This is a genomic window from Actinomadura macra NBRC 14102, from assembly GCF_001552215.1.
GTDB classification, from domain to species: Bacteria; Actinomycetota; Actinomycetes; order Streptosporangiales; family Streptosporangiaceae; genus Spirillospora; species Spirillospora macra.
Genome location: NZ_BCQT01000018.1, coordinates 287,117 through 344,787 on the forward strand (window position 1 = coordinate 287,117; position 57,671 = coordinate 344,787).

Genomic DNA, 57,671 nt, shown 5'->3' on the forward strand with positions numbered 1-57,671 from the left:
CTGCTCTACGGAGGCTTGAGTCTTTCGTGGATGGCGATCCTCGCCGCGGGTCTCGGAGTGTTCCTCGGCTGCCTTGTCGGCCTCACCGCCGCCTACAGGGGCGGGGCCGTCGACACGTTGCTCATGCGCGCCATGGACGTCCTGCTGAGCTTCCCAGAGATCATCTTTGTACTCCTTTTCGTGTCCATGCTCGGGCGGAGCACGCTGCTGACCGCGGTGCTCGTCGGGGTGGCGTTCGTGCCGGGCGTCTCCCGCGTGATGCGCGGAGCGGCGCTCCCGGTGGTCGGCAGTGAGTACGTGCTCTGGGCGAGAGCGAACGGGCTGCCACCGAGGCACATCCTTATCAGGGAGGTCCTGCCCGGCGTGACCTCGCCGCTCATGGTGGAGACCGGTATGCGGCTCGTCTGGGCGGTCGCGGCGATGGCGTCGCTGAACTACCTCGGGTTCGGTATCGCGCCACCAGCGGCGGACTGGGGCCTGATGGTCGGTGAGAACCAGGACGGTCTTCCGGTCGCCCCCCTGCCGGTCCTGGCACCGATCGTCCTGATTCTCATGATGGCGCTCGGAGGCAACCTCATCGCCGAGTCCGTCGCCCGAACGGTCGGCCGTACGGAAGGGAAGAGCTGAAGTGGCACGAGAGGTGGAGGTCTCCGGCGTCACCGTGACGGTCGACGCCACCGGGAACGACATCGTCCAGGACATCTGTTTCGAGCTCGGCCGGGGCGAGGTCATGGGCGTGGTCGGCGAGTCGGGCTCCGGCAAGAGCACCCTCGCGCTCGCTCTGCTGGGATTTGCGCGGAAGGGCGCGACGATCACGGGCGGACGGGTCGTCATCGACGGCGTCGACCTGCTCGCCTTGCCGGAGGGGCAGCTGCGGCGCGCCCGGGGGAGCAAGGTCGCCTATGTTCCGCAGGATCCGGCGACCGCGCTGAACCCGAGCCTGAACCTTGCGACCCAGCTGACCGAGGGACTGCGGCAGCCCAGACGGGCGGCGCTGTCCCGCGTCCGGGAGCTGCTTGAGACCGTGGGGCTGCCGAGCGACGACGCGTTCCTCAAACGCCGCCCGCGGCAGCTCTCCGGCGGTCAGCAGCAGCGCGTCGCCATCGCGATGGCGATCGCGGCCGGGCCGCGGCTGATCGTGCTGGACGAGCCGACGACCGGTCTCGACGTCTCCACCCAGGCCCGGGTGCTGGAGATGGTGCGCGATCTGAGCCGCGCGCACGACATGGCGGCGATCTACGTCTCGCACGACCTCGCCGTCGTGGCCGACGTGGCCGACCATGTCACCGTCATGTACGGGGGCCAGGTGGTCGAGAGCGGCACCGACCGGGACGTGCTGACCCGCGCGGGTCACCCCTACACCCGTGCCCTGCTGGCCGCCGTCCCGTCCGCGACCCACCGGCACCGGCTGGTCCCGATTCCCGGCCGCGCCCCCGGTGTCGATGAGGACCGCCGGGGATGTGTCTTCGCGCCGCGTTGCGACTACGCCGTGGACGAGTGCGGCACGACCCGCCCCGAACTCGTGCACGGGCCGTCGGGAACGCTGGCTCGATGCCTGCGCACGGCGGAGGTGGTGCGGACACCCCGCGTACTGCCGCGCCTGAACGAGACGCATGTGGTCGCCGACGGAGCGCACGAGGTGTTCTCGGTCGCGGAGTTGAGCGCCGGCTATGGCGGCAGGCAGATCCTTTTCGACGTGTCCTTCGGCCTCGAACGAGGCGAGTGCCTGGCTCTTGTCGGCGAGTCGGGCAGCGGCAAGACCACGATGTCGCGTTGCCTCGTGGGCCTGCATGAGGAACAGGAAGGAATCCTGACGTTCGAAGGGCGGCAGATTCCAGCCGGAGCGGGGAAACGAGAGAAAGAGACGCGCCGCGAGTTGCAGTACGTCTTCCAGAACCCCTACGGCTCGCTCAATCCCCATCGCAGCGTGGAGGGGAGCCTGGTCGTTCCGCTGCGACACTACTTCGGCATGAGCGCGCGCGAGGCCAGAAAGCGCGTGGGGGAGGCGCTGGAGCGCGTGGAGATACCCTCCCGGCTCGCCGGCCGCTACCCGGCCGAACTGTCCGGAGGACAGCGCCAGCGTGTCGCGATCGCGCGCGCACTCGTGTGCGAGCCGAAGCTCCTCATCTGCGATGAGGTGACCTCCGCCCTGGACGTGTCGGTGCAGGCGTCCGTGGTGGAACTGCTGCGCTCGCTCCTGGACGACGGGCTATCGATGATCTTCGTCACCCACAACCTGGCCGTGGTGCGCAGCATCGCCGACAGCGTCGTCGTGCTGAACCAGGGACGGGTCGTCGAGTCGGGCGCGACCGATCCCGTGCTCTCGGCGCCCTCGCACCCTTACACGCAGAGCCTCATCGCCGCCACGCTGGAGGTGCCCGAAGAGGTCGAACGCGCGGTCTAGGACGGCCGCCCGTCGATACCAGCGATGATCCCGCGCTCCCGGGACGGCACGGACCTTCTGTTGGTGACCATGGCCGCCTCCGATGAGGGTATCTACCAGCTGATGTAGGTGATGAACCCGGACAGGCTGGCTGGGTTCTCGCAGTCCAGGAACCCTTGCGAGGGCAAGCCCTGATCTCGGCCCGGGAATTTCGCCTGAGCTGTCACAGGGTGGTGGGCTGCCTTGTCGTATCTGGTGATCGGAGGGCCGGGGAGGCCCCGGCGTACAGAGAGGCAGTGTTCATGAAGATTGTGGTCATCGGTGGCACCGGTCTGATCGGCTCCAAGCTTGTGACGGGACTCGGTGAACACGGTCACGAGGCGGTGGCGGCCGCGCCCAACACCGGCGTCAACACCTTGACCGGCGAGGGGGTCGCGGACGTTCTGGCCGGTGCGTCGGCGGTGGTCGACGTGTCGAACTCTCCGTCGTTCGAGGACGCCGCCGTGATGGAGTTCTTCACCGCCTCCACCGGCAATCTGCTCGCCGCGGAGGCGGCGGCGGGTGTCACGCACCATGTCGCGCTGTCGGTGGTGGGGACCGAACGGCTGCCCGAGAGCGGATACTTCCGGGCGAAGATCGCACAGGAGAACCTGATCGAGAAATCGCCGATCCCCTACTCGATCGTGCATGCGACGCAGTTCTTCGAGTTCGTCAGGCGCATCGCCGACGACGCCACCGACGGTGACACCGTCCGGATGCCGCCCGTGGCGTTCCAGCCCATCGCGGGTGATGACGTCGCTCGGGCGGTCGCGAAGGTGGTGGTGGGGGCGCCCCTGAACGGCAGGGTTGAGATCGCCGGACCGGAGCGGTCCCGAATGGACGAGTTCTTCCGGGACACCCTGGCGTCTTGGAACGACCCCCGGGAGGTCGTCTCCGATCTGCACGCGCGCTACTTCGGCGCGGAACTGACCGAGTTGTCCCTGGTGCCGGTGGGCGACGCCGTTCTCGGCCAGATCCGGTACGGCGACTGGGCGGGTCAGGCCGCGGCCGGGAAGTAGCCCGGCGGATCTCACGGTGGTGCGAGGGCCGGGCGCGCGTCCGTCGCGTCCGGCCCTTCTCGATGGCGCCGCGTCGCGTCACCAGGTGACGAGGAGTTCCTTCGGGCGGCGGACGAAACGGTCGAAGTGCCATTGGATCTGATCGGCGGGCTGCGCGAGCCGGAGCCCGGGAAGCCGGCTGGTCAGGGTGGCCAGGGCGACCTGCATTTCCATCCGCGCCAGGGCCGCGCCGACGCAGCGGTGCAGGCCATGGCCGAACGCGATGTGCGGGTTGTCCTTGCGGGCGAGGTCCATGCTCTCGGGATCGTCGAAGGCGGCCGCGTCGCGGTTGGCGGCGGCCAACTCGACGAGCACCTGGTCGCCGGCGCGCAGGAGTACCCCGCCGATCTCGATGTCCGTCAGGACGAAGCGTGTCAGGGACCCCTGGGTGAGCAGCGGCACGTAGCGGAGCAACTCCTCCACGGCCGTCCCGATCAGGTCGGGCTCGGCGGCCAGCCGCGCGTAGCCGTCGCCGCTCAGGAGCAGGAAGACGAAGTTGGGGATCTGCGAGGCGGTGGTCTCGTGCCCCGCGCCCAGCAGGATGCGCAGCAGGTTCTTCACCTCGTCGTCGGTGAGGTGGTCGCCCTCGATCCGCGCGCGTACCAGCGCGCCGATGAGGTCGTCGGTCGGATGCCGCCGCCGCTGGGCCGCCTGCTCGGCCAGGTAGGCGTTCATCTCCACCACGCTGGCCGCCGCCTGCTCGGTCGACCCCGTGGAGTCCAGGAGTTCGTCGGACCAGGAGGTGAAGAGCGCCCGGTCGGACCGGGGCACGCCGAGCAGGTCGCAGATGACCTGCACCGGCAGCGCGAGCCCGAACCGTTCGAACAGGTCGAGCGGGGGTCCCTGCTCGATCATGTCGTCGACGAGCCGGTCGGCGATCCGCCGGGTGCTGGGCCGCAGGGCCTCCACCCGGCTCGGGGTGAAGGTGCGGAACACGAACCGGCGTAACCGGGTGTGGTCGGGTGGGTCCTGGGACGCGAAGGTCTCGCTGGTCACCTCCAGGGGGGTCACCCGGGAGATGCGGTCGGCGGGGATCCCGGCGCGTTCGTGGTCGCGGCCGAAGAGGGGGCTGCTCAGGACGAAACGCGCGTCCTCGTAGCGGGTCACCAGCCAGGCCGGCGCCCCGTAGGGGGGCTGGACCCGGACGGGAGCATGGCCCGTACGGGCTTCGGTGAGTTGGGGAGAGGGGTGCAGAGCGTGGTCGGTCAGGAAAGGAAAGGAAGGGAGAGCAGGCGGCACAGCAGGCTCCAACCAACCGAGGAAAGGGCGGTATGTCCAGCCGTGCCCGGATTGCTGTTGGCTAACATCACCTGCGTGCCAGTCCCGCCTGACGAGATCACCAGGTGGCGTTTACCCCATCGGTGCGGACAGGTGCCTGACCGGGTTGAGTACCTCATCTGAGTCCTGGTGAGTGTTCGTGCTCATCTGTGTCGTCCCGACGAGATCTAGCGTGGCGAACAGCAACGGCGGCATCTGGGTGAGGGCCACTATGAGCAGGTCGGGTAGGGCGGGGCTGCGCAGTTCCGTACTGGGTTCGTGTATCGCGCTCGTCGCACTGCTGGCCGGCGGGTGCGCGCTGGGCACGGGTGACGACAAGAAGCACGCCGTGGAACTGGCCGAGCGGCTCTATCCAGGGCAGTTGAGGCTGATCGGTGCCCGTACGCTGTTCCCGCAGAGCACCGGATCGGAGGTCACCTTCGCGGTGAAGGACGACCCCGACGCGGTGGTGCGGTTGCGCATCGACAGCGGCAAGGGCAACTGCGAACGCGAGCGCTGCGAGGGGGCGCTGACGGAGGCCGTCACGCGCGGGCGCAAGCAGGCCGCGGAGTTCCGTCTCATGAGGTCCGCCTTCGAACGGTGCGGCCATCCGATCATCGGTCTCGGGCCCACCGCCAGCGAGCCGTGGGTCGCGGCGACCCTCACGAACGACAACGTCACGGCGGTGCTCGGCGAACTGGGCCGGTGCGCCGTCGGATGGTCGGCGTCCCTCACCGCCGCCGGCTCGCCGCCGCAGTCGGACGGTTCGTACGGCCTGCCGGTCGGGGCCCGCGCGCTGCGGGTGAAGGTGGTCCGGCCGGACGTCGCTCAGAGGCGTCCGGCCGCCGACCCGGCGTGGCCCACGCTGGCCCGGCTGACCACCTCCAAGCTCCAGGCGGCGCTGGCGAAGCGGACCTACTTCACCGCGGCCTTCACCCTGCGCGACGGCCGGGACGATCCGGTGACCTCCGGGATCGCGATCTCGCGCACGTTCGAGGACCGGCAGGCGTTCGGCCGGCGCGTCCAGAAACACGTCGGCGACCGGCTCCGCCTCACCCGTCCGGGAGTCGCCCTCTCCTCCTACAACGGCGTGTGGAGCCTGGAGCCGGGCCGCATCGATCGCTTCACCGGATACGTCCTGTTCTGCGACGAACCCGCACATGACCGCACCTGCCTCGGTGACCACGCCGTCCGCGTCACGGTCGACGACAACGGCGTCCCGGTCAGCGACCTACAGATCATTCGTGGCGTCCGCGAGGGCAACGGCCCCCTGCGCCTTCCATCGAACTGAGCCCGGCGGACGCCTCACCTCACCGGCCGACCACGCACATGATCAAGATCGGTGCGGGACAGGTCGGTGCTGACCAGGTTCGCACCGGTCAGGTCCGCACTCAGCAGCAGCGTGCCGGTCAGGTCGGCACTGTTCAGGCCCGCGCCGGTCAGGTTCGCGCTCGTCAGGTTCGCGGCGGCGAGGTTGGCCAGGGTCAGATCCGCGCGGACCAGCTTCGCGCTGCCCAGGTTCGCGCTGGTCAGGCTTGCGCGGGTTAGGTCCGCACCACTCAGATCCGAGCGTGGCATCTCCGCGCGGCTCAGGTTCGCCCGGGTGAGGTTCGCGCCGCTGAGGTCCGCCTGGGTCAGGTTCGCCTGCGTCAGGTCCGCGAGGGACAGGTTCGCGCCGCTCAGATCGGCACGGCTCAGGCCCGCGCTTCTGAGGCCCGCGCCACTCAGGTTCTTGTCGTGGAAGTCGGCGTTGGTGAGGTCGACATAGGTGTCGGTGGGGATGTGGGCACGGCCGAGGACGGTCAGCGCGGACTCGACGTCGACGGCCAGGCGGGTCTTGTCCGATCCGATCGGTGGCTCGTCCTGGGCGTGGCTGCGGATGTAGGCCGACAGCACCTCGATGATGGTGCGCAGGTCGCGCGAAGAGTCGATCATCAACCGTTCCAGCGCGTAGATGCCGCCCATGCGCACCTCGGGCTTGGTCGAACCGAGCTGCTCGATCGCCTTGGTGTAGCGGTCGCTGACCTGCCCTTGCCTGGTGGTGTCCAGAGTGCGCGCCGTGTAGAGCAGGCCCGCGGCGGTGAACACCACGCCGACGATGACGACGAGCCCGGTCACCGACTGCATCAGCGCCGACCGGGCACCGGTGACCGCCTCGACCCGCTCGGCCGCCGTCAGCGAGGCGCGTTCGGCCGCGGTCAACTCGGTCCGCTCGCCCGACAGGTACCGGGCGACCGGTCCCAGCAGCGTCCATAAGACCAGTGTCGCCGCGCCGACCACCGAGCCGCCGCCCAGCAGCCAGCGGACGGTGTCCGACGGCGCCCACACCATCGCGCCCCAGGCGGCCCCCAGCACCCCCAGTGCCAATGCCGTCGCCACTGCTTCCGGCATCCGCGGCGGTCGCGGCCTGGCCCTTCGCCGCAGGGCGGCGATCACCACACTGGACAAGGTCGGACTCTCCCTCCGTCTCGGCGGTTCACCGCGTCCGGCCAGTGCCACGCGCGCTCGCCGCTCCGCGCCGCAGGTCCGGGCGTATGGGCTGGTCAGCGGTGTTTCGCGCCACGCTACTCCGGACGATTGCCGACGGCCGGAGGAAGAGCGAGAGTGCCCGGGAAGTTCGCTATGACCGGTGGGCCGCGCAGGGCCGTACCGGGGCAATCGGGTCAGTTCAAGCCGAGCAGCAGCCGCAAAGCCTCGGTGAGGTCGCCACTCGTCGGCCGCTGTTCCGGGTCGATCAGCCATTGCATCATCAGCCCCGTGAGCAGGGCCTGACACAGTGATCCGACGAGCCGGGCGCTGCGAGGATCACCGGATGGGCCGGCCGTGCCGAAGATCTCCGCGAGGCCCGAGCGTCCCTCGGCCATGCTCGCGGTGAGTGATTCGCGAAGGCCCGGCACGTGCTGTGCCTGCACCAGCATCTCCGAGAGCGCGGCCCACAGCGGGCGGTCGGCCTCGAACGACGCGAAGATCTGCGCCCAGATGAGCTCGAAGCGTTCCAGCGGGGAGGAGGCCTCGTCGGCGGCGCCTTCCAATGCCGTCTCCAGGCGATCGCCCCACTCCTCCATCGCCTGGTGCAAAGCGGTGTTGAGCAGCGTCTCGGTCGAGCCGAAGTGGTAACCGATGGCGGCCAGGCTTACTCCCGCCGCGTCGGTGACGTCGCGGGCGGTCGTGCGCGTGTAGCCCTTTCGCTCCAGGCACTCCCGGGCGGCGACCAGCAGCTTCTCGCGGTTTCCCATGGCCGAATGATATCAACGTCTTAGACGTTCGTCTTGAAATTTGTCTCAGACGCTGTATACGTTCGGGTGGCGCCGTCACCGGACGGCGGGCGAAGCAGGGGGAGGGCCCATGTCACGTCCGATCTCACGCAGAGGCGTCCTCGTCGGCGGCGCGGCGGCTGGTGCCGCGCTGGCCGTGGGCGCACGGCACCCCAGGCGGGCCGCCGCCGGTCCTCGGCCCCGGCTGGCGCTCCGGGGCGTCACGGTGATCGACGCCACGCGTTCGCGTCCGCGGCCGAACGCCACGGTGCTGATCGAGGACGACCGCATCGTCGCGGTGGGGGGACGAGACGAGGTGCCGGTGCACCACGGCGTCACCGTCGTCGATCTGCCGGGCAGGTTCGTGATCCCGGGCCTGTGCGAGATGCACGCGCACAGCATCGGAACGCACGAGATCTCACCGCCGCTCTACCTCGCCAACGGGGTCACCACGGTGCGCGAGATGAGCGGCTCACCGGTGGTCGACAGGTGGCGCGCGGACATCGAGCGCGGCGTTCTGGCCGGCCCGCGATGGACGATCGCCAGCACGATCATCGACGGCTCGCCCTCGCTGCTGGCCGGACCGGACGATCCGGACGGCGCCATCCTGGTCACGGACGAGGCCGAGGCTCGCCGAGCGGTGCGGCGGGTCAAGGCGGAAGGGGCCGACTTCGTCAAGATCTACTCCAGGCTGTCCGCCGAAGCCTTCGAGGCGATCGCGGACGAGGCGCGGCGGCAGGGCCTCCCGCTGGCCGGCCACTGTCCCGACAAGGTCGCCGTCGCACGGGCCAGCGACCTTCGCCAGCGCAGCATCGAACACCTCCACACGCTGTGGTGCGCCGTTTCCGGCCGCGCTCGGCAGGTGCGCCGCGCACTGGACGCCATCGCGATCGACGCGGGCGACTACGGCGGTTGGTTCCGCCAGTTCCACAAGGTGGAATGGCTGGCCAGCAGCCACCACAGCGCCCGCCGCGCCGACGCCCTCTTCGAGAGGCTGATCGCCAACGGCACCTGGGTCACGCCCACCCTGAGCATGCACCTGATCGTGGACCGTCCCGAAGACCTCCCGCAGGACGATCCGCGGCTCAGGTACATCCCCGCCGAGGACAGGGAGTGGTGGCGGTGGGCCGTGGACAACATCTACCTCCCGGGACGCACGGCGGAGGAGATCGGGCAGCAGCGCGAGTTGTTCGACCGCAGGCTGCGCTTCGTCGGCGCGATGCGGCGGGCCGGAGTGCGCCTGCTGAACGGCAGCGAGGCGGGATTCATCTACGCCTATCCGGGCTTCAGCCTGCACGAGGAACTGGCCCTTCAGGTACGTGCCGGACTGTCCCCCTTGGAGGCGATCGCCACGGCCACACTCGAACCGGCCAGGTATCTCGGCGCCGAGCGGGATCTGGGCTCGGTCCGTCCTGGGAAGCTCGCCGACCTGGTCGTGCTGGACGCCGATCCGCTGGCCGATATCACCAACACCTCCAGGATCCACGCGGTGGTGGCGGACGGCCGGCTGATCACCTCCGCCCGGCGAAGGCGGATGCTGGCGGACGTCGAGCGGGCCGCCGGCATGCCGCGCCAGGGGTTGCCCGCGGCACGGGTCGGCTGCGGCTGCCATGCGCCGCGCAGGCACCGGTGAATCGTCAGGCGCCCGCCTCGCGGAGCAGGGCCACGAGGTCGCCGACGGTCTGCGCGCCCGCCGCCCGTCCGTCGCCGAGGAGATCGAGGCCGAACCGCCGCTCCAGCGCCACCACCAGCTCCACGGCGGCCAGCGAGTCGATGTCGAGGTCCCGCACGATGTGGTCGGACGGGTTCAGCTCCCGGCGGACGTGCTTGATCTCGGCATAGATGTCCTCCAGGGCGGCGATGATGCCGGCGGAGTGTTCAGTGATCATGATTCCTCCCGGTTCGCGGTGGTGGTGAGGTCGACGGACGCGTCGTAGCCGGGGAGGTCGGGGACCAGGCCGCTGGCCACCAGCTCCCACATCATCTCGTCGGTTCCGCCGCCGATCCGGGCCAGGCGGGCGTCCCGCCACATCCGGGCCAGCGGCGTCTCGTCCTCCAGATAGCCGGCGCCGCCGAACATGTGCATGCACTCGCTCATCGCCTCCTCGGCGAACCGTGCGGCGACGACCTTCAACGCGGCCGTCTCGCGCGCGCCGCAGGCACCGGCGACGGGCACGCCCTGGGCGGCGGTGTAGACGGCGAAGCGGAGGGTGAGCAGCCGCGACGCCAGCTCGGCGAGCCGCAGCCGCAGCGCCTGGTGTTCGTGCAGGGGGCGGCCGAACTGCTCCCTGCGATGCAGGTGCGCGGCGGTCAGCCCGATGGCCCGCGCGATCCCGCCGGCGGCCTGGGCGGCGATGGACAACCGCTCGTGGCCGAGCCCCCAGGTGATCACCAGCAGGCCGAGACCGGGCCGCCCGACCTGTGCTTCGTCGGGGACGACGGCGTCCACCGCCATCCAGGCCGTGTCCAGCCCCGACGTGCCGGCCTTGACCAGCCGCTTGCGGAGTGTGAGACCGGACGCGGGCACGGCGAACACACCGAGCCGTGCCCGGGTATCCCGCTCGTCGTCCTCGACGCGGCACAGCAGCAGCCACCGAGCCGAGCGTCGAGAAGTCGAGGCCGTGCAGGTCGTCGGGCCGGACCCGGGCGAGGACGCGTTCGAAGCCGAAGTTGGGCATGAACATGTGGGCGTACCGGCCCCGGCCGTACTCGGCGAGCCATCCGAGGGTGTCGCGGATGAAGTCCTCGGGCCGCATCAGGGCGTGTTCGAGTTGCCCGGTGACCGGGGCCAGAAAGCCGCCGACCAGCCCCTTGTCGTGGTGGAGCGGCAGCCAGCAGACCCCGCCGGACCCGTCGGCCCGCAGCCAGCGGTGGATCATCCGCAGGTTCGCGGCCAGGTTGCCCACGGTGATCCGCAGCCCGCGCGGCCGGCTCCGCGAGCCGGAGGTGAACTGCACCACCGCGACCTCACCCGCCGCTCTTGGCGCGGCGTCCGGATCGTCCCCGTACGCGGGTTGCAGCACGGCCGTCCCGGCGGGCAGGCTCGGCTGGGCGTCCGCTGACGCGATGACCAGCTTCGGGTGGATCGTCGCCTCGATCGCGGCCAACCGGGCCGCGTAGCCGCCGTCGTCCTGCATTTCCTGCTCGTGTTCGAGTTCGACATCCTGATGGGCTACGCGGTCGTCTCGGTCATCGTGGCGTATCTGGTCAGGCTCCGCGACCGGGCGGTGGACCGCTGGATCGCCGCGATGGCCGCCCTGCACGTCCTGATGGTCGCCGTCGGCACGCTCCGGCTGATCGGCACGGACCCCCGCGCGGACTTCGACGGCCGGACGACCCTCTTCACGCGCGGCTCCTGGGCCGACCAGGTCGAGGCCCGGATCCACGACTGGGTGGCCTACCGCACCGAGTCGATCTTCATCGTGCCGATGTGCGTGGCGCTCTTCCTGGTCGGCGTCCGGCTGCTGAGGGCGGGCGCCTTCGAGGACACGCCCGCCGGTGCCCGGCTCCGCCGCATCCTGATGATCGCGGGCCTTTGCGTCGCGGCCCCGCTCAACCTGCTGACCACCTACGCGGGGCCGTCCTGGTTCCTGGTGAACCGCTACCTGCTGCCCCCGATCGTCGCACTCGGCCTGCTCGGCCTGATCACGACCCTGGCCCTGCGCCCGCTGACGCGCGCTGAACCGGGCGCGATGCGCCGCGGCCTGACGGCGGTGGGCCGCACCTGCCTGTCCTGCTATGTGTTCCAGAACCTGGTCGCCTCGGCCCTCTGCTACGGCTGGGGCCTCGGCCTCGCCGCGAGCCTCGCCGACCTGCGCCCCTGGTGGACGCTCGCCGCCTGGGCCGGCATCTGCGCGATCTCCATGCCGCTGGCCGCCGGCTGGCTCCGCCGCTTCGATCGAGGCCCGCTCGAACTCCTCTGGCGCCGCGCCTACCGCCCCCCTCACCCCGCCCTGGAGGCCGCCGACCGCTAGCCGATCACGGCGTGGCGGCCTCGGACCGTCCGGCGTCAGCCCAGGCGATGCAGGGCGTCGATGACCCGCTGGCGCTCTGCCGGACGCATGAGCTGGAGGAGATGTGCCGCCTGGTCGGGGTGGACGAGCAGGATCTCGGCCACCCGCGAAGCGTCCATCCGGTCAAGGACGCCCCCGCGCCGCTCGCGGGGGAGCGCCTGGACGAGGGCCGCGGCGCGCGGCGGATCCTCGGTCGTCTGATCGAGTAGCGCGGCCGCCCGGCGGGGGCTCATCTGCGCGAGGACGTCCGCCGAGCGCGCCGGTTCCAGGACATCCAGCAGGGCCATGGCCTGGGCCGGTGCTACGTCGTTCAGCACCCGCGCGGCGTGCCTGGACGGCAGCGCGCACAGGAGCCGGGCCGTCGGCCGATCGTCCGGGCGCATCGCGGCGAGGATCGGGGCGACGCCCCTGGCCGGGACGAGGGCGAGCAGCCTCGCGGCCCGTTCCGGGGAGAAGCGGCGCAGCACCGCCACCGCCGTCTCCGGCCGGGTGTGCCCGAGGACCTCCGCCGCGAAGGCGGGACCCAGTGCCACCGCCACCGCCACCGCCTCGTCCGAGCCGGGCTCCAGCCGGTCCAGAACCCGGGCCGACGTCCGGGGACCCTGCTCGCGGAGCAGCGCCGCGGCCTCCTTCGGGTTACGCGCGACTATCGCGGCGAACCCGCTCGGCGGACGCTGGGGCGCCGGAGCCTCCGGCGGGTCACGCCGCCTGGCTTGTCCTGCCCGGGTAGAAGGCTCGCCGGAGCTTGCGCGGGGAGTTCGATGGACAGGGGCGTCCTGCCGGCCACCGAGGACCCGGGCGAGCATGTCGCGCGCCGTCCTCGCGTCCAGCCGCCGTCCCGGATCCTTGTCGAGCATCTGGACGATCACCGGCGCCAGCCGGCCCGCCCGCACCATCGGGTCCGGCTGTTCGTGAAGCAGTGCGTAGATCACCTCCGCCTCCTGCTCGCGGGCGAACGGCAGGCGGTGCTCCATCGCCTGGTACAGAGTGACCCCCAGCGACCACAGATCGACCTCGGCGCCCGAGTCGCGGGTGAACCGCTCCGGCGCGACGTATCCGAGCGTGCCGACCAGGGCGCTGCGGGTGGTGAGCTGCTGGCCCTCGACCGCGGCGTTGCCGAAGTCGATCAGCCGGACCCGCGGTCCGAGCGGGTCGTCCGGCGCGGTGGCGCGCTCGATCAGGATGTTCGCCGGCTTGATGTCCCGGTGCACCACCTTCTCGGCGTGCGCGGCGATGAGGGCGTTCAGCACCGCGATCCCGATCTCAGCCACCCGGACCTCCGACAACGTGTCCGGCCTGCGTTGGATCCACTCCGCCAGCGACTTGCCCTCGATGTACTCCATGACAATCAGGGGGGCGTCCGTGCTCTCGATGAGCTCCAGGATCCGGACGATGTTCGGGTGCCGGAGCCGCGAGGCGGCACGCGCCTCTCGCAGCACCCTAGAGGGTGAGATCAGCGGCCTGCCGTCCCCTGCCGCCGGCATGCCCGTGTGCATCTCCTTCACCGCGACGTTGCGCTCCAGGCTGCTGTCCCAAGCAAGCCACACGCTGCCCATGCCGCCCTCGCCGAGCTTGCGCACTCGCTCGAACCGGCCGCCGCCGGAATGAACCGCCACCCAGGGAACTCCCACACTGTCGTCGCGCATGGTCCGCTCAGTTGTCGAATTCGAGCAACCGGTCGGTTCCGTCCTCGGCGTCGAGCCGCGACGTGGACGGCTTGTCCTGTGTCTCGGGCATCGAGAATCTGGTTCTCCCAGGCCGCGGAAGATCCGTGCCAGGGGCCGGGGTAAGTCCCTCGTTCCTTTCCGCGCGCCCTGGTCCGGGGGACGGGGAAACCTGGTCGAAGTCCGGGTCCTCTTCGCCGTGGCCGTACACGTGATTGTCCGGCATGTTGAGCAATTGCTCGGCGTCCCATCGGTGCGGGCTGCCGGGTTCCTCGGGAAGGTCGTCGCTCCACTCCCGGGCCGGATCATCCTGTGGGAGGCGATGTGTGCCCGTGGACGACGTGCCATTGCCCGCGGGTTCCGCGGGGATTCCCCAGAGTTCGCGAATGGCCTCGTCCATCTTGCCCTCCTTCGCGCCGGGGGAATTGTGGATCAAGAGTGTGGCGTGTGCGAGGTCCTCGTTCTCCTGCACTTTGATGAGCTTGTCGTAGGTGCTCTCCGGCAGGAACAGCATCAGCATTTTGACCAGCACGGGCAGTATCTCGATCACGGTGAACAGCAGGATCAGCGCGCGGTGTGCCGTCCGCATGGAGCCGTCCTGGCTGGAGAGGTGGTCGAGCGCCTTGATCCTGATGAGCAGGCCATTGGAGCTCTGCTGCTTCGCCGTGAAGGACTTCTGCAGCGCCTCCTGGCGGACCATCTGCTCGTCCAGCCTCTTGCGCACTCCCGGCAGAGCCGTCCGGGCGTCGGCGACGCGCTGGGCGCGGCTCTTATCGTCGTTCGAGGCGAGGCGCTGTTTGCGGTCCTCGATCTGGCCGTTGAGCGTGGTGACCTGCCGCTGGGCGGAGTCGTAGGCCTTCTTGGCCGCCACTGCGAGCGGCCCGTTCCCCTTCGGCTTGCAGGGACCATAGAGCTGGCACTGTAGCTTCTTGTACGCGGCGTCGCTGCCGGCCTGCGCCTGCTTGAGCTGGGACTGCAACCCGATGATCACGGGGTCGTCGCCGGGGTTGCGCGGCGCGTCCCCACCGGTCGCGACGATCCGCTCCAGGCCGTCGCGCTGGGCCGTGAGATCGGCGATCGCCTTGCCCAGGTCCCCGTTCTTCTGGCGCTCCTGGAAGGTGTCGGCGTCGGCCTGATGGATCTTGGCGATCTCCGCCGCGATCTCCGGCTCGAAGATGCGCAGGACGATCGGCGTGGAGATCACCAGGCCGAACAGCACGGCCAGCGCCAGGCGGGGGGCGGCGGTCAGCAGGTTCTGTCGGCGTGAGCCGCGCTGGATGGAACTGACCAGCCAGCGGTCCAGCATGATGATCCCGAGCGCCCAGGCCAGCCCGAAGGCCACCGCCAGTGGCGTCGCCACCTGCACCGCGCTTTGCAGCGCGAACGCCATGGCCACCCCGGCGATCGAGCCGGTGATCGCTATGGCGCTGCCGACACCGACGTATTTCGGCTTGTCGCCCGGACTCAATTCGAGGACTTCCTCGCGGGCACCGGAAAGCCACACTAGAACGTTCTTCATATAGCTCCCCCTTGCTGCCGCCACCGGGCAGGTGTGACCCGTGTCGATCTCCCGTGCCCCCGTCGGCGCCGGTTCCTGGAGAGGGTACGCCCCATGAACCTCGCTGATATAGGTAGATGTGCGCATTGAGGCGATCAATCGCTTGAATCTACAGATCTAGCAGTACCTCATAACGTCAGCTGGAGCCCGTTCCGGCGAAGGGACGCTGCTGACCGGTTCCGGTCAAAGGTCGGTGTGACCCGCTTTTGCATACAGCGGACCGGGCGTGTCTACTATGCCGGAGAAGGGGGCCGACATCGCGGAGGCTGTCGGGTCAAGGAGTTTGATCAAGCGGGGAAGTCGATATTCGCGGGGGCGCGCGAGCCTGTATGAAAAGATCACGGTTCTCCATCCCAGTCGGCGCCGAGCGAATGATGTGGGATGTGAGGAAAAGCCTCTATGTCGCACCGTGAGATAGACTATGTGAAGTGTCCGGTTTGTTTTGTGTTGAGCGACACGAACGGGACGTGTGCGTGCGGATGGCCGTCGTCGCCACCGGCCGCGGCGGACGACGAGCCACCCGGCGGCCCCGGAGCGGTGCCGGACGAGGGGGAGCGGCTCCGCTCCGCCCAGCGCGCTTTCGACGCCGTCGCCGCCGCTCGGATGTCACCGGCCGACGGCAGCGACCTTCCCTTCATCCGAGGTGGCCGGCCCAGCACGGCGGAATGGGCCGAGGCGCTGCGCCGGGCCGAGACCGGGGGCGAGCCGGTCGAGCGCTTCCGCGCCCGCATCCAGCGGGCCATCACCGAGCTGTCCGACCGGGGCCGCCTGACGATCGTCGAGGCCGGCGAGTCCGGGATCGTCGTCACCGTCGTCGACCTGGACGGGTTCGGTCTGCCCCGTCCACGTCCGCGGCCGGCCGTCCCCTGGACCACGCTGGTGCCGGCACTCGCCACCGGCTCCCTCCAGGAGCTGCGGTTCCGGCTGGCCGGCGGTCTCGGTGGCGTCGACCAGGGCCGGCTATGGACAGAGCTGCACCGGAATCTGGAGGATCAGGTTCCGCTACCAGACGGGTACCGGCTTGAGTTCGTCTGCACCGCGCCGGGCTGGCCCGTACCGGAAAGGGCGTTGGCCGATCTCGCCGGGTTCGTGAACGGTCCCGGGCAGAACCCACCGGAGGCATGGACGGCACCGGATTCACACGATCCGCGGTGGACGCCCTTCCGCCTCACCGGAGTCGACGTCGCCGCCGCCGTCGACGACGCGGTGGCGGCCCTTCCGCTCCGCGCCACCCTGGAGCTGGTGGTCGCGGAGGTCGAGCCCCGGTCCGGCAAGGTCCTGCCGGCCGGCGCACAGCTCTTCGCCGCGGGCGACGAGGTCGGTACCGAACGCGCAGTGCACCTGCGCTGCGTCCATCCGCACGATGAGGGGACCGTCCTCGCCGTCATGACATGGCGGGACGATGGGCCCCGCGTGCTGTTCACCGGTGTCGTGCGGCTCCCCGCCGGCCAGCACCGGATACGCGCCGTCCTGGCCGGAGCGGGGCAGGTCAAGTTCATCGAGCCGGGCGGGGTCGTGCCCGACCGCCGATCCTGGTCGGAGCTGATGGCGACGCTGCCCGACCGGCTCGTCCCGGAGGTCACCGAACTCGACGTCGTCTGCGTGATCGACCTCTGCGGTGGCGGATTCGAATCCCGCCGCAGGCTGGCGAGCGAGTTCGTCAGGCTGGCCAAGCGTCGATTCCCCCGCCCCGAGCAGCTCCGCGTCGCGGTCATCGGCTACGGCCGGCACGACTTTCGGCTCGGGAAGGAGCGCTCCGGTGTCCTCGGGGGCGCTTGGCTCGCCCCCGCCGCGGTGGCGCTGGACACGCTGGCGGGGCTCCGCTCCGTCCGGCCCGACCGGGTGCCCGGTGCTCCCCTTGAGGACGCCCTCCACCTGGTGGCACAGGGGGTCGCGAAGATCCCGCCCAGACGAAGGGTGGTCACGCTGTTCTTCGGCGACCGTCCGCCACATCCCTCACGAGACGACGCGGATGGTCTGCTCCCGTGCCCGGGCAGGATCGACTGGCGGAAACAACTGCAGCGGATCGAGCAGCATCCGGGCCTGACGAGCGCCGTCGTCCTGGACTCCTCCGAGAGTCTCGGCTCCGCGTGGCGCCGGCTCGGCCGAACGGCGCTGTTGCGCCTGGACCAGGCGGACGCCGGGCAGCTGGCCGCCGCCACGCACGTCATCGTGCCCGACTCTGGCCGGCTCGTCTTCCCGATGCTGGATACCGAGAACTGAGGTGAACCATGAAGCTGGGTTCGACGAATGAGCGGCCCGTCCCCGAGACGAAGATGGCCAAGATTGGGCTGTGGGGCGCCTCGGGCAGCGGCAAGACCTCTTATCTGGCCGCGCTCTACGTCGCGGTCACCCAGAGTAGGAAGTGGAACATCGGAGGGGTCGATCAGGAGTCGGTGGACTTTCTGACCGAGAAGACTGACACACTCACCCAGCAGCGCCGCTTTCCTCGCAAGACCGAGGGCATCCAGAATTTGAGCTGGACGGTCATGGGGGAGACGGAGCAGGTCGTCGGCAGTCGCTGGCGGAAACGTGTCGAGTCCGTTCCGCTCTATTTCCAGCTCGACATGCTCGACGCCGCGGGCACCCTCTTCAAGGGGACGACCGAGGACGACGCGACGGACGGAGAGATCGACCTGGAGTTCAACGACTCCAGTGGCGGCGCCGGTAGCGACCCGGAGGAACTCATCGACCAGCTGACGAGCTGTGACGGCATCGTCTACCTGTTCGATCCGGTCCGCGAGAACAAGGAGGGCGACGAGTTTCAGCATTTCCAGTGGGCGCTGCAGAACATCGTGCACCGCGCGTCCGGCGAGGGGAAACTCAATGGCAGATATCTGCCGCACTTTCTCGCGGTCTGCATCACCAAGTTGGACGACCCGAAGGTGTTCCACACCGCGTACAAGCGAAGTTACCTCACGGCCGACCCGAGCGATCCGCACCTTTTTCCGCGAGTGCGGGAGGACAAGGCCGAGGCGCTCTTCCGGGAGCTGGGAAACCTTTCTCCGACCCGGAGTGCGCTCATGGTACATGACGCGATCAACGCCGCGTTCGACGCCGAACGGGTACGCTACTTCGCCACCTCGTCCGTCGGTTTCTACCTTGCTCGGACGGCCACCCGCTTTCGTGCCGCCAACTTCCAGAACGTCGTCCCGCATCCGACGCAGGACAGCGAGTACACCATCCGCGGGGACATTCACCCGATCAATGTGCTGGAGCCGCTCTTGTGGCTAGGCGAGAAGACACGGCGATAGGCGAGTGCCCGATGGTCACGATCGCGATGGAATGGGCGCTGTGGAGCGAGCGACCAGGGGCGAGGGCTGACTACACCGTCCTGTCGTGCAGCAAGGGGCAGCTTCGCCCGGGCCACTTCAAGAAGATCATCACACGCTTCTCCCCGGGCACGGCCGAGGTGCAGGGAGGCTTGCCCAGGGTGACCATCATCACCGTTGACGTCGCGCAAGAGCCGCATATCGGCATGGCGATTCAGGATCGGTCAGACCAGCACGATGGGACCGGAAGGAGAATCGCGCCGACCCGCTTCTTTCTTATGCCCTACAAAGCATTGGAAGGGAATCCGGTTTCCTACTACGATCTCTACTTGTCGTTGCACTCGGTCCCCCTGCCCGAGGCGGGGGAAAGCTCCCTGCTGCAGATCGAGGTTCCGGATTTCGATGCCTCGACTGTCGCCGAGGACATCACGCTGCTGGGTGCCGATCCCACTTTCGCCGCCGCCCACCTTCTCCACAATGAACGGCTCTGCGTCACGGGAGCCGAGCAGGCGACGACCGAGATGCGGCTGCGGTATCTCGACGCCGCCGTCTCGCTCCTGCCCTACGGCCATCGCGCCAAGATCACCGCGACGACATGGGCCAACGGCGCCACCCGCCACCTCCTCCGGATGTTCTTCTCCCGGCGCGCCAATGACTCCGGCACGGTGGAAGTGCCGTGGGACGGGTCCGCCGCGGAACCTCCCGCGGGCGGCTTCGCCGGCCGGCTGAACGACATACTCGCCCGCTACCAGCCCGTGCAGGTGATCGGCCAGCTGGCCCTGCGCACGCACCCGCGAACATTCGAGGACGCCCCCGCGGCGGCCGAGACTCTGGCCTCGATCGAGGAACGGCTCCGCCGCGACCACGCCCTCCTGTACGGCGATCCCACCACGGCGGAATTGCGCAAATGGCTCGACGCGGAGGACCTCGTCGAGGACGAGGCGTCGAGCATCCTCGCGAAGCTGCTTCCGAAGGCCCAGGGCAAGGACATCGAGCCCATCGCGCGGTGGCTGCCGATCGTCGCCGCGGGAGATCTGACGCCATGGCGGGGTGTACTGCTCGCCCTCTCCAAAAGGCTGCTGTGGAGGGAGGGGGCACGGCTGGCGGAACTGCTTCGGGCCCTGCGCGACGAACGGGAGATCGACGCGTTCCTCGCGGACCTGATCGCGACCCGACCGGAAGAGACCACGCAGGTCACGCGCGGGCTGGGTGCCATCGCACAGTTGCTCATGGGGCAGGTCGTGCCCGACCCGGGAGCCTATCCCCGCACCCAGGCGGCACTGACGGGCGATGGCGCCATCGCACTCGCCCTGATCGACGCCCTCCTTGCCGACGGACCGGCGAGCGCGGCGAGCGCGGGGATCGGCTGGGCCTTCGATCGGCTGCCCGATGTGCTGATCGCCCCCACCGAACTGCTCTTCAGAGTCCCGTCCGATGAGCCTTTCACCCTGGCACTCATGGAGGACATCGCTCATTGCGGCGCCAGCTGCGTGTCCATGATGCTGAATATCGCTTGTTGGAAGGGCAAACTCGATCTCGTCGCCGAGGGGTTCATGGATTGGCTGGTCTCCCGCGAAGGCTGCCCTTCGCCTGGTGGCGGCTACTGGGGCAACGTGCTGTCCGCGCTCATTCCCGATGACCATTCCGTCCTGGCCATGATCGACGTTGCGCTTCTCGCGACCAGCCATCGTCCCCGCTGGATGATGGAGATACCGCGAGAGAACTGGCGGGATTACCAGGACTCGTTTGCCGCCCATTGGTCTCGTCCCTGGTCGAATCGGCCCCAGATGATTGTCGAGTTGGCCGGTCACCTGCGCAACCAGTCGTGGCATGATGTACCCGGCCGAGCGACGCAGATCATCAGCTTGCTTCCCGCTGTGCATCTGCATGAGCAGCCGACGGTGCAGAACGCCCTGATCGAGAGTCTCTCCAACGCCTACGACCTCTCGCCCGACGCCGACGCCGAAATGTGGCTGGAGACCATGGGAGGGCGTCGGACAAGCGCAAAGCGCCCCGTGCCCGCGCAACAGCCCCAGCCCCAGCCGTTGACGGTCTCGGAAGATCCGCCGCGTCCGACTCCGTACGAGCATCGGCAAGCGGTACGGAGAGCCGCCGAGTCCCTCATCGAACGCATCGTCGCGGCTGCCCTCCGCGGCGATAATTCAACCCATTTCTACGCCCATCTGAGCGAGCACAAGTTGCTGACTGATGCCGAGGTCGCGGTGGAGATCGTGGCCTCGCTCACCGGGGCGATCGGTCAGCGTGTGTCGCTGAACACCGGCTACAACTGGACGAACAATCTCATCGGGGCACTCTGCCAGCAGAAGTTCGGTGCGGAACTCGCCGAAGAATTTAAGACGCTGTATCTGAAATTCATACTTGAGGTCATGTCCGATCAGATCAGACAGCTTCAGATCTTCAGTGCCTCCGCTGCGGACTTCTTCAATGACAGGGAGAACGCCGGAAGGGTCAGGAACACGGCCGAAGTGCTTCTCCAGGTGGTCGGTGACAAGGGGAAGGCGCCGAGGCGCCGGGCGCGTCGAGGCCGGGACAAGCCGAAGGCGGACGGTCAACAGCCCGCGCCTCCGGCAACGCTGGACGAGGCTGCCTCCGCGGAGCTGGGCGCGGTGGAATGACTCCTGCCGGTCGCGCCTCCCTGGAGGCGGAATGGGCGCTCTGGGGGCGTCCGGCGGGCGGCGGCGCCGGCCACGTGGTCCTGGCGTGCAGCGATGGCCGGCTCCGCCGCGCCCACTTCGAGAAGATCATTACCCGGTTCTCTCCAGGAACGCCCGACACCGACGGTGCGCTCCCTCGCGTCACCATCGGTGCCCTGGACATCTCCAAGGTTCCTCACCTGGCCTTGGGTCTCCAGACATCGCAGCCCGTCCGGGATGACCAGGGCGTCACTACGATGCGGCTCTTCGTCTTTCCCTACAGCGTCCTCAGTAGGCGGGCCGTCGCCTACCGCGCCCTCTATCAACACCTGGCCGACGCCGCGCTTCCCGATTCCATGACGGGGCCGCCGGTCACCGTGCGGCCGCCGTTACTCGACACACGGGCCGTCGCGGCGGACATCCAGGAATTGGGTGCAGGTCCGGCGTGGGTGGCCGCTCTCGTGGCCCGCGGCCGGAACGTGTGCGTCGTCCAGGCGGAGTCCACGTCTCTGGACGAACGGCTGCGCTTCCTGGACGCGGTGGCGGCGCTGCTCCCGTACGGCTACCGTGCCAAGCTCACCACGACCACCTGGGCCAACAGCGCGACGCGCCACCCCTTCCGGCTGTTCTTCGCGCGGCACGCCGGAAACGGTGCCATCGGCATTCCCCTTCGGGGGCCTGCCGCGCCTCTCAGCGAATCGGTCACCGAGCGTGACCACCTCGGTCCGCTGAAGGCGGCGGTCGACCGGCTCGGCGCCGAGGCGGTGATCCGGTCATTTCTGGAAGATTCGGACCCCAGGTCTTGTAACGATCCCGGGCCTGCCGTGCGAGCCGTGCATGCCATGATCACCCCTCGTCCGCGGGCGGAGGTCACCGGCCTCGCCGAGCTCCGGGCACTGTTCGAACGGCCGGAGAACGTCCTGGCCCTGGATCACCAGAGCGCTCGCCGGGCGATGTCCCGGCTGGTCGAGCTCGCCGAACCGCAGGACTGGCCGACGATCGACGCCTGGTGGCGGGATCTGGCGGGCGACGACTTCGTCGGTCTGCTGACGCCGGCGTTCGAGAAGTGCCGTGCCCGGCTGTGGTCGGATGAGCCGGGCAAGATCCAGACGCAACTGCTCATCGCCTACCGGTACGAGCAGGGCGATGATTTCCTCGCGGCGCTCGTGGTCCCTCCCGGCCTGCCCCGCGACAGGGTCGAGCGCGGGCTGAGCGCCACGGCCCAGGCCGTCTACGACAGTGCGATCGTCTCCGGCGCGATGGCCGCGCACCCTCGCACGCTGCGGAGCCTGGTCGACCATCCGCAGGTGATGTGCGAGCTGGTCGCGCAGCTCGCCTCGTCCGATCCCGCCCGGCTGGAGCCGAGCATGGACTGGCTCGGGACGGTGCGCGCGAAGGACCCGCGGGTGCTGTCGGTGCTCCGCGACGTCCTGCTCGCCCGTGATCCGAGCCCGCTGCCATTGGAGCGCCTCGAAGGGCTCGCCGAGTCCGGACGCAGCTGCGTGGCAGCCCTGTTGGAGGCTGCCTGCGCGGTGGGGCGGCTCCCTTTGGTGCTGCAGGCCTTCGTCGAGATGCTCATCGAAGGCAGATCGATTCGACGGGACGAGAGCCGCTACTGGGCCGACCGGCTCAGCGGCTTGCGGCTCTCCGACCCCGGGTTCCAAGGGGTGATCGACGTCCTCCTCCTGGTGCTTGGTGGCCGTCCCGACATACTCCGCCATCTTGCCCAGGACGCAGAGGATTCCTACCGCAGGAATTTCCTGCGCACGTGCGCGCTGCCCTGGCCGGACGGGCGAGGCCCGGCCGCCGTGCTGGCCGAGATCCTCGACGAGAGCGGATCCCGCGAGGCTCGCCTGACCCTTCCGGACGGTTCAGAGCACACCCCGCCCCTCCGGGCCTTGCTGGTCGAAGCACTGGGGCCGGTCACGAACCGACCCGTCGGAGGGGACGCCGACGCGATCGTCCAGGACCTCGTCGCCGGTTACCGGCAGGGCATGACCGCCGAACGATGCCTGGACGGGCTCGGCCCCGATTCCTGGCCGGCCGTCCTCGCCGTGACCGTCGTCTGCCGGCTCGAACCGGCGCTCGTCCGGCAGGGCGTCATGCCCCGATCAGCCCGGCGGTGGAGCGCCGCCCTTGTCAGGCACCTGACCTCCGGGAGATGGGATCACGACCACGCACGTGACTTTTCCGCGCGGCTCCTGGAACGTGTGGTCGCCGACATGAAGGGACGGCTGTCGCTTCTGCACGCCGTCGCGTCCGGGGAGCAGTCCCACCGGGACCTTCGCGACGTCCACGCCGTCCTGGAACGGGTGCTGGAGACGTTCGGTACCGATCATGGAACCGCCCATGGACGGGCGGGCGCAGCCCGAGGACCAGAGCGCAACGGCCGCCCGGACACTGCGGCCCAGGGGTCCGAAGGGCGCTCCGTCACCCGCGGGTCAGCTCAATAGGTCGCGTAGGAACCGGCGGTAGTCCTCGTGGAGGTCGTGGCACGCCTGCCGGGCCGGTTCGAACTCGCCCCTGAGCACGCCGTTGGCGAGGACGCGGTGCTGCTCCAGCGTGGCCTCGTCCATGGTGTTGCCGTTGGGGCTGATCTTGATCACGGTCGAGATCTCGCTGGTGAAGTCGTCCCAGAGACGGACCGCCGTCGCGGACTGGGCGCTGGCGACGATCGCACGATGGAAGCGGTGATCGGCGCTCGTCGCCTGGGCGCCGTGCGCGACGCACTGTTCGAGTTCGGCGAGCGCGGCCTCGACCTCGGTGGTGTCCAGGTCGCCGGGGGCCCGTCGGGTCGTCACGCCGAGAACGCCGCACTCGAGCACCTCGCGCATCACGGTCACCTCGATGAGGGACCGCTGGGCGTCCTGGGACTGGACGGTGACGTCCTTCGCGGTCACGAAGGCGCCCCGGCCGACCTGGATGTCGACCAGGCCGAGCGAGCTCAGCATGCCGAGCGCCTCGCGGACGACGGGCCGGGAGACGCCGAACGTCTCCGACAGCCGCCGCTCTGACGGCAGGCGCTCGCCGGGGCTGTACCGGCCCGCCCGGATGTCCTGGAGCAGCTGGTCGGCGACGCGCGAGCGCTGTGTTCCTCCGCTCACCGGCGTCTGCTGTCCGGTCGCGGGGCCGGGACGCCGGCGGTGTGCGCATCCGGTGGAGCGCCCCGGCCGTTCGGGTCGTCACTACTGCGCCGCGTTCTCACTGGGTCGACTCCTTAGTTCGCTACCCGCCGGTCTGCGCGGCCGGGTCGGCCGAACGCCCCTGTCCGTTGAGCCTGCGCGGGTGCGCGGACCCGGTTCGCGGTGGGCGCCGCGGGCGACCGGCCACGTGGGGTGGCGCATGTGCAACATACCGGGCGCCTCGCCCGCGGTCGGCGCGAACCCGACTCCAATCTGCGTGAAGGCCCTGGACAGGAGCAGAGGGCGTTGCTACATTCCCGACAACTGGTAAGACCAGTAATACCAGAGTATGACCCTGTGAAGGAGGGGTGCTCACCGGTGCGTGACAGCAAGCCTGTTCCGGAGCCCGCGAAGGTGCCGTGGGCCCCGCGTATCGGGGTCGACGGTCGCAAGTTCCCGGGCGCCATGCGGGGCGGGTGCCACGACACGCTCGTTCGCGCCCATGAGGCCGGATTCGAGGGGGTCTTCTTCCGCACCGTGCTCGACATGAGCCCGACTCTCGACGCCGGCGAGCTACAGGAGATCCGCGATCACGCCGACGATCTCGGTATGTATCTGGAGGCCGGCCTCGGCAAGGTCAACCCGTTCGCCACGCCGGAAACGCCCGAGCTGCGGGCGGCGGGGGACGGCGACATTCTGCTCGGGTTCCGCCGGATGATGGAGGCGAGCGCCCGGATCGGGTGCGTCGAGCTGTGGGCGGCCACCACCAACTACCAGCTCGGCTACCCCGGCAAGTTCGTCTGGGACCGGTTCCGCACCGATGTGACCTGGTCGGCGCAGCTGGCGGCGACCGGACGGTTCCTCGAACGGCTGCGCCCGATCGCCCTCGATCTCGGCGTGCACATCAACCTGGAGACACACGAGGAGATCACCTCGTTCGAGCTGGTCGACCTGATCGAGACGGTGGGCCCGGACGTGTGCGGCATCGTCTACGACACGGCCAACCCGCTGCAGCGGCTCGAACACCCCCGGTACACCGCCGACCGCGTCGCACCCTACGTCCGGCAGACCCAGCTCAAGGACTGTTCGATCACCCCGGTCGAGGGCGGCTACCGGTTCGACCTGACGCCCTGCGGGGACGGCCTGGTCGACTTCGCCTACATCCTGTCCGCGCTCGCCCGCACCGCTCCCGGGGTGAATCTGACGATCGAGAACCAGGAGTCGCGTGCGGACTTCCCCGGCCCGACACCGGTCACGGTGCTGCCCGTCCGCGACCCGGACTTCGTCGGCTCGCACGCCGACCTGACGGTTCCCGAGTTCGCCGCGTTCACCGGCCTGGCGTACGACCGCGCAGCGCCGGGATCACAGCCGTGGGCCCCCGCGTCACCGGCCCACTTCGGTGACGACGAGGCAATGGCCGCCGTGCTGCGCAGCCTGGCCCATCTCACCCAGGTCCGCGACCGCGTGGCGGCCGCGACCCACCCCCCGGCGGTGCCGGCATGACGGCCGTACAGGACTCGCCCCCGGGCCCGACTTCAGTCATCACACCGCATCAGCCACCAGAGGAGGACCCCGCTCCCATGCAGGTCGGAATCGACGGACGCAAAGTGCCCGGTGCCGCGGGACGTCCGGCCATCGAGCGGTTGGACCTGGCCAAGGGCCTGGGCCTTGACGGCGTGTTCTACCGGACCGTCTTCGACATGGACCCCGATCTGGACGCCGGCCGGCTGGCCGAGCACCGCCACCACGCCGACGATCTCGGGCTTTACCTTGAGGCCGGGGTGGGCAACGTCAACCCGTACGCGATGGCCGAGCACCCCCATCTACGACGCGCGGGGGACGGCGACACCGTGCTCGGCTTCCGGCGCGCGATCGAAGCGGCGGCCGGGATCGGGTGCCGGGAGCTGTGGGTCGTCACCGGTGGCTTCAAGAACTATCCCGGACGGTTCGCCTACGACCGTTTCCGCACCGACGTCGACTGGCAGGCCCAGCTGGCCGAGACCGCGCGCTTCCTGGAACTGCTCGCGCCGATCTGCCGGGACCACGGCGTCCACCTCAACCTGGAGACGCACGAGGAGATCACCTCCTTCGAGCTGGTCCGGCTGATCGAGCACGTCGGCCCCGACGTCCTCGGCATCACCTTCGACACCACCAACCTCCTGCAACGCGGGGAGAACCCGCTGTCGAGCGCCCGGCGGGTCGCGCCCTACGTGCGCCAGACCCACGTCAAGGACTGCCTCCTCGGCATCGGCGAGGACGGGATGCGGTACCAGCTCCGGCCGGTGGGCAGCGGGGCCCTCGATCTGGAGGCGATCCTCCGGCTGCTCCAGGACGCCGGAGCCCGGCCCAACCTCAGCCTGGAGACCCTCACCTCCGCCGCGGAGTCCGGCGGGGGCGAGGACGGCCTGCACCCGTATCTGCGCCCCCTGACGATCGAGATGTACGACCCGTACTGGCACGCCATGCACCCGGACCTGACGTCCGCCGAATTCGCCACCACCGTCCGGCTCGCCGCGGAGGGCGACCGCCGGGTGGCCGAGGGCGACATCGAATCGATCCCCGCGTTCGCGGCGCGTCCGTTCACCCACGCCGACGCCGTGGCCTTCGTCCAGGCCGGGGCCGCCCACCTGCGCTCGCTCGCGCCCGTCGGGAGTGTGCCATGCACGACGTAGCGGCGGTGGCCGAGGCGTTGCCGGCCCGCTGGGACGAGCTCTGGCAGCGGGCCGGTGACGACGCGCTCGACACGATCGTGGTCCTCGGGGCTCCGGGAGGGCTCGGGCCCTCCGCCGACTCACCCGGCGACGTGCGGTTCCTCACCGGCTGGATGCCGCCCTTCAGCCCGGCCGCCGTCGTGCTCCGCCGTGACCAGCAGCCGGTCGTCCTCGCCATCGGACCGCACGACGCCCGGGGGTTTCGCGCACGGGTGGGCGACACCGCCGACGTCCGGCAGGTCGCCGGGGCGGCGGCGCTCGCCGACGCGGTGACCGGGCTCCTCGGGGGATCACGGACCGGTATCGGCGTCGCCGGGCTGTCGGAGCAGTCCGCGGGCCTGGTCGACGCGCTCCGCGGGCCGCTGGGGGAGCCGCGGCCGGTCGACGAACACGTCCACGCGATGAGGGTGCGCCACTACGGCGACTTCGCGGACCAGGCGGCGACCGTCGCGGCGATCTCCGACGCGATGATCGAGGAGGTCTTCGCCGCGGCCGCCGCGCGCCCCCGTACGGGCGCCGAGCTGATGGTCCTGGCCGAGCAGGTCGGGCGGTCCCGCGGCGCCGAGGCGGCGGGGTGCTGGATCGCGACCGGCCCGACACCGCCCACGACCTACTTCGAGCAGCGGGAGTTGCTCGACGTCCTCGCCGACGGGGATCGCCTCCAGCTCGGGACCACCGTCCGCTACGAGGGCTTCTACGGCCAGAGTCTCAGAATGGCCGTGGTGGGCCGGCCGCCGGCGCTGCTGGAGGAGCATGCCCTCCGCCTCGCGAGCATCCAGGACGAGATCGCCGCGCTGATGCGGCCCGGTGTCCCGCTCGCGGACGTCGCCGCCCGCACGGCCGAACTCGTCGACGACGGGTGCCCCTACCCGGCCGGGGAGGACCCGTTCCGGTTCCAGTTTTGCCATGGGCTGGGGCTCAGCTACACCGAACCTGCCATGCGAGCCGTCAGCGGTGCCGGCCAGGCCGGCCCCCGGTTCGCGGACGCCGTCTTCACCGAAGGCATGGTCGTGGAAGTCCACCCGAACTACTCCGTGCCGGACCTCGGGCACGTGTGCGCCGGGGACATGGCACGGGTGACCTCGACCGGAGCCTCCTGGCTCACCTCATCTCCGCGTGGCCTCGTCCAGCTCGGCACCGGCCCCGGCTAGTCCCACCCCAACCCATGAAGGGTGCCATCATGATCGAAAAGTCACAGATCATTCCTGGTTCGGCCGGCACGGCCCCGGGGGCCCCGGCCCCGTCCCGCCGTGGCTTTCTCAGGGCCGTGGCGGCAGGGTCGCTGGTCGTGGGCGCCGGGTCGCTGGCGGCTGCCTGCGGAGGCGGCTCGACGTCCGGCGGCTCCGGGCCCAAGACCCGGCTCAAGGTCGCCCTCGGGTGGGTGACCAACATCGAGTTCGCCGGGTTCTGGCTGGCCGCCGAGCGGGGCTACTACCGCGACGAGGGCCTCGACGTCGTGTTCAAGGGCGGCGGCACCAACTCCCCGCTCCCGCACGTCCAGCTCGCCTCCGGCGCGGCCGACCTCGCGGTCGACCCGAACATGCGCCAGGTGCTCGAAGTGATCGGCAAGGGCAACGACCTGGTGATGCTCGGCGCCCAGTTCCAGACCGACCCCAACGGCCTGCTCTCGCTGTCCAAGCGTCCGCTGACCAAGGCGAGCGACCTGCCCGGCCTGCGGATCCTCAGCCAGCAGGGCACCCAGCCGCTGCTGGAGGGCCTCTACAAGGCGAACAACCTCAAGCCGGACTTCAAGTTCATCCCGACTGGGTTCGACCCCGGTGCGCTGGTTCAGGGCAAGGGCGACGCCTACAACTGCTTCGTGACCAACCAGCCCATCACTCTTGAGACCAAGTTCGGCCTCCAGCGTGGCTCGGGCTACGAGGTCGTGACCTTCGGCGCGCTGGGCTGTCCGGCATACGCCAACATCATCTCGTGTAAGCGCTCCATGGTGGCGCAGCGTCGCGATGTCGTCGTGAAGTTCATGCGGGCCTCCGCCCGCGGCTGGCAGGACAACCTGGCCGACCCCGACGCCGCGGTGAAGCTCGTGATGCAGAAGTACGGCGTCGACCTCGGTCTCAACGAGAAGCAGCAGACCCGCGCGAACCAGCTACAGACACCGCTGACCGAGAGCGGGCTGACCAAGTCCAAGGGGATGCTGCGCATCGATCCGGAGGTCATGAAGACCCAGATGTACTCCTGGCTCCGGCTGGCCGGCGCGACACAGCTACCGGACGTTGGCAAGGTCATCGAAACCTCGGTTCTGGACGAGGTTTTCAAGAACGGACCCCGGCTTTGAGCGGCGCCGTGGTCGACAACGGGCGCCCACCCAGGGAAGGGCAGGAGAAGCCGGCCGCGGACCGCGCCGCGGTGGAGCTCCGCGGGGTCGCCAAGGAGTTCACCCTGTCGCGCCGGCGCGAGCCCCTGCGCGTCCTGGACGGAATCGACCTGACCATCGCGCGCGGTGAGTTCGTCGCCCTTCTCGGGCCGTCGGGCTGCGGCAAGTCGACGGTGCTGCGAATGATCGCCGGATTGGAGGCCCCCACCGCCGGCTCCGTCCAGGTCGAGGGCGGCGCCCCGTCCGCGTTGATCGCCCAGCACCGCCTCGGCGTCGCGTTCCAGGATTCCGCGCTGCTGCCGTGGGCGAGCGCCTGGGACAACATCGCGCTGCCGTTCCGGCTGGCCGGCCGTCCGGTGCCCGAGCAGCGGATCCGCTCCCTGCTGGAGACGGTCGGGCTGGAGGGTTTCGCCCGGGCACGTCCGAAGCAGCTGTCCGGGGGGATGCGGCAACGGATCTCGATCGCCAGGTCCATGGCGCTGGACCCGGACGTGCTGTTGCTGGACGAGCCGTTCGGCGCGCTGGACGCCGTCACCCGCCGCCGGCTCAACCTCGAACTCGGGGCCGTGTGGGCGGAGCAGCGCACCACCACCGTGCTGGTGACCCACGACGTGGCCGAGGCCGTCCTGCTCGCCGACCGGGTGGTGGTGATGACCGGCCGTCCGGGCTCGCTCGCCCACGTCGAGCTGATCCCGGCACCGCGCCCGCGCGGGGAGGACTTCACCCGCAGCCACGCGTTCCACGAGGTCGTCGACCGGCTCGTCTCGTTGCTCGACGACCCCTCCGGCGGCCGGCAATGATCACCGCGCGCAGACTGGGCACCAGCGTCCTGGGCGTCGCCCTCCTGCTCGGCCTGTTCGAGCTGGTCGGGCGCACCGGGGCGGCCGGCGAGACCTGGCCGCCGCTGTCCTCGGTCCTGACCTTCAGCACCGGTGAGCCGGGCCGGGTGATCCTCACCCGCGCGGTCAAGGCGACCGTGGCCGAAGCCTTCGCGGGGCTCGCCATCGGCGTCCTCGCCGGGGTCGTCGCCGCGGGCCTGGGCCTCGTGGTCCCGTGGCTGCGGACCGGCATGAACCAGCTGGCGATCCTGCTCAGCACGCTGCCGCTGATCGCGCTCGGCCCGGTCCTGGTCAACACGGTCGGCAACGAGCGGACACCGGCGGTGATCGCGGCGCTCGGCTCGGGCTTCGCGGTCTTCGTCGCGATGTCCTCCGCCTTCTCGCGCCCGGCGACGAACCTGGACGACCTGTTCGAGGTCCTCGGCGCCTCGCGGACGAGCACCATGGTGCGGCTGCGCGCCCCGGCCGCCGTCCCGGCCTTCTTCGACGGGCTGGCGCTGGCCGCCCCGGCGGCGCTGCTCGGCGCCGTCGTGGGGGAGTGGTTCGGGGCCCCGCGCGGCATCGGCCTCCTGCTGGTGAGCTCGATGCAGAACTTCGAGATCGTCCAGTTGTGGGCGGCCGCGCTGTGCATCTCGATCGTGTCCCTGGCCGTCTACGGGGCGTTGACCGGCATCCGCCGGGCCTCGGTCCGCCGATTCACCTGAGGAGGACCTCGTGAACCACGCGCGCACCCCGCAGATCCTGCTGCGTTCCCTCCAGGTCGCATGGCCGACCGTCCTCCTCATCGGCGGATGGGCGCTGTGGGTCAGGGTGAACGGCTACACCGAGCTCGTGGCCCCGATGCCCCAGAGCGTGGCCGCGGACATCGTCACGCACTCGGGCGCCTATCTCGGACCGGTGCTCACCACGACCTGGACGGCCTTGGCCGGCCTGGTCATCGGGACGCTCGTGGGAAGCGTCCTCGCCATCCTGGTCTGGTCCTCGCGGATCCTGACCGCGGTGCTGACCCCGGCGGCGGTGCTGATGCGATCGGTGCCGGTGGTGGCGATCGTGCCGGTCATGATCGGGCTGCTGGGCACCGGGAAGCCCGCGGTGGTCGCCATCACCGTGGTGGTGACCTTCTTCCCGGCGTTCAGCCTGGTCGCCTCCGGCCTGAGATCACCGTCGGTGAGCACCCAGGACGTCTTCGCGGTGCTCGGTGCGTCGAAGCGGGCCACCCTGGTCCGCCTGCTGATCCCGTGCGCGGTGCCGAACGCGCTGGTGGCCGTCCGCATCGCCGCTCCCAGCACGATCCTGTCGGCGATGCTCGCCGAGTTCCTCATCGGCAAGAGCGGTCTCGGGTTCATGTTCGTCGACTCCGTGTCGTACTCGAACTACGCCCGCGCGTGGGGGACGGGTGTGGTCGCCACGGCGCTCGCGGTCGTGGCGTTCGTCGCCGCGACCCGGCTGGAGCGCCGGACCCTGGACCGGGTGACCTGAGCCCGGCGGCAATGACCTTCACTGGAGACGAGTACATGCACGACGACCGTGCCTGGGACGTGGACGGCGCGTTCCGGGTCAGCCCGTTCAACATCCGGCCCGAGCTCCACGAGGGGTACGACTGGCCCGACCCGTTCACCCTCATCGACAGCACCCTGCGCAAGACGCTGTTCACGGCCGGCACCGTTACCAGCATCGACGGGTTCCTGCGCATCGCCGAACAGCTCGCGCTGGCCGGGGTGCGGCACGAATGCCTGAACGTCGACTGGACCGGCGCCACCACGCCGCCCGAACGCCAGCTCGAACTGGTCCGGGCGATCGGCTCCCGCGACTTCGGGTTCAGCCTGAACGTGTTCGCCGACACGCTGCTGTCCGACGGGGTGCACGCCCCGCCGGTCGGCATGCGCGAGACCGCCGAGCTGCTCGTCGACCTCGGCGCCGACACCCTGGCCCCGGGGATCGTCCCGGCGGCCGACGCGGACGCCCGCGCCCGTCAGATGGACGAGCTGGAGGCGCTCTTCGACGTGGCCCGCGGCCTGGGCGTGGGGGTGACGATCACCGTGGCGCAGGTGGGCCTGCGCGACCTGGACGAGATGGTGTCCGCGGCCAACCGCGCGATCGAACTCGGAGCCCTGCGGATCGACCTGATGGACTCGGTGAGCAGCCTCGGCCCGGAGGCGATGAAGTCGTTCGTCCGGGCGTTCCGCGACGGGCTGGTGGCCCCCGTGCCGCTGACCATGCACACCCACGACGACTTCGGCCTCGCCACGGCCTGCACCATCGCGGCCGCGACGGCGGGCGCGTCCCCCGACGTCGCCGCCGGCGGCGTGTCGTACCGGTGCGGCTTCGCGGCGATGGAGGAGGTGACGCTCGCCCTTGAGACCCTCTACGGCGTGCGCACCGGCATCGACCTGTCGGCGCTCACCCGGCTCGCGCGGACGGTGGCCGAGGAGTCGGGCCTGCCCATCCCGCCGCTCAAGCCGGTCGTCGGACGGTACGCCTACCTGCGCCACATGCCCCGCGACGTCGCCGCCGCGCTGCGCGACGGGCCGGACGCCTTCCCGCCGCCCTCGTCCTGTGTGGCCCCCGAGATGGTCGGCGGGCGGCTGGAGTGGGTGTGGGACAGCCTCGGCACCGACGACATGGCCGCGGCTCTGGCGCAGGCCCGCGGCGAGACGCTCAGCGCCGAGGAGACGACCGCCGTCCGGCGGGCCCTCGACGCGGCGGTGGCCGCCATCGAGCGGTACCCGCGGTGGCTGGAGCCCGAGCGCGTGACCGAGATCGTCGACCAGACGCTCGCCGACCTGCGCGGCCGGGGGACCGTGGTCCCGACCGGCATGACCGAGCCCGCCGTCGAGGCCGGGGTGGCGGCGTTCGACGCGCTCGACGCACGCCGGGCCGCCGAGCTGGCGTACGCCTGCTGTTGCTGGGCGCCGTGGGCGGACCGCCTGACCACCGGCCGGCCGTACCGCACCTGGGACGCTCTGGACGAGGCTGCCTGCAAGGGCCTGGCATCCCTGGACGAGGACTCGCTCGCGACGCTCATCGACAAGCACCCGCCGATCGGAACCGACACGGGAAACGCGGACCTCGCGGCGACCTTCTCCACGCTCGAACAGTCCTCGCTCGGGACGTCCCCTACGGTGCAGCGCGAGATGGCCCGCCTCAACGACGACTACCGGGCCCGCTTCGGGTTCACCTACCTGGTCGCCTCCGAGGGGCGCAGCGGCGACGATCTCGTCGCGGACATTCGGCGGCGCATGGAGAACTCCCGGTCGCAGGAGCTGTCCGTGGCCCGCGCGGAACTGACCGCGATCGTCCGAACACGGCTCCGCCGCACGGCCGCGGTAACCGCCCCCTGACCCCGCCGCTCCGGGGCGCGGGTTCACGGGTCATTTCGCGGACGGGCGGCCGGCGATCAGGTCGCCGACCACGGTGCCGAGCCGCTCGATGGGGCGCCGGTACCGGCGTTCACGGGCCTGGGCGCGGCGCTCCTTGCGGGAACCCGCGGGGTAGCGGCGGCGGGCCCAGAGCGAGTCGGGGCGGGCGAGCCGGACGGCGCCGACGAGCGCCAGTATCCCGATGAAGAGCCCGATCAAGCCCGTCCAGATCTTTCCCTTGAGAAGGGCCACCACGGACACGCACAGGTCGAACAGGAGTACGAAGACGATGTTCCACAAGCCGCCGCCGGAGGATCCCCCTTCTTCGACGAGATCGTCCACCCCGAGCGGCCGAAGGCCCAGCAGCAGCAACCCGCAGAGCGCGACCATGATGAACACGACCTCGACCGATAGCCTGCCCTGCTCGCTCCAGTAGACGTCCTCCAGGTGCAGTACCAGGGCGAACTCGTCCAGGACCAGGGCCGTGCCCACCCCGAAGAGAGCGGCGGTGGCCGCTGCCCAGCCGGACGATCCGTCGGTGACGGCCAGGCCGCCGACGCCCCCCACGCACATGAACACCAGGCCGAACACCACGTGATGGACATGCCGGCCTCCGGGCGCGACGTTGCCCGGCCACCAGCGCACCTGCCGGCGGATCATCCGCACGCTGAACCGGATGAACACGAACCCGGCGATGAACGCGACGAAGAAGCAGAACAACCTGAGCCGACCGGTGTCGGCGATTTCTCGTGCGAACCACTGCCCCACGTTCAGCACCCCCCGGGGGGATACCTTCCCTGCCCTGACCCCCTGCCACCTCCGCGTTTCCGGGTCGGGGGTCAGCGGCAGTCGTGGGTGAGGGCGCGATCGATCCAGGGGGTCCGCCTCATCGACGTGCCGGTGCGGCCGTTCGGGGACGGCCGCTCGCCGACCATGGTGACGATCTCGCGGACGTAGCCGAGCAGCCGGTAGGAGTAGCGCGGCCCGCGCTGCACCTGGACCAGTGACGAGTCGACCAGAGTGGACAGCCGGCCGACGAGGTCGGGGATGGGCGCGTCCCCCCGGTCGCACACGCTTTCGGCGTCTTCGATGGTGAACACGCCGCTGAGTGCCGCGAGCCGGTGGAGCACCGCCCGGGATTCCTCTTCCAGCAGGTCATAGCTCCATTCGACGCTGTTGGTGAGAGTGCGCTGGTGGGGCAGGCCGGTCGGCCTGGTCTGATCGATGATCTGGGAGATGGTCTCGTCCCGGAGCAGCCTGGCCAGGGAGATCGACCGCAGCCGCATGGCGGCCAGCTCGATGGCGAACGGGATGCCGTCGAGCCGCTCGCACAGTCTCCGGATGGGGCCGAGCTGGCCGGTGAGGTCGAGGGTGGGGCAGGCGGACCGGGCCCGGCGCAGGAACAGCTCCACCGCGTCGGGCCGCTCGTCGCCGGTGACCGCGAGTGGCGTGACCTCCCACGAGCAGGCGAAGGGCGCCGATATCGGGCGCCGCGAGGTGACGACCAGGCTGAGCCCCGGGCATCCGGCCAGCAGCGGCCGGGCCAGCTCGGTCAGCGTCTCGGTCACATGCTCGGCATTGTCGATGACCAGCAGCATCCGCCGGTCGTCCTTCCCCGTGGACTCGGGCGCAGGCCCGATGGCGGTCTGGACGGCGTGCCACAGCTCGTTCAGGCTGCAGTCGGGCGCCTTCCTCTCCGGTGGCAGATCGCCCACCTCGAGGATCGCGACGCCGTCGCGGAAGGCCGCGGACGCCTGGTCCGCGGCCGCCAGCGCCAGCCTGGTCTTCCCCACGCCGCCCGGCCCCGTGAGGACGACGCATCTCTCGTGCCAGAGCAGTTCGTTGATCTGACGGAGGTCGGCTGCGCGACCGACGAGCGGCTCGGCGTCACCGCGGGGTCCGGCCCACGGCCCCGGCCGGTCCCGCGCCCATTCGGTCGCGCCCGCGGCGGTGAAAGCGGCGAGCAGCAGCTCAATCGACGCACGCCGAGGGTTCTTGATCAGACCTCTCTCCAGATTCCTGATGGTGCGTACGCTGACCGTCGACCGTTCCGCCAGTTCCTCCTGAGACCATCCGGCGTTCCGACGCTGAGTGACAAGATATTCACTAAGACTGCTTTCGTGTATCAAGGAAGAGCGCCCCCTTAGCTATCGCCGCTTCCTATTCGTCGGGAATGCTCGGGTGGATGGGTGCTGTGCGCCGTCGATGCGCATCTGTAGAAGAAGATAGGGCTGCGGGTTACAGGTGATGTCCTTTCACGCTGTGTAGTCCTGCCTGGAAATTCGCAATTCGGCCGCGTTGATCCCCGCGGCGGCGGGGCGGATCGGACGGGGCGCCGTCCACATGTGGTCGGCGCCGCCCAGGTCCGCCGAAGCGGCCCGCTACAGCACGATCCTGCCGCCCGGCCGCGTGCTGTCGCCCGCCCACCGGCGCCTGCCCCGGCTGACGATGAGTTTGCGCAGCCACCGGTCGGTGCCGTCGTACCGCGCGGTGAAGGACTCGCGTGCGTGCGCCGCGATGTGGTTGTCCAGTACCAGCAGGGTGCCCTGGTCAAGGACGACGGGCCGCCGGACGCGTTCCAGTTCGGCATGCAAGGCGTCCAGGGCCCTTTCGGCAGCGGGATCGTCCCCCGCGCAGCTCATGTACGGCGCGTCCAGCCGGATGTACGGGTTGGACGGCGAACCGAAGAGCACCGGAACCGGGCGCGGCCGGTCGCGCGCCTCAAGCGCGCGCAGCAACGCCGGGTCGTCGGGGGCCCGCAGTTCGAGCTGCCTGATGTGCTCCTCGTCCGGGACGATGTGGAACCGGGCCTCCGCCAGGAGCCGGCGGTGCTCGTCGTCGAGCGACACATCGCGTGCCGAGGAGATGTAGGTGGGGATGCGCTCCTCGTTGCGGATACCGAAGAGGAGCAGGTAGTCGCAGGAGTCCGGGCGGAAGGCGTCGTCGGTGTGGAAAAGGAGGAACGCCTCGCTGCCGTGCCCGCTCATCCGCTGCTCGTCCCCCTTCACCGGGAAGACGTCCTGGAGCAGGCGGCCGAACTGGAGCGTCGCCCAGGAGAACGGCTCGCCCAGCGCCAGGCCGCACAGCGCCATGTAGAGGTCGGACTCGATCGTCGAGCCGTATCCCTCGGGGCGTTCCCAGTGCTCCGGGGTGGGGCCGGCGACCGCGTCGTCGACCGGGAATCCGTGCACCAGGCAGGCCGCCGACGGTTCGTTGCGCCGGAAGTCGTCGAGGAGACGCCGGAGGTTGCCCGGCAGCAGGGACGGCCCGTCCCAGTGCCGCTCATAGAACTCGGGCTCGACGGGCGAGAGCGCGCTCGCCCGCAGCCCGGCCAGAGCAGCCCGCAGGTCGGTCACTTCCTGGGGGTTCAACGTGTACTCGAGTGTCGGTGACATGGTCATCGCTTCTGTCCGTTATCGGAGTGATGGGTCGAGTCGTCCGCGTGGGTCACGCCGGGCCGTGCCCGCCGGCGGGGATTCCGCGCGCCCGGTGCCGCCGGTGCCGTGGTCGGACGTCGTGCCGCCGGCGATCTCGCCGCCGTCGAGGACGAGCTCCTGGCCCGTCATGTAGCGCGCCTCGGGGGAGGCCAGGTAGAAGAAGGCGTCCGCGATCTCTTCGGGGGCGGCGTGCCGGCGCGACGGGATGCGCGCGTCGATGTCCGCCAGCATCTCCGGCGTGTACTCCGCGAGCTGCATCGGGGTCAGCACCGCACCGGGGGTCACGCAGGCCGCGCGGACCGTCGGGCTCAGCTCCAGCGCGAAGGTGCGGCACAGCGCCGCGATGCCGGCCTTCGCCGCGTTGTAGTCGGCGTAGTACGGGAATCCGCGGTGGCCGTTGATCGACCCGGTCGCCAGCAGCACGCCGCCGCTCGCGGACATCATGGAGCGGGCGGCGCAGCGCCACATCCCGAGGACCCCGAGCAGGTTGACGTCGATCACGCGGCGCGCGTCGGTCTCGGTGAGTTCGAGCACACCGTGCGGGACGCTGATACCGGCGTTCGCGATCGCCACGTCGATCCGCTCCCGCTCGCGGTGGACGATGGCGAAGGCCGCCTCCACCGCAGTCCAGTCGGCGACGTCCGCCTCCAGCCACATGATGCCTTCCGCCCGTCCCTCCGGCGGCCGGACGTCGAGGTTGTAGACATGGTCGCCCGCGCGTCGGAACCGCTCCGCGGTCGCCTGCCCGATGCCCCGCGACGCCCCCGAGATGACGATCGTCCGCATGCTTGATGTCCCATCAGGTCATGCCCGTCCCGTCAGGGGCGGGCGAGGAGGAAGCCGATCTCGAAGCCGGTGGAGTCGACGCGGGGATCGGTGGTGGCGCGCGTGGCGGTCAGGCCGGCCCGGGTGAACAGCCGGCTCCACCAGTCGCCGGTCTCCAGGCGCTGCTCGGTGATGGTGTGGATGAGGAAATACGGGTTGTAGAAGGCCTGTGCCATTCCATGCGTCCCCATGAGCGGGGAGGTGGGCTGGTGGTCCATTTCCACGACGACCCAGCGCGTGCTGGGAAAGGCGTCGAAGGTCGCGGTCAGCAGGTCCAGGACGGCCTGTTCGCCGTCCTGTTCGAGCATCTCCTGCAGGACGAAGGCCGTCATGAAGGCCGTGCCCCGCCCACCGTCCGGCAGGTCGAGCTTGGCGACGTCGGCGGCAGTGGCCGTCACGAAATCCAGACGTTCGGTGAGGCCGTGCTCGGTTCGCAGTTCCAGAGCGCGCTCCACGCTGGCCGGGTTCGGCTCGACACCGATGCCCCGGAGCCCGGGACGGCGGTCGAGGATCTCGATCAGGAAGGCGCCGTCGCCGCAGCCGAGGTCCACCAGCGTGCTGGGGTCGGTGCCGGCGGTGTCGAGAAGGTGCAGGGCGAGCGGCAGCGTGTCGGTCACGCCGATGCCGCAACTGCCCGCACCCACCTGGAGCGTGTCGCGGTCGGCGTACCCGGCGCCGGCCCTCAGCACGTCGCTGAGCTGCTGGAACGTGATGCCGTAGCCGCCCACGAGCATCTGGTACCAGGGCGCGAAGGTGGGCAGCCCCCGGCCCTTGCCGGTCAGCGTCCAGCCCTCGTCGTCGAGCACGTAGTTCTCGTTCTCCAGGTAGGTCAGCAGCGCTCCGAGGCGGCGGGCGTCGAGGCCGAGACGGTAGGCGAGCGAGATCGTGTCCGTCCCCGGCTCCTCGGCGAGCGCGGCGAAGACGCCGAGCTGCAGGGAGTGATGCAGGACGTTCGCGAGGAAGAACTGCCGGATCGGCTGGATGTGCTCGATCGCGCGGCGTTCGTAGTCAGGTGGTGGTCTCTTCATGGCGTGCGCCTCCCGTTTGGATTTCCCGACCTTTTCGGGACCGTGGGTGAATCGGAATGCTGCCAGCAGTGGTTCGGGCACTCCAAGGCAGGAATGCGGCAATTCCCGGCTGCGGGGAAGGCAATTCTCCCGGCGTGAACTGCCGCGCTCTTGCCTGGATTCCGCACTCCGCGGCGGCCAGTCTTCAGTGGACGTCGATATGGCAGGAGGCCGATGTGGTCGCGCTGGACGGATCGGGAGCCGACGTGCTCTGGCTGGACTGGAACGAGAGTCCGCTCGGGCCCCCGCGGGCCGCGGTGCGCCGTGTGGTCGCGGCCGCGCAGCGGCTGCACGAGTACCCGCGCCACCTGCTGGAGGAGGTCACCGGGCTGGCGGCCGGCCGGTTGGGCGTCGCGCCGTCCCAGGTCCTGCTGACCTCGGGCGTGGACGAGGCCCTCGACATCGCGATGACGCTCGTGGACCGCGGCTGGGCGGTCGAGCCGGGGTTCGACTTCAACGCGCGGGTGGTGGCCAGCGGCAAGCCCTTCCATCCCATTCCGCTGGGGCCGGACTGGCAGCCGGTGGGGCGGCACGACATCGGCGCGAGGGACGCGGTGTTCCTCGCTCAGCCCGGCAATCCGACCGGGAACCTGATCGAGCAGCGCTGGATCGACGAGGTCCGCGCCGTCGCCGGCTTCTACTTCCAGGACGAGACCTACCAGGAATTCTGCTCGGCGCCGAGCATTCTGGCGGGAGAGCTCGACGCGAACGTCCTGGTCTACCGCAGTTTCGCCAAGGCGTGGGGGCTCGCCGGGATCCGGGTGGGCTGCCTGGTCGGGGACGCCGACCTCATCGCCAGGCTTGCTCCGCTGCGCCGGTTCATGCCCATCGACGCGATCAGCCTGAGCGCGGCGGCCGGGGTGCTGGAGGAGCCCGGCTTCGTCGAGACGCTGACCTCGCACGTGCGCCGCGAGCGGCCCGCGCTCGTCGCGCTGCTGCGTGACAGCGGCATGTTCCTGGACGTCCGCGACACCGAGACCAACTTCGTGATCGCCCGGGTGGCGACGGGCCGGGCCGAGGCGCTCGTCGCGGCGCTGGCGGGTCATGGGATCCGGGTCAAGTCCTGCGACTTCTTCGGCCTGGACGACTGGATCAGGATCGGGGTCGGCACCGCCGAGGGGCACCGCCGTCTCGCCGAGAGCCTGGCACGGCTGCGTTCGCCGAGCCTGATGGGAGCCCACGAGTGACGCGGTCGCCCCTGGAATCAGTGCTGCCGCTGACCCCCCTTCAGGACGGGCTGCTGTTTCACGCCCTGTTCGATGAGGACGGGGTCGATGTCTACAACGCGCAGATCGCCTGCGAGCTGGCGGGCCCCGTGGACGTGGCGGTGCTGCGGAGATCATGGCACGAGCTGGTCGCCCGGCATGTGGCGCTGCGCGCCGGATTCCTGCGACGCAGATCCGGGCGGACCGTCCAGGCGATCGCCCGGACGGCCGATCCGCCCTGGACGGACGTGGATCTCGGCGACCTGGCCCCGGCGGACCGGGACGAACGCGTCGCGGAACTGCTCGCGGACGAGCGGGCACGGCGCTTCGAAGTGGATCGTCCGCCGCTCCTGCGGCTCCTGCTGGTGCGCAAGGCCGCCGACCGGTACGTCATGGCCTGCACCTTTCACCACATCGTGCTGGACGGCTGGTCGACGCCGCTGGTCTTCCGCGACCTGTTCGAGATCTATGCCCGCGGTGGGGACGGCGGCGCGCTGGCTCCGGCCGTCCCGTTCACCGGCTTCCTTGAGTGGCTGGCCTCCCGGGACCGGGACGCCGCAGAGTCCGCGTGGCGCTCCGCGCTCGCCGGCGTCGACCAGCCCACGCTCGTCGACCCGGACGCCGGCCTCACCCGGACGCCGGTGGCCCCGGAGCGGGTGACGGTCCACCTGCCCGCCGCGTCCACCGCGGCGCTGGGCGCGCTGGCCCGCCGCCGGGGACTGACGATGAGCACGGTGATCGAGGTGGCCTGGGCGCTGCTGCTCTGCTCGATGACCGGGCGGGACGACCTGGTGTTCGGCGCGACGGTGTCCGGCCGTCCGGCGGAGCTGCCCCGGGTCGAGGAGATGGTCGGGCTCCTCATCAACACGGTGCCGGTGCGTGTCCGTCTCGACCCCGCCGAGACGCTGGGCGCCCTGCTCGCACGCGTGCAGGCCGAACAGCTCGAACTCGGCCCGCACCACCATCTGGGCCTGGCCGACGTCCGGCGCCTGGCGGGGATCGGCGAGCTGTTCGACACCGCGGTCGCGTTCGAGAACACCCCCCTCGACGAGGCCGCCATCGGGTCCGCGGTGCCGGGGCTGGGCATCGAGCTCGTCGACGACGACGCCGACCCCGAGGGCACCCACTACGCGCTGAGCCTGGCGGCCTTCCCCGGCCGCGCGCTGCGCCTGGAACTGAGCTACCGGCCGGACGTGTTCGACCGGGAGACCGCCGAGGTCTGCGCGGCCCGGCTGCGGCACCTGCTGGAGACGGCGGTCACCGCCATCGACACCGGAGTCGGCGCGATCGCCCTGACCACGCCGGCGGAGACCGAGACGATCCTCGGTGCCTGGAACGACACCGCCCATGCGTTCCCGCGGGCGGATCTGGCGACCGTCTTCGAGGCGCGGGCGGAGAACACCCCGGACCTGGTCGCGCTGGTCTGCGGCGACGAGTCCCTCACCTACCAGGAGCTCGACGTGCGGGCCGACCGGCTGGCGCACCGGCTGGTCCGCCACGGCGCGGGCCCGGACCGGTTCGTCGCGGTGGCGCTGCCGCGGACCACCGACGCCGTCGTCGCGACCCTTGCCGTCCTGAAGGCCGGTGCCGTCTACCTTCCGATCGACCCGGAGCAGCCGGAGGAGCGCAACACGGCGATCATCGCGGCCGCGGAGCCGGTGGTCCTGCTGGCCACCCGCGCGTCGGGCGCGCGGCTGCCTGAGGCGAACGGCGCGGTCCGCCTGTACGTCGAGGACGACGGGGACACAGGGGACGCCGGGGGTGTCGAGGACGCCGTGCTCGGCGGGCCGTTCGCCCGCCCCGCATCTCCGCTGCCGCATCACCTGGCGTACGCGATCGGCACGTCCGGCTCCACCGGCGAGCCCAAGGCCGTCGCGGTGGAGCACCACAGCCTGTCCAACATGTTCTTCAGCCACCACCGGAACATCTACCTGCCGACGGAGCGGGCGGCGGGGACGCGGCGGATCCGCGTCACCTTCACGTTCTCCTTCACCTTCGACGGGATCTGGAGCCCGCTGTTCTGGATGATCGCCGGCCACGAACTGCACCTCGTCGCGGACGAGACCCGGAAGGACGCCCGGGCGCTGGTCGAGTACGTCGCCAAGCACGAGATCGATGTTCTGGAGACGACGCCGAGCCTTGGTGCGCAACTGCTGGCCGCGGGGCTGACCGGCGGACAGGGCCATCAGCTCAAGGTGCTGGCCGTGGGCGGTGACGAGGTGCCCCGCACGCTGTGGCGGGAACTGCGCGATTCGTCGCTCATCGCCGTCTTCAACGCCTACGGGCCGACCGAGTGCACCATCGACCCGCTGTACTGCGCGGTCAAGGAGGTCGAGACCCCGAGCATCGGCCGTCCCGCCGCCAACAACCGGGTGTACGTGCTGGACGGTGCGTTGCGGTTGGTTCCGCCGGGTGTGGTGGGGGAGTTGTACATCGCGGGTGCCGGTTTGGCTCGGGGTTATCTGGGTCGTCCGGGTTTGTCGTCGGAGCGGTTCGTCGCTGATCCGTTTGGTGCGCCGGGGACCCGGATGTACCGGACCGGAGATCTGGTGCGGTGGGACGGCGAGGGCCGTTTGGTGTTCGCGGGCCGTGTTGATGAGCAGGTGAAGATTCGCGGGTTCCGGGTGGAGCCGGGTGAGGTCGAGTCTGTTCTGGGTGGGTTTCCCGATGTGGGGCAGGCCGTGGTGGTGGCCCGGGAGGATCGTCCGGGGGTCAAGCGGCTGGTCGCCTACATCGTCCCGGCCGATGGTCACACGATGGACCCGGAGGCGCTGCGGCACCGGCTGGCGGCGGCGCTGCCGGACTACATGGTCCCGGCGGCGTTCGTGGAACTGGAGACCGTGCCGACGAACGCGAACGGCAAGGTGGACCGCCGTGCGCTTCCGGCGCCGGAGATCACCGGCACGGCGCGGTACCGCGAGCCCAGCACACCGCGGGAAGAACTCCTGTGCGGCGTGTTCGCAGAGGTGCTGGGCCTTGAGCGGGTCGGGGTCGACGACGGCTTCTTCGAGCTGGGCGGAGACTCGATCACCTCGATCCAGCTCGCCGCACGGGCCCGCCGGGCCGGGCTGGCCCTGACGCCGCGTGATGTCTTCACGTGCCGGACGGTGGCGGGCCTGGCGCGAGCGGCCCGGGACGTGGACCCGGAGACCGGGAGCCCGGCTCCGCGGCCGCTCGTGGAGCTGGACGAGCGGGAGTCGGCCTTTCTCGCCGCCTCGGGTGCACCGGACGTGCAGGAGTACCTTCCGCTGACGCCGCTGCAAGAGGGCCTGCTGTTCCACGCGGTGTACGACGTCGAGGGCGTCGACATCTACAACGTGCAGGTGGCCTGTGAGCTGGCCGGCGACCTGGACGTGGAGACGTTGCGCGCGTCCTGCCAGGCGCTGCTGGACCGGCACGCGGCGTTGCGTGCGGGCTTCGTGCAGCGGCCTTCGGGCCGGACGATCCAGGCCATCGCGGACGGCGTCCAGGCGCCGTGGCAGCAAGAGGATCTCACCGGGCTGGACGACCGGGCACGGGGACGGCGTCTGGAAGAGATCCTGGCGCAGGACCGGGCAGCCCGGTTCGCGATGGACCGGCCGCCGCTGGTGCGGTTCACGCTGATCCGTGTCGAGGCCGAGCGGCATGTGCTGGCGTTCACCCACCATCACATCCTGCTGGACGGCTGGTCGCTGCCGCGGGTGCTGGACGAGCTGTTCGAGCTGTACGGGCTGCGGGCCGACGCCGGCGCGCTGGCGACGCCGGCGCCGTTGCGCGACTACCTGGCCTGGCTCGCGGAACGCGAGCCGGGGGCGTCCGAGCAGGCGTGGAGCACTGAACTGGCGGGGGTGGAGGAGCCGACCTTCCTCGCCCCGGCCGGGCATGCCCGCGGCATGCCGGTGTTCCCGCGGCGGGTGCAGATCGAGCTGCCGGAGACCGCCACCGCCGCTTTGACGGCGATGGCCCGTGCGCGTGGCCTGACGCTGAACACGGTGGTGCAGGGCGCGTGGGCGGTGCTGATCGGTGTGCTCACGGGCCGCGACGATGTGGTGTTCGGTGCGACGGTCGCCGGGCGTCCGGCCGAGCTGCCCGGCGTCGAGGACATGGCCGGGCTGTTGATGAACACCGTTCCGGTGCGCGTCACCCTCGACCCGGCCGAACCGCTGGGCCGCATGCTGGCCCGGTTGCAGGACCGGCAGTCCGCCCTGGCGCCCCACCAGCACGTGAGCCTCTCCCACCTCCAGCGGCTCGCCGGCCACGAACTCTTCGACACCCTGATCGCCTTTGAGAACGTCCCCGGTGGTGCCGGGCCCCTGCGCGAGAAAGTGGCGGGGTTGGAGATCACCCCGAGCGAGGCCGCGGACGCGACCGTCGCCGCCCACTACCCGCTCAGCGTGGCGGTGTTCCCCGGTGAGCGGTTGCGCCTCGACCTGAACTTCCGGCCCGATCTGTTCGACCGGGCGACCGCCGAGCTCATCGCCGCGCGGCTGCGCCGCCTGCTGGAGACGTCCGTCCACGACCAGGAGACCCCGCTCGGCCGCCTCGACACGGTGACCGCCTCGGAGCGGGACGCGATGCTGGTGGCGTGGAACGGCGCTGTCCGTCCCGGGGCCGGCGTGGCTTCGTCGATCCAGGAGGAGTTCGCGCGCCAGGTCGCCCGGACGCCGCACGCCGTGGCGGTCGTGTTCGGCGGTCGGGAGCTGACGTACGCGGACCTGGACGCGCGCTCGGACGCGCTGGCGCGCAGGCTGGCCCGGCTCGGGGTGGGACCCGAGGACGCCGTGGCGGTGCTTCAGGAGCGGACGGCCGACCTGGTGATCTCGTTGCTGGCCGTCCTGAAGGCCGGCGGGGCGTACGTGCCGCTGGAGCGCCGCTTCCCCAAGGCCCGGCTGCGGGACGTCATGCGCGACACCGCCGCCGCCGTGCTCCTGACCGACGCGGCGTCGCGCGGGATCGAGTTCGCCCACGGCGCGGCGGTGATCGTGGTCGATGACGACGCGCCGGAGGTCGATGGCGGCGGGCCGGCGGTCCCGGTGCGGGGCCGTCCCGACCAGCTCGCGTACGTGATGTACACCTCCGGGTCTACCGGAGGGGCCAAGGGCGTGGCGACCACCCATCGCGACGTGCTGGAGTTCGCGGCCGACCAGGCATGGAAAGACGAGGACCACGCCCGCGTCCTGTTCCATTCGGCGCAGGCGTTCGACGGCACCGTCTACGAGCTGTGGGTGCCGCTGCTGACGGGTGGCCGCGTCGTGGTGTGCCCGGTCCCGGATCTGGACGTCGCCACCTTGGGCCAGGTGATCGCCGACCACGGAGTCACCGCGGTGTTCATGACGTCGGGCCTTTTCCGGGCGGTGGCGAGTGAGGCGCCAGGGACGCTCGCGGGTCTCCGGCAGGTGTGGACGGGCGGCGACGTGGTGTCGGCCGCCGGGGTCCGGCGCGTGCTGGAGGCGTGCCCTGGTCTGGTGCTGGTCGACGTCTACGGCCCGACCGAGACGACGGTGTACGCGACCTACTTTCCGATCCATTCGCCCGACGACGTGCCGGACACGCTGCCGATCGGTCGGCCGCTGGACAACACCCGGGCGTACGTGCTGGACGGTGCGTTGCGGTTGGTTCCGCCGGGTGTGGTGGGGGAGTTGTACATCGCGGGTGCCGGTTTGGCTCGGGGTTATCTGGGTCGTCCGGGTTTGTCGTCGGAGCGGTTCGTCGCTGATCCGTTTGGTGTGCCGGGGACCCGGATGTACCGGACCGGGGATCTGGTGCGGTGGGATTCCGAGGGTCGTTTGGTGTTCGCGGGTCGTGTTGATGAGCAGGTGAAGATTCGCGGGTTCCGGGTGGAGCCGGGTGAGGTCGAGTCTGTTCTGGGTGGGTTTCCCGATGTGGGGCAGGCCGTGGTGGTGGCCCGGGAGGATCGTCCGGGGGTCAAGCGGCTGGTCGCCTACATCGTCCCGGCCGATGGTCACACGATGGACCCGGAGGCGCTGCGGCACCGGCTGGCGGCGGTGCTGCCGGACTACATGGTCCCGGCGGCGTTCGCGGAGCTGGCAGAGCTGCCGGTGACGGCGAGCGGCAAGGTGGACCGCCGTGCGCTTCCGGCGCCGGAGATCACCGGCACGGCGCACTATCGCGAGCCCGGCACATCGCGGGAAGAACTGCTGTGCAGAGTGTTCGCCGAAGTGTTGGGTCTTGAGCGGGTCGGTGTCGATGACGACTTCTTCGAGCTGGGCGGAGACTCGATCATCTCCATCCGGCTCTGCGCACAGGCGCGCGCCGCGGGGCTGGTACTGACCCCCCGCGAGGTGTTCACCTGCCGCAACGCCGCAGCACTGGCACGAGCGGCGCGGGTCCCGGACGCGGCGACCGGGGAGGCGGCAGCGCGACCGCTACTCGATCTCGACGCGGGCGAACTGGCCTTCCTCTCGGCTTCGCAGCCGACGGAGGTCGAGGAGTACCTACCGCTGTCGCCGCTGCAAGAGGGCCTGCTGTTCCATGCGGTGTACGACGTGGAGGGCGTCGACGTCTACAACGTGCAGGTGGCGTGTGAGCTGGCCGGCGATCTGGACGTGGAGATGCTGCGCGCGTCCTGCCAGGCGCTGCTGGACCGGCACACCGTACTGCGCGCCGGGTTCGTGCAGGGCCGCTCGGGCCGGAGCGTCCAGGCCATCGCCGAGAGCGTGGAGGTGCCGTTCAGGCGCGTCGATGCCGGCGGGCCCGAGGGGCCGGCGCGGCGAGGGCGCCTGGAACGGCTGCTGGCGGAGGAGAGGACGGCCCGGTTCGCGATGGACCGCCCGCCGCTGGCGCGCTTCCTGCTGATCCGGCTCGGCCCGGACCGGCATGTGCTGGCCTTCACCCACCATCACATCCTGCTGGACGGCTGGTCCCTACCGGCGGTCCTGCGCGATCTGTTCGAGCTCTACGGGCACCGCGCCGACAACGACCGGCTGCCGCCGCCGGTACCCCTGCGCGACTACCTGGCCTGGCTCGCGAGCCGTGACGTGGACGCCTCCGAACGTGCGTGGCGTACCGAACTGGCGGGCCTGGACGAGCCGGCTCTCGTGGCCCCGGCCGCGCAGGGAGGCGGCCTGCCGGTGCTCCCGCGGCGGGTTCGCATCGAGCTGCCGGAGACCGCCACCGCCGCTTTGACGGCGATGGCCCGTGCGCGTGGCCTGACGCTGAACACGGTGGTGCAGGGCGCGTGGGCGGTGCTCGTAGGCATCCTGACGGGCCGCGATGACGTGGTCTTCGGTGCGACGGTCGCCGGGCGTCCGGCCGAGCTGCCCGGCGTTGAGGACATGGCCGGGCTGTTGATGAACACCGTTCCGGTGCGCGTCACCCTCGACCCGGCCGAACCGCTCAGCCGCATGCTGGCCCGGTTGCAGGACCGGCAGTCCGCCCTGGCCGCCCACCAGTACCTCGCCCTGTCCCACATCCAGCGCCTCGCCGGCCACGAGCTCTTCGACACCTCGATCATCTTCCAGAATCTCGGCGACGACGAGGGGCCCCTGCGCTACCGGGTCGCGGACGTCGAGGTGACCGTCACCGACGGCGGGAACGAGACGGTGGGGACCACGCACTACCCGCTGACCCTCATCGCGATGCCGGGGCCGCGGCTCCGCCTGCATCTCAGCTACCGGCCGGATCTGATCGACGCCGGCGCCGCGACGAACGTCATGGACCGGCTGCAGCGCCTGCTGACCGTGCCGGCCGACGATCTGGACATCCCGCTCAACAAGCTCGATTCATTGGGTGCCCGGGAGCGCCGGGACCTCCTCGAAGCGCGCAACGACACCGCCGCCCCCTACCCGCCGGGCACGCTGCCCGAGCTGATGCGCGCCCAGGTGCGGCGCACTCCGGACGCGGTCGCGCTGGTCGCCGGGAGCGAGTCCCTGACGTACCGCGAGCTCGACGCGCGCGTGGACCGCCTCGCGAACCGGCTCTACGCGGCGGGGGCCGGACGCGGGCGTGTCGTGGCGGTGGCGCTGCCGCGTTCACCCGAGGCGGTCATCGCCCTGCACGCGATCCACCGGACCGGCGCGGCGTATGTGCCGGTCGATCCGGGCCTCCCGCCGGACCGGGCGCGGTTCATCGTCGAGGACACCGACGCGGTGGCCGTCCTCACCCCCGACAGCTACAGGGAACTGACCGGCGACGCGGTGCCCTCGCCCACCGCGCCGCCTGGACCGGGGCCGCTCGACGCCGCCTACGTCATCTACACGTCCGGATCGACCGGTCGGCCGAAAGGTGTGGTCGTGCCCCATGCCGGGGTCGTGAACCAGCTGCTGTGGATGCAGGAGAGGTATCCGCTCGGCCCGGACGACCGCGTGCTGCTGAAGACGACCGCGAGCTTCGACGTGTCGGTCTGGGAGTACTTCTGGCCGCTGATGGCGGGCGCGACGCTCGTCGTCGCCCGGCCCGACGGGCACCGGGATCCGGTCTACCTCGCCGGACTGATCGAACGGGAGAGGGTGACCACCGTTCAGTTCGTCCCCTCCATGCTGGAGGCCTTCGTCAGGACGCCGGGCCTACCGGCACTTTCCACGTTGCGGCGCGTCCTGTGCATCGGTGAGGCGCTCGGCACGGCACTGGCGGAACGGTTCCATGCCCTGTTCGACGCCGAACTGCACAACCTCTATGGCCCCACGGAGACCTCGCTCGCCTCCACCGCGTTCGAGTCCAGGACGGGCACGCGGGAACTCTCGATCCCGATCGGCCTTCCCCTCGCCAATACCCGGGTGTACGTGCTGGACAGTGCGTTGCGGTTGGTTCCGCCGGGTGTGGTGGGGGAGCTGTACATCGCGGGTGCCGGGTTGGCTCGGGGCTACCTGCGTCGTCCGGGTCTGTCGTCGGAGCGGTTCGTCGCTGATCCGTTCGGTGCGCCGGGAACCCGGATGTACCGGACCGGAGATCTGGTGCGCTGGGACGGCGAGGGCCTGCTGGACTTCGCGGGCCGCGTTGACGACCAGGTGAAGGTCCGCGGGTTCCGGATCGAACTCGGTGAGATCGAGGCGGCGCTGCGCACCTCGGCCGCCGTCGCGCAGGCGGCGGTGGTGGCCAGAGAGGACGGGCCGAGCGGCGCCCGGCTGGTCGCCTATGTGGTTCCGGCGGACGGTCACGCTATTGCCCCGGAGGCGCTCCGGCGGCATCTGGCGGCGGCGCTGCCGGACTACATGGTCCCGGCGGCGTTCGTGGAGCTGGCAGAGCTCCCGGCGACGGGGAGCGGCAAGGTGGACCGCCGTGCGCTTCCGGCGCCAGAGATCACGGGCACGGCGCAGTACCGCGAGCCCGGCACATCGCGTGAAGAGCTGTTGTGCAGGGTGTTCGCCGAGGCATTGGGACTTGAGCGGGTCGGTGTCGATGACGACTTCTTCGAGCTGGGCGGAGACTCGATCATCTCCATCCGGCTCTGCGCACAGGCGCGCGCCGCGGGGCTGGTACTGACCCCTCGCGAGGTGTTCACCTGCCGGACCGTCGCGGCACTGGCGGAAGCGACACACGACTCCCCGCCTGACGACGCCCGAGCGCGCTCTTCAGCGCACACCGCTCCGCCGCTGGACGGGGGAGACCCGGAAGTACTCTCGCTCACCCCGCTGCAAGAGGGCTTGCTCTTCCACTCCAGCCTCGATGAGCGGCGCGTCGACGTCTATCACATGCAGACCACAGTGGAGCTGCACGGGACGCTGGACACCGAGCTTCTGCGGACCGCCTGCCAGACGCCCATCGATCGTCACGCGAGCCTCCGGGCCTCCATCGTGCGTCCCCCGGGGGGCGCGCCGGCCCAGCGGATCGCCCGCGCCGTCGCCGCGCCGTGGGAGGAGCTCGACCTGCGCGCGCTGGACGCGGAGCGGTGCCGCGCGCACCTCACGGACGTCCTCGCGCGGGATCGCCTGCGCCGCTTCGACCTGGACGAGCCGCCGCTGCTGCGCTTCACCCTGATCCGCCTGGCCGACCGGCGGCACCTGCTCGTGTTCACCTGCCATCACCTGGTCCTCGACGGCTGGTCGCTCTCCCACGTGATCGGCGAGATCTTCGAGACGTACGCGCGGGGCGGCGGCTCCTCCTTGCCGGCACCCGCTCCCCTCCGCGACTATCTCGCGTGGCTCGCCGGACAGGACCGTCGCGCGGCGGAGGGCGCCTGGCGCAGCGCCTTGGCCGGCCTCCCCGGCGGGACGCTCGTCGCGCCGGGCGCGCGGTTCACCGCCCCCGACCGGCTGCCGGAGAGCGTGGAAACCGAACTACCCGCAGCGGACACGTCCGCGCTGGCCAGGACCGCACGCGGGCACGGGCTCACGCTGAACACGCTGGTCCAGGGTGCCTGGTCGATCCTGCTCGCGGGGTTGACCGGCCGCCGCGACATCGTGTCCGGTGCCACCGCGGCCGTCCGTCCCCCCGAACTCGCCGGGGTGGAGGAGACCGTCGGGCTGCTCGTCACCACGATGCCGGTCCGGGTCCGCCTGTCCCCGTCCGAGCCGGTCGCGGACGTGCTGGTCAGGCTCCAGGACGAGCAGTCCGCGCTCGCCCCGCACCGGCATCTCGCTCTCGCCGACGTCCAGCGGCTCGCGGGTGCCGGGCCGCTGTTCGACACCTCGACGGTGTTCCAGAACCACTCCGCCGGCCCGGCGGGGCCGCGACAGGTCGACGACGACCTGCGGGTCGTCCGGCTCGACGGCCGGGACGCCTACCACTACCCCCTCAGGCTCTCGGCGGTACCCGCCGAGCGGCTGCTGTTGCGTCTGGACTACCGGCCTGAGCTGTTCGCAGATTCCGCCGCCGGCACGCTGCTCGCGTGCCTGCGCCGCCTGCTCGAAGCGATGGACAGGGCCCCGGACCTGCCGGTCGCGACGCTCCTGGCGATGGCCGAGCACGAGTGCGCCGGGATGCGGCCGGTACCCGAGGAGGCGCCCGGTCATCCGGCGCGCGCCTACCGCCCTCCCCGCGATGAGACGGAGGAGGCGCTGTGCGGCCTCTTCAGTGAGGTCCTGGGCGTGGACGACGTCGGGGCCGACGACGACTTCTTCGTCCTCGGCGGAGATTCGATCCAGGCGCTCCGCCTGCACGGAGCGCTCCGCACCACATTCCGGACGACGCCGGGTGCCCGGGCCGAGCTGAACGTCCGGGCCGTCTTCGAGGCCCCGACGCCCGCCGCGCTTGCCGCGCTGCTCGGCGTTCCGAGCCCTGCACACCGATGAAAGGACCTCTCTCGTGAAGAACCCCTTCGACGACCCCGACGGCCGGTTCCTGGTGCTCGTCAACGACGAGGGCCAGCACAGCCTGTGGCCGTCCTTCGCCGACGTGCCCGCGGGCTGGCAGCCCGTCCACGGCGAGACCGACCGCCGGTCCTGCCTGGCCTACGTCGAGGAGCACTGGACCGACATGCGGCCGAAGAGCCTCGTCGCCCAACTCGAGAACGAGGACCGTTGATGTCGCCGCCCGGCCCCCACAGCACCCTCGTCGAGGTCGACGCCCATATTCGCTCCTGTCTGAACTGGGACTACGGCCGCCGCGACAGCCGGATGTGGCAGCTGTACGAGCGCAGCAAGGTCGCCCAGTGGAACGTCTCCACCGACATCGACTGGACGCCCGAGGTCCACGTGGGGTCGCTGCTGCGTCCGCGCGACGGACTGGTGCCCCCGACCGCGCCGCCGGGCAGCCCCGTGTCCCCCGAGCGGTGGAACGACTTCCTGTGGGAGTTCCAGGTCTGGATGGTGAGCCAGTTCCTGCACGGCGAGCAGGGGGCGCTGCTCACCACCGCGCGGCTGGTCGAGGTCGTTCCCGACATCGAGGCCAAGACCTACGCGGCGGCGCAGGTCGCCGACGAGGCCCGGCACGTGGAGGCGTACGCGCGCTACATCGACGAGAAGCTGGGCGTCTCGTACCCGATCAACGCCGGTCTGGAGCAACTGCTGCGCGACCTGCTCGCAGAGTCCCGCTGGGACGTCCTCTACCTCGGCGTCCAGGTCGTCATCGAGGGGCTGGCGCTGGTCGCGACGCGGGTGGCGAGCACGAGCTTCGGCGATCCCGTCATCACCTCGATCACCCGGATGATCGCGCGGGACGAGGCGCGGCACATCTCGTTCGGGGTGGTCGCCCTCGACGGCATGTACCAGGACATGACCAGCCGCGAGCTGGCCGACCGCGACGACTTCCTCCAGGAGGCCGTCCACGTCATGTCCCAGCGCTTCCTGCTCGGCGAGGTCTGGGAACACCTCGGCGTGGACGTCGCCGCCGGCCGCCGGTTCGTCCGGAACGACCCGCGGATGGTCGCCTTCCGGCAACTGCTGTTCTTCAAGGTCGTCCAGGTGCTGCGGCAGATCGGCATGCTCACCCCGGCCGTCCGGGACCTGATGCTCGCCGAGTCCCTCGCGCAGCCGGAGGTGTTCGCCAAATGAGCGATCGGGGGAGGGCGCCGGAACCGTCCGAGGACGGCCCGCTCCCCTCCCTGTGGCGCAGCCCCGACTATGTCGGCTGGTGGACCGGGAACACGGTCTCCGCCGTCGGCACCAGCCTGTCGGCCATCGCCTTCCCCCTCCTGGTCCTCTACACGACCGGTTCGGTGGCCCGTGCGGGCATGATCGGCGCGGCGAACCTCGCGGGGATGCTCATCACCACGCTGCTGGGCGGCGCGCTCGCCGACCGGGTGTCCCGCAAGGCCATCCTGGTGCTTAGCCCGCTCGTCCAGGGCGCGGTGCTCGCCGCCGTCGCCACCGCCGTGGCGACCGACCGTGCCTCGCTGCCGCTGCTCGTGGCGGCGGCCCTCGCCGGCGGCCTGTCCGCGGGCGTGGTGACCGGCGCCGAGATGTCCGCGCTGCGCCGGATCGTGCCCAAGGAACAGCTGCCGGTCGCGACCGGTCAGATGATGGGACGCGACCTCGGCGCCGACCTGATCGGGGCCCCGCTCGGAGGCGTGCTGTTCGCCGTCACCCGCTGGTTCCCGTTCGCGGCCGACGCCGTGTCCTTCGTCTTCGCGGCCGTCGGCGCCCTGCTGATCCGCCGGCCGCTCGGACCCGACCGGTCCGCCGCCGTCCGGCGCAACTCCGTGACGCAGGACATCGCGGCCGGAATCAGGTTCGTCCGCGAGCAGCCCTTCCTGCGGTTCACCGTCATCTGGGGCGCCCTGCTCAACACCGTCACCGAGGCGTTCACCCTGCTGTTCATCGCGCTGATCCGCTACCGCGGCGGCGGTCCCGCCCAGGTCGGCCTGATCAGCTCGCTCGCGCTGCTCGGCGGGCTGGTGGGCGCGGTGATCGGCCCGTCGGTCGCCCGCAGGGTCCGCCCGCAGCGGGTGCTGTACGCGGCCGCGTGGGCGTTCGCGGCCACCCTCGCGGCCTGCGCCTTCGTCCCGCGGCCGTGGCAGATCGGCGCGGTCGTGACCGTCGCCATGCTGACCATGGTCCCGCTGAACGTGGTGCTGCAGGCCGCGGTGGTACGGGTCGTGCCCGACGAGTTCTCGGGCCGGGTCGCCGCGGTGGGCCGGTTCGGCACGATGGCGTTGCAGTGGACGGGACCGCTGGTCGCCGGGCTCCTGGCGAGCCTGTTCGGCGTTCCGGGCGCCGTGCTCTCGCTTCTGGTGCCGGTGGCGCTGCTGGCCCTCGCCCTGCACGCGACGCGTTCCCTCGACGCCATGGACGTCCTCACCGACGATGTCCGCGTCACGTCCCCGAAGGAGAAGGCGCCCACGGAGGCCTGATGTTCGCGGGGGAGGCTCCACAGACGACGGCGCCGGCGGCTCATCCGAGCCGCCGGCGCCGTCGCACGGGGAGATCGTGTCAGCCGGATCTCGCCGCCCGGCGCTCGGCCGCCCGGCAGCCCGCGTCCAGGATCGCGAAGGCGCGGTCCATCTGGGCGGCGTCGGTGACCGCCGGCGGCAGCAGCTTGAGCACGGCCGGTCTGCTCAGGCTCTGGCCGACGAGCAGCCCGCGCCGGCCCGCTTCGAGGACCGCGAGCCCCGCGACGGTCGCGTCGCCGAACTCGACGGCCGCGAGCAGGCCGGTGGAGCGGACCCCGACGACACTCCCGGGACGGGAGGCGGCGAGCGCCGCGACCCCCGCGGCCAGCCGGGCCGCCACGGCGGGAAGGCTCTCGGCCACCGTGTCGAGCAGGTCGAGCGCCGCCAGGCCCGCGGCGCACGAGGCGGGGTGCCCGCCGAACGTCGCGGTGTGGAAGTAGGGATCGGCCGCGAGCGGGGCGAACAGCTCCCGCGTGCCGACCACGGCCGACAGCGGCATGACGCCGCCGCCGAGCGGCTTGCCGAGCAGGACCGCGTCGGGCCGCACGCCCTCGCTCACCGACACCGACACCGGCCCGCAGCGGCGGAGCCCGCACTGGATCTCGTCGGCCAGGACGAACGCCCCCGCCGCGTGCGCGTCCGCGCTCCACCGGCGCAGCAGCTCCGGCGGGATGGCCCGCCCGCCGCCCTCGCCCTGCACGGGCTCGAAGATCAGCGCCGCGAAGGGAGCCTCCCGCGCCGCCCGCGCGACCGCGTCCGGCTCCAGCGGAAGATGCCGCACGTCGCCGAGGAAGCCCCGCACGGGACCGCGGCGAAGCGGATCGTGGGTCAGGGCCAGCGCGCCCATGCTCTTGCCGTGGAATCCCCCTTGCACGGCCAGCGCCGACGGCGTGCCGGTGCGGGCGATGGCGAGCTTGAGCGCGGTCTCGACCGCGTCCGCGCCGTTGAGCCCGAAGGAGACCTTGTCCAGCCGGCCCGGATCCACCAGGGCGGCGAGCCGGGCGGCCAAGGCGGCCGCGTACGGGTTGGTCAGCAGCCGGGTCGAGGTCGGCAACGTCTCCAGGGCGGCGCGCACCGCGCGGGTCACCGTCGCGGGACGATGACCGAACAGCGGCACGGCGTAGCTGCCGAAATCGAGCATCGTCCGGCCGCTGGACAGCCGGACCTCGGCGCCCTCGCCGATCGCCTCGAAGGCACCGGACCCGAGGATCCGCTGCCGTTCGACGGTGTCGGAGACCAGATGGGCCAGCGCGTCGGCGAAGACCTCCGACGCGGGCGGGACGGGGGGAGCGAACTCCTCCGGTGCGACCGTCATCCGCGCGGGTCCCAGGTCACGCCGTACCGCGCGCAGTACTCGGTGACGTCCGCGTCGTTCGCCGGCCTGGCCTCGGACCTGGCCACCGCGCTCTCGATGAGCCCGACGACGTCGCCGACGGAGGTCAGCAGCATCGCCTGCTCCGGCGTGACGGAGTCCAGGTCGAACAGGTCCTCCAGGGCGAAGGCCAGCTCGGTAAGGGTCAGCGAGTGGAAGCCGAGGTCGTGGATCAGCCGGTGATCGGCCATGACGACCTCGGTCGGGGCCGGCGCGAGGATGCGCACGATCTCATGGATCACCGGCGCGACCAGGTCCGCGCCGGTCGTGGAATGGGCCTCGGGCATGGGGTGGGTCTCCTGTCTGGTCATAGGTCTGGTCGTGCGGCACGTTCTGTGTCACGGCGTGCCCGCTGGCGCCGGTTCCGGCGCCAGCGGGCGGATGTCGCCTTCGAGCGTCCCGTCGCAGAACGCCTGCCACATCACCCGGCGCCGGGGCTTGCCGCTGGAGGTGACGGCCAGCCCGGCCCGCGGCACGGTCACCGCGACCAGGTCCGCGCCCTCGATCTGCTCGGCCAGCACCCGGCGTGCGATCGCCGGCCACTCCGGCCTGGGCGCCGCGAGGACGACGGCGGCCGTCGGCCTGCCGTCCCGGATCCCCAGCAGCGCGGCCGCCCGGCGTTCGGGGATGCCCAGCTCGCAGAAGCGCGCCTCCAGGCTCTCCGCGAACACCATGCGGCCGCGGACCTTGAGGCCGTCGCCCAGCCGGCCCAGCACGAACAACTGCCCGTCCCGGACGAAGCCGGCATCCCCGGTGTACAGCAGGCCGTCCTGGATGCTGGTGCCGGACGCGGTCCCGGAGTCGCCGACATAGCCCGTGGCCAGCGACTCCCCGCCGACGACGATCTGCCCGACCTCACCGTCGGGTGCCGGCCCGCCCCGCGCGTTGACGACCCGGACGGGAGTCCCGCCGATCGGACGCCCGCAGCCGACGAGCGGTGTCGACGCCCCGTCCGGCGCCGCCGTCGACCACGTCTCCTCCAGCGGCAGCATCGTGACCGCGAGCGTCGCCTCGGCGGAGCCGTACGCGGGTGTCAGCGCCCGCCGGTCGAGGCCGTTCGGCCCGAGCAGCCGCTCGAACTCCACCAGGACCCGCGGGTCGATCCGCTCCGCGCCGAGGATGACCGCGCGCAGCGAGTCGAACCGCAGGCCCGCCAGCTGCTCGGGACGGATCCGCCGCAGGATGTACGCCAGGCCGAAGTTCGGCATCGGGGCGAACCGGATCCGCTGGTCGCTGATACAGGACAGGTAGCGCAGCGGCGTGCGGATGAAGTCCTCGGGCTGCATCAGCCAGCCGTCGCACCCCGTGACGACACTGGTGATCAGGCCACCGATGAGGCCCATGTCGTGATGCACGGGCATCCAGTTGATGATGGGGCCGTCAGGGGTCAGCAGCAGGTGGCGGCGGATGGCGTTCACGTTGGCGGCCAGGGCATCGGGGGAGATCCGCACACCCCGCGAGAAGCCGCTGGATCCGGAGGTGAACTGGAGCAGCGCCGTCTCGGCACGGCCCGTCGGCCACTCCGGCGCCCGTCCCGCGACCAGGTCGTCGAACCGGACGGGCGCGGCGAGCCCGGCCGCGTCCGCGATCGGCGCCACCCTCGCCAGATCACCGTCGTCACCGACGACGATCAGTGCGGGACGCGCGATTCCAAGAACGTGCGAGAGATGTCTTTCGTAGTCGTCCCCGCGCTGGAACGCGAACGGCGGCGCGATCGAGGTGACGGTCGCGCCGGCGGCGAGAGCCCCGAACATGCCCGCGACGAAACCGGGCCCGCACCGCTGGACGATGGCGACGACGTCGCCGTTCCGCAGCCCTCGCTCGGCGCAGGCGGAGACGACCCGCAGGGACAGATTCCACAGGCGCGTGTACGGCCAGAAATCCCAGGTGCCATCAGGCTGTGCGAAATGCAGGCCACGGTCGGGAGCCGGGTCGTCGAGCCATTGCAACAGAGTCCTGTCCGGAATCCGCACGTCCGGCCTTCCTTTCTTCACACTGCTGAGAAGGGAGACATCTGGCAATGATGGGCACCCGCGGCCATGGGCATCCAGGCAGCGGCCCGGCAACTCCGTCCGATGCCCGCGGCAATCGGCCTCTCGAATTTCCGGGCCTCTTGCCTGTCGGCGCCCTTTCGCACGGGCCCACACTGGCAACCGGCCGACGCGGACCGCACCGTCCTTCCTCGCTGAAAGGCACCCGAATCGATGAGCATGTCCACCGCCGCCCCCGTATGCCTTCCGCTGACCGCGGCCCAGCTCGGAGTGTGGCTCGCTCAGCGGATCGATCCGGCCTCACGCGCCTACGAGCTGGTCCAATGCGTCGACATCCACGGCCCCGTCGACACCGCCGCCTTCGAGGACGCCCTCCGGCAGGCCGAGCGCGAATGCGGCGCGTTCGACGTCCGCATGGGCGAGGACGAGGGCGGGCCGTACCAGCGACTCGACGGGCCGTCCCCCGGCCCGGTGCCGGTGGTGGACCTCAGCGGCGACCCCGAACCGTCGGCCGCCGCCGACCGCTGGATGGCCGGCGACCGCGCCGTCCC

At 70.8% G+C, this 57,671-nt stretch carries 40 protein-coding genes and 2 pseudogenes (2 of these 42 running past the window's edge); 24 read left to right on the forward strand and 18 right to left on the reverse strand.

Features of this window, described 5'->3' with window-relative positions; genetic code table 11:
• From AMA02S_RS28975 to AMA02S_RS28985, 3 genes are all read left to right on the forward strand, one after another.
• A protein-coding gene (locus AMA02S_RS28975; protein WP_218005146.1) for an ABC transporter permease crosses the window boundary here: on the forward strand, positions 1-627 show its 3' portion. Its footprint begins 303 nt before the window's first position; the window shows 627 of its 930 coding nt (coding positions 304-930); the start codon falls outside the window, past its left edge; its stop codon occupies positions 625-627.
• A 1-nt stretch (position 628) separates the two neighbouring features.
• Positions 629-2,404 (forward strand): dipeptide ABC transporter ATP-binding protein, encoded by a 1,776-nt coding sequence (locus AMA02S_RS28980; RefSeq protein WP_067464151.1) that lies wholly within the window; start codon positions 629-631, stop codon positions 2,402-2,404.
• A gap of 281 nt (positions 2,405-2,685) precedes the next feature.
• Complete coding sequence (locus tag AMA02S_RS28985) at positions 2,686-3,441, forward strand: SDR family oxidoreductase (protein WP_067464593.1); 756 nt, start codon at positions 2,686-2,688, stop codon at positions 3,439-3,441.
• Between the two features lie 78 nt (positions 3,442-3,519).
• Here AMA02S_RS28985 and AMA02S_RS28990 read toward each other — a convergent pair whose 3' ends face one another.
• The gene (locus tag AMA02S_RS28990; protein ID WP_067464155.1) at positions 3,520-4,719 is read right to left on the reverse strand and encodes a cytochrome P450; all 1,200 of its coding nucleotides are present in this window, start codon (positions 4,717-4,719) and stop codon (positions 3,520-3,522) included.
• Positions 4,720-4,969: 250 nt separating this feature from the next.
• On the opposite strand from AMA02S_RS28990, the gene AMA02S_RS28995 reads away from it, so the two are divergent.
• Complete coding sequence (locus AMA02S_RS28995; protein ID WP_067464158.1) at positions 4,970-6,028, forward strand: SCO7460 family lipoprotein; 1,059 nt, start codon at positions 4,970-4,972, stop codon at positions 6,026-6,028.
• A gap of 14 nt (positions 6,029-6,042) precedes the next feature.
• Here AMA02S_RS28995 and AMA02S_RS29000 read toward each other — a convergent pair whose 3' ends face one another.
• Positions 6,043-7,176 (reverse strand): pentapeptide repeat-containing protein, encoded by a 1,134-nt coding sequence (locus tag AMA02S_RS29000; RefSeq protein ID WP_245667889.1) that lies wholly within the window; start codon positions 7,174-7,176, stop codon positions 6,043-6,045.
• A 224-nt stretch (positions 7,177-7,400) separates the two neighbouring features.
• Positions 7,401-7,973: a TetR/AcrR family transcriptional regulator gene (locus AMA02S_RS29005; protein WP_067464164.1), complete on the reverse strand. Its 573-nt coding sequence runs from the start codon at positions 7,971-7,973 to the stop codon at positions 7,401-7,403.
• 109 nt (positions 7,974-8,082) lie between these two features.
• On the opposite strand from AMA02S_RS29005, the gene AMA02S_RS29010 reads away from it, so the two are divergent.
• Positions 8,083-9,624 (forward strand): amidohydrolase family protein, encoded by a 1,542-nt coding sequence (locus tag AMA02S_RS29010; RefSeq protein WP_067464167.1) that lies wholly within the window; start codon positions 8,083-8,085, stop codon positions 9,622-9,624.
• Between the two features lie 4 nt (positions 9,625-9,628).
• Here AMA02S_RS29010 and AMA02S_RS29015 read toward each other — a convergent pair whose 3' ends face one another.
• The 3 genes and pseudogenes from AMA02S_RS29015 to AMA02S_RS45125 all read right to left on the reverse strand — a co-directional run.
• Entirely contained in the window at positions 9,629-9,880 is a 252-nt protein-coding gene (locus tag AMA02S_RS29015; protein WP_067464170.1) for an acyl carrier protein, read from the reverse strand.
• Entirely contained in the window at positions 9,877-10,518 is a 642-nt protein-coding gene (locus tag AMA02S_RS29020; RefSeq protein ID WP_218005147.1) for an acyl-CoA dehydrogenase family protein, read from the reverse strand. The genes AMA02S_RS29015 and AMA02S_RS29020 overlap by 4 nt, the downstream gene beginning before the upstream one ends.
• 139 nt (positions 10,519-10,657) lie before the next feature.
• A pseudogene (locus AMA02S_RS45125) lies at positions 10,658-11,128 on the reverse strand (AMP-binding protein); the annotation flags it as partial.
• Here AMA02S_RS45125 and AMA02S_RS29030 point away from each other — a divergent pair.
• Positions 11,072-11,965 carry a DUF418 domain-containing protein gene (locus AMA02S_RS29030; protein WP_067464177.1) on the forward strand — a complete coding sequence of 298 codons (894 nt, stop codon included), beginning with the start codon at positions 11,072-11,074 and terminating at the stop codon, positions 11,963-11,965. The pseudogene AMA02S_RS45125 and the gene AMA02S_RS29030 sit on opposite strands and share 57 nt — an antisense overlap.
• Positions 11,966-12,000: 35 nt before the next feature.
• Here the strand turns inward: AMA02S_RS29030 and AMA02S_RS29035 are convergent, their stop codons facing one another.
• Both AMA02S_RS29035 and AMA02S_RS29040 read right to left on the reverse strand, forming a co-directional pair.
• Entirely contained in the window at positions 12,001-13,650 is a 1,650-nt protein-coding gene (locus AMA02S_RS29035) for a protein kinase domain-containing protein (RefSeq protein ID WP_067464180.1), read from the reverse strand.
• Positions 13,651-13,657: 7 nt separating this feature from the next.
• On the reverse strand, positions 13,658-15,187 hold the full coding sequence (locus AMA02S_RS29040; protein ID WP_169806911.1) for a DUF4407 domain-containing protein: 1,530 nt from the start codon (positions 15,185-15,187) through the stop codon (positions 13,658-13,660).
• Between the two features lie 483 nt (positions 15,188-15,670).
• Between AMA02S_RS29040 and AMA02S_RS29045 the strand changes: the two genes are divergently transcribed.
• The 4 genes from AMA02S_RS29045 to AMA02S_RS29060 are packed head-to-tail and all read left to right on the forward strand — an operon-like array spanning position 15,671 to position 23,605.
• Entirely contained in the window at positions 15,671-17,449 is a 1,779-nt protein-coding gene (locus AMA02S_RS29045; protein ID WP_157430889.1) for a hypothetical protein, read from the forward strand.
• 8 nt (positions 17,450-17,457) lie between these two features.
• Positions 17,458-18,480, forward strand: coding sequence for a nucleoside/nucleotide kinase family protein (locus AMA02S_RS29050; RefSeq protein WP_084265712.1), 1,023 nt, complete (start codon positions 17,458-17,460; stop codon positions 18,478-18,480).
• Positions 18,481-18,491: 11 nt separating this feature from the next.
• On the forward strand, positions 18,492-21,134 hold the full coding sequence (locus AMA02S_RS29055) for a hypothetical protein (RefSeq protein ID WP_067464189.1): 2,643 nt from the start codon (positions 18,492-18,494) through the stop codon (positions 21,132-21,134).
• Positions 21,131-23,605 carry a hypothetical protein gene (locus AMA02S_RS29060; protein WP_067464192.1) on the forward strand — a complete coding sequence of 825 codons (2,475 nt, stop codon included), beginning with the start codon at positions 21,131-21,133 and terminating at the stop codon, positions 23,603-23,605. The genes AMA02S_RS29055 and AMA02S_RS29060 overlap by 4 nt, the downstream gene beginning before the upstream one ends.
• On the opposite strand, the gene AMA02S_RS29065 is transcribed toward AMA02S_RS29060, so the two are convergent.
• Positions 23,594-24,256 carry a FadR/GntR family transcriptional regulator gene (locus AMA02S_RS29065; RefSeq protein WP_067464195.1) on the reverse strand — a complete coding sequence of 221 codons (663 nt, stop codon included), beginning with the start codon at positions 24,254-24,256 and terminating at the stop codon, positions 23,594-23,596. The genes AMA02S_RS29060 and AMA02S_RS29065 overlap by 12 nt on opposite strands.
• A 396-nt stretch (positions 24,257-24,652) precedes the next feature.
• Between AMA02S_RS29065 and AMA02S_RS29070 the strand changes: the two genes are divergently transcribed.
• From AMA02S_RS29070 to AMA02S_RS29105, 8 genes are all read left to right on the forward strand, one after another.
• The gene (locus tag AMA02S_RS29070; protein ID WP_218005148.1) at positions 24,653-25,777 is read left to right on the forward strand and encodes a sugar phosphate isomerase/epimerase family protein; all 1,125 of its coding nucleotides are present in this window, start codon (positions 24,653-24,655) and stop codon (positions 25,775-25,777) included.
• 77 nt (positions 25,778-25,854) lie between these two features.
• The gene (locus AMA02S_RS29075; protein WP_067464198.1) at positions 25,855-26,946 is read left to right on the forward strand and encodes a sugar phosphate isomerase/epimerase family protein; all 1,092 of its coding nucleotides are present in this window, start codon (positions 25,855-25,857) and stop codon (positions 26,944-26,946) included.
• Positions 26,934-28,136, forward strand: a complete 1,203-nt coding sequence (locus AMA02S_RS29080) for a M24 family metallopeptidase (RefSeq protein WP_067464201.1) — start codon at positions 26,934-26,936, stop codon at positions 28,134-28,136. The genes AMA02S_RS29075 and AMA02S_RS29080 overlap by 13 nt, the downstream gene beginning before the upstream one ends.
• 29 nt (positions 28,137-28,165) lie before the next feature.
• Positions 28,166-29,281, forward strand: coding sequence for an ABC transporter substrate-binding protein (locus tag AMA02S_RS29085; protein ID WP_067464205.1), 1,116 nt, complete (start codon positions 28,166-28,168; stop codon positions 29,279-29,281).
• Positions 29,278-30,120: an ABC transporter ATP-binding protein gene (locus tag AMA02S_RS29090; RefSeq protein ID WP_218005149.1), complete on the forward strand. Its 843-nt coding sequence runs from the start codon at positions 29,278-29,280 to the stop codon at positions 30,118-30,120. The genes AMA02S_RS29085 and AMA02S_RS29090 overlap by 4 nt, the downstream gene beginning before the upstream one ends.
• A complete protein-coding gene (locus tag AMA02S_RS29095) occupies positions 30,117-30,863 on the forward strand; it encodes an ABC transporter permease (RefSeq protein ID WP_067464208.1) in 747 nt (248 codons plus the stop codon). Before AMA02S_RS29090 ends, AMA02S_RS29095 begins: the two co-directional genes overlap by 4 nt.
• A gap of 10 nt (positions 30,864-30,873) precedes the next feature.
• Positions 30,874-31,638, forward strand: a complete 765-nt coding sequence (locus AMA02S_RS29100; RefSeq protein ID WP_084265714.1) for an ABC transporter permease — start codon at positions 30,874-30,876, stop codon at positions 31,636-31,638.
• Positions 31,639-31,649: 11 nt separating this feature from the next.
• A complete protein-coding gene (locus tag AMA02S_RS29105) occupies positions 31,650-33,500 on the forward strand; it encodes a 2-oxo-4-hydroxy-4-carboxy-5-ureidoimidazoline decarboxylase (protein WP_067464211.1) in 1,851 nt (616 codons plus the stop codon).
• Positions 33,501-33,530: 30 nt separating this feature from the next.
• On the opposite strand, the gene AMA02S_RS29110 is transcribed toward AMA02S_RS29105, so the two are convergent.
• The 6 genes and pseudogenes from AMA02S_RS29110 to AMA02S_RS29130 all read right to left on the reverse strand — a co-directional run bounded on the left by AMA02S_RS29110 (position 33,531) and on the right by AMA02S_RS29130 (position 38,808).
• Positions 33,531-34,286 carry a hypothetical protein gene (locus AMA02S_RS29110; protein WP_067464604.1) on the reverse strand — a complete coding sequence of 252 codons (756 nt, stop codon included), beginning with the start codon at positions 34,284-34,286 and terminating at the stop codon, positions 33,531-33,533.
• Between the two features lie 71 nt (positions 34,287-34,357).
• Positions 34,358-35,311, reverse strand: coding sequence for an ATP-binding protein (locus tag AMA02S_RS29115; protein WP_245667884.1), 954 nt, complete (start codon positions 35,309-35,311; stop codon positions 34,358-34,360).
• Positions 35,312-35,467: 156 nt separating this feature from the next.
• Positions 35,468-35,647 (reverse strand): annotated as a pseudogene (locus AMA02S_RS45130) (helix-turn-helix domain-containing protein); the annotation flags it as partial.
• A 252-nt stretch (positions 35,648-35,899) separates the two neighbouring features.
• A complete protein-coding gene (locus tag AMA02S_RS29120) occupies positions 35,900-36,913 on the reverse strand; it encodes a TauD/TfdA family dioxygenase (protein ID WP_218005150.1) in 1,014 nt (337 codons plus the stop codon).
• A gap of 18 nt (positions 36,914-36,931) precedes the next feature.
• Entirely contained in the window at positions 36,932-37,741 is an 810-nt protein-coding gene (locus AMA02S_RS29125) for an SDR family NAD(P)-dependent oxidoreductase (RefSeq protein ID WP_067464221.1), read from the reverse strand.
• A gap of 32 nt (positions 37,742-37,773) precedes the next feature.
• Positions 37,774-38,808, reverse strand: coding sequence for a methyltransferase domain-containing protein (locus AMA02S_RS29130; protein WP_067464225.1), 1,035 nt, complete (start codon positions 38,806-38,808; stop codon positions 37,774-37,776).
• Positions 38,809-39,023: 215 nt separating this feature from the next.
• Here AMA02S_RS29130 and AMA02S_RS29135 point away from each other — a divergent pair, with 215 nt between their 5' ends.
• Genes AMA02S_RS29135 through AMA02S_RS29155 form a run of 5 tightly spaced genes read left to right on the forward strand, consistent with a single transcriptional unit; the run spans position 39,024 to position 53,718 of the window.
• A complete protein-coding gene (locus AMA02S_RS29135) occupies positions 39,024-40,034 on the forward strand; it encodes a pyridoxal phosphate-dependent aminotransferase (RefSeq protein WP_067464228.1) in 1,011 nt (336 codons plus the stop codon).
• Positions 40,031-51,220: a non-ribosomal peptide synthetase gene (locus AMA02S_RS29140; protein WP_084265716.1), complete on the forward strand. Its 11,190-nt coding sequence runs from the start codon at positions 40,031-40,033 to the stop codon at positions 51,218-51,220. The genes AMA02S_RS29135 and AMA02S_RS29140 overlap by 4 nt, the downstream gene beginning before the upstream one ends.
• 13 nt (positions 51,221-51,233) lie before the next feature.
• On the forward strand, positions 51,234-51,452 hold the full coding sequence (locus tag AMA02S_RS29145; RefSeq protein ID WP_067464235.1) for an MbtH family protein: 219 nt from the start codon (positions 51,234-51,236) through the stop codon (positions 51,450-51,452).
• Positions 51,452-52,420 (forward strand): ferritin-like domain-containing protein, encoded by a 969-nt coding sequence (locus tag AMA02S_RS29150; protein ID WP_067464238.1) that lies wholly within the window; start codon positions 51,452-51,454, stop codon positions 52,418-52,420. Before AMA02S_RS29145 ends, AMA02S_RS29150 begins: the two co-directional genes overlap by 1 nt.
• Positions 52,417-53,718 carry an MFS transporter gene (locus tag AMA02S_RS29155; protein WP_067464241.1) on the forward strand — a complete coding sequence of 434 codons (1,302 nt, stop codon included), beginning with the start codon at positions 52,417-52,419 and terminating at the stop codon, positions 53,716-53,718. Before AMA02S_RS29150 ends, AMA02S_RS29155 begins: the two co-directional genes overlap by 4 nt.
• 79 nt (positions 53,719-53,797) lie before the next feature.
• On the opposite strand, the gene AMA02S_RS29160 is transcribed toward AMA02S_RS29155, so the two are convergent.
• Genes AMA02S_RS29160 through AMA02S_RS29170 form a run of 3 tightly spaced genes read right to left on the reverse strand, consistent with a single transcriptional unit; the run spans position 53,798 to position 57,102 of the window.
• Complete coding sequence (locus tag AMA02S_RS29160; protein WP_067464244.1) at positions 53,798-55,072, reverse strand: aminotransferase class III-fold pyridoxal phosphate-dependent enzyme; 1,275 nt, start codon at positions 55,070-55,072, stop codon at positions 53,798-53,800.
• Positions 55,069-55,440: an acyl carrier protein gene (locus tag AMA02S_RS29165; protein WP_218005151.1), complete on the reverse strand. Its 372-nt coding sequence runs from the start codon at positions 55,438-55,440 to the stop codon at positions 55,069-55,071. The genes AMA02S_RS29160 and AMA02S_RS29165 overlap by 4 nt, the downstream gene beginning before the upstream one ends.
• A 27-nt stretch (positions 55,441-55,467) precedes the next feature.
• Positions 55,468-57,102 (reverse strand): AMP-binding protein, encoded by a 1,635-nt coding sequence (locus AMA02S_RS29170; RefSeq protein ID WP_067464250.1) that lies wholly within the window; start codon positions 57,100-57,102, stop codon positions 55,468-55,470.
• 231 nt (positions 57,103-57,333) lie between these two features.
• Between AMA02S_RS29170 and AMA02S_RS29175 the strand changes: the two genes are divergently transcribed.
• Positions 57,334-57,671, forward strand: partial view of a non-ribosomal peptide synthetase gene (locus tag AMA02S_RS29175; RefSeq protein WP_084265717.1) — the 5' portion only. Its footprint extends 6,061 nt past the window's final position; only the first 338 of its 6,399 coding nucleotides appear in the window; the start codon lies at positions 57,334-57,336; the stop codon falls past the right edge of the window.

Bases quoted from the DNA above. Each gene is read 5' to 3' on its own strand.
- AMA02S_RS28985 (WP_067464593.1), top strand. From the start codon at position 2,686: ATGAAGATTGTGGTCATCGGTGGCACCGGTCTGATCGGCTCCAAGCTT.
- AMA02S_RS28995 (WP_067464158.1), top strand. From the start codon at position 4,970: ATGAGCAGGTCGGGTAGGGCGGGGCTGCGCAGTTCCGTACTGGGTTCG.
- AMA02S_RS29005 (WP_067464164.1), bottom strand. From the start codon at position 7,973: ATGGGAAACCGCGAGAAGCTGCTGGTCGCCGCCCGGGAGTGCCTGGAG.
- AMA02S_RS29010 (WP_067464167.1), top strand. From the start codon at position 8,083: ATGTCACGTCCGATCTCACGCAGAGGCGTCCTCGTCGGCGGCGCGGCG.
- AMA02S_RS29015 (WP_067464170.1), bottom strand. From the start codon at position 9,880: ATGATCACTGAACACTCCGCCGGCATCATCGCCGCCCTGGAGGACATC.
- AMA02S_RS29035 (WP_067464180.1), bottom strand. From the start codon at position 13,650: ATGCGCGACGACAGTGTGGGAGTTCCCTGGGTGGCGGTTCATTCCGGC.
- AMA02S_RS29040 (WP_169806911.1), bottom strand. From the start codon at position 15,187: ATGAAGAACGTTCTAGTGTGGCTTTCCGGTGCCCGCGAGGAAGTCCTC.
- AMA02S_RS29050 (WP_084265712.1), top strand. From the start codon at position 17,458: ATGAAGCTGGGTTCGACGAATGAGCGGCCCGTCCCCGAGACGAAGATG.
- AMA02S_RS29055 (WP_067464189.1), top strand. From the start codon at position 18,492: ATGGTCACGATCGCGATGGAATGGGCGCTGTGGAGCGAGCGACCAGGG.
- AMA02S_RS29060 (WP_067464192.1), top strand. From the start codon at position 21,131: ATGACTCCTGCCGGTCGCGCCTCCCTGGAGGCGGAATGGGCGCTCTGG.
- AMA02S_RS29075 (WP_067464198.1), top strand. From the start codon at position 25,855: ATGCAGGTCGGAATCGACGGACGCAAAGTGCCCGGTGCCGCGGGACGT.
- AMA02S_RS29080 (WP_067464201.1), top strand. From the start codon at position 26,934: ATGCACGACGTAGCGGCGGTGGCCGAGGCGTTGCCGGCCCGCTGGGAC.
- AMA02S_RS29085 (WP_067464205.1), top strand. From the start codon at position 28,166: ATGATCGAAAAGTCACAGATCATTCCTGGTTCGGCCGGCACGGCCCCG.
- AMA02S_RS29095 (WP_067464208.1), top strand. From the start codon at position 30,117: ATGATCACCGCGCGCAGACTGGGCACCAGCGTCCTGGGCGTCGCCCTC.
- AMA02S_RS29105 (WP_067464211.1), top strand. From the start codon at position 31,650: ATGACCTTCACTGGAGACGAGTACATGCACGACGACCGTGCCTGGGAC.
- AMA02S_RS29120 (WP_218005150.1), bottom strand. From the start codon at position 36,913: ATGTCACCGACACTCGAGTACACGTTGAACCCCCAGGAAGTGACCGAC.
- AMA02S_RS29125 (WP_067464221.1), bottom strand. From the start codon at position 37,741: ATGCGGACGATCGTCATCTCGGGGGCGTCGCGGGGCATCGGGCAGGCG.
- AMA02S_RS29130 (WP_067464225.1), bottom strand. From the start codon at position 38,808: ATGAAGAGACCACCACCTGACTACGAACGCCGCGCGATCGAGCACATC.
- AMA02S_RS29150 (WP_067464238.1), top strand. From the start codon at position 51,452: ATGTCGCCGCCCGGCCCCCACAGCACCCTCGTCGAGGTCGACGCCCAT.
- AMA02S_RS29155 (WP_067464241.1), top strand. From the start codon at position 52,417: ATGAGCGATCGGGGGAGGGCGCCGGAACCGTCCGAGGACGGCCCGCTC.
- AMA02S_RS29160 (WP_067464244.1), bottom strand. From the start codon at position 55,072: ATGACGGTCGCACCGGAGGAGTTCGCTCCCCCCGTCCCGCCCGCGTCG.
- AMA02S_RS29165 (WP_218005151.1), bottom strand. From the start codon at position 55,440: ATGACCAGACAGGAGACCCACCCCATGCCCGAGGCCCATTCCACGACC.